Source organism: Pseudomonas sp. PB106, from assembly GCF_009764645.1.
GTDB lineage: Bacteria > Pseudomonadota > Gammaproteobacteria > Pseudomonadales > Pseudomonadaceae > Aquipseudomonas.
Window position 1 is genome coordinate 57,672 of sequence record NZ_RWIM01000017.1, and the last position, 55,201, is coordinate 112,872.

Genomic DNA, 55,201 nt, shown 5'->3' on the forward strand with positions numbered 1-55,201 from the left:
AAAAACTGCAGCCGAGCAGCAGGGTGGTGAGCAGGGTGCGTAGGGACATGTCCGTTATCTCCGCTTTCGAAAGGCTTGATATTGCCAGTTTGTCGGCCTTGGGTGGGCCAAGTTGAATCGTAGACAGCAAAACGCCCCGGCATCCGAAAATGGCGGGGCGTGATCGTTCCCACGCTCTGCGTGGGAATGCAGCCAGTGACGCTCTGCGTCACATGCCGCATGAGACGCGGAGCCTCCCGAGAGGCGTTCCCACGCAGAGCGTGGGAACGATCAGGGCAGAGCTCAACCCGAATGCCGAACCATGTCGACATGCGGAATCCCGGCTTCGAGGAATTCCTCGCTGACCAGGCTGAAACCCAGGCGCTCATAGAACGCCGTGGCTTGCACTTGCGCGCTGAGCATCTGCTCTTTCAAGCCGCGCGCTTCCGCTTCAGCGATGACCGCTTGCATCAGTGCATCGCCAACCTTCATCCCGCGCCAGTCTTTCAGCACCGAAACCCGACCGATGTGCCCATCAGGCAGCAAGCGCGCAGTGCCGATCGGAAAGTCGCCTTCAAACGCGAGGAAATGCACGGCGGTCGCGTCGTCCGCGTCCCACTCCAATTCAGGTGGCACCGATTGCTCGGCAATGAACACCGTTTCACGAATGCGCCGGATCTCGGCGATGTCCTTCTGCCAGTCTGCGACACGAACGCGAATTTTATTCATCAGCGAACCCCAGGCTGCCTTGCTTGACCAGTTCGCAGAGCAGGCCGCGACCGTCTTCGTCGTTCAGCCACTCACCGAGGTTCTCGGTATGCAGGGCATCAGCGGCGCAGATCAGCTTCAGCAGTTCGCGCAGCTTGCCCGGCAGGTAACGGCTCTGGCCGCTGGCGAACAACAGCAGATCGTCATCGACTTCCGACCAGGCCAGACGCGCGCTCGGGTTGCGGATCAAGATCGCGCCATCCTGCAGAGCGCTAAGGAAGTCTTCTTCTTCGACGTCTTCCGGGCCAACCACCAGCTCTGGATAGCGCGGCTCGGTCATGTACTGGCCGAACCAGGTCAGCAGCAGACGCTCGTCGCTCATGTGCTCGGCCAGCAGGCTTTTCAGGCGATCCAGCGCATCGTGTTGAATCTGATGCGGGTCAGCGGCTGGCTGCGCGTCGGCGTCGGTGTAGCGCTCTTCGTCAGTCAGGAACTGGCTGAGGAAGTCGGTGAAGTGAGTCAGCACTTCGGAAGCGCTTGGCGCACGGAAGCCTACCGAGTAGGTCATGCAGTTGTCGACGGCGACACCGCAGTGAGCCAGACGCGGCGGCAGGTAGAGCATGTCGCCCGGTTCCAGCGTCCACTCTTCGGTCTCGTGGAATTCAGCGAGGATGCGCAGATCCGCGTGTTGCAGCAGCGGGCTCTCGGAATCGCACATCTGGCCGATTTTCCAGTTGCGCTTGCCGTGGCCTTGCAGCAGGAACACGTCGTAGTTGTCGAAGTGCGGACCGACGCTGCCACCCGGGGCGGCGAAGCTGATCATCACGTCATCGACGCGCCAGCTCGGCAGGAAGCGGAAGTTTTCCAGCAGCTCGCTGACTTCCGGGACGAACTGGTCAACTGCTTGAACCAGGAGGGTCCACTCTTTTTCCGGCAATTTGCTGAACTCGTCTTCAGCGAACGGGCCGCGACGCAGTTCCCATGGGCGCTCGCCGTGCTCGATCACCAGGCGCGATTCGACTTCTTCTTCCAGGGCCAGGCCGGCCAGTTCGTCGGCGTCGATCGGGCTTTCGAAGTCAGGAATCGCCTGACGGATCAGCAGTGGCTTTTTCTGCCAGTAATCGCGCAGGAATTCGCGCGCCGTGATGCCGCCCAGAAGTTGAAGAGGAATGTCGGAATTCATATGTAACCTATTGAAAAAAAGCACTTTTCAGACGGGAATAAAAACGCCCGGCGCGGCCGGGCGTCTCAAACGGGTCAAACGGTCGATCAGATGCGTTTGGCTTGCGCTACAGCGTTGCCGATGTAGTTGGCCGGGGTCAGTTGCTTGAGCTCGGCTTTCGCTTCGGCTGGCATGTCCAGGCCATCGATGAAAGTCTGCAACGCTTCGGGACTGATGCCCTTACCACGGGTCAGTTCTTTCAGTTTTTCGTACGGGTTTTCGATGTTGTAGCGGCGCATCACGGTCTGGATCGGCTCAGCCAACACTTCCCAGCAAGCGTCGAGGTCAGCGGCAATCTTCTGCTCGTTGAGCTCCAGTTTGCTGATGCCTTTGAGGCTGGCTTCGTAGGCGATCACGCTGTGGGCGAAGCCGACACCGAGGTTGCGCAGTACGGTGGAGTCGGTCAGGTCGCGCTGCCAGCGGGAGATCGGCAGTTTGCTCGCCAGGTGCTGGAACAGTGCGTTGGCGATGCCCAGGTTGCCTTCGGAGTTTTCGAAGTCGATCGGGTTGACCTTGTGCGGCATGGTCGACGAACCGATTTCGCCAGCTATGGTGCGCTGCTTGAAGTAACCCAGGGAGATGTAGCCCCAGATGTCACGGTCGAAGTCGATCAGGATGGTGTTGAAGCGCGCGATCGCGTCGAACAGCTCGGCGATGTAGTCGTGCGGTTCGATCTGCGTGGTGTACGGGTTGAAGCCCAGGCCCAGCTCGTCTTCGATGAAGGCGCGGGCGTTGGCTTCCCAGTCGATCTGCGGGTAGGCCGACAGGTGCGCGTTATAGTTACCGACAGCGCCGTTGATCTTGCCCAGCAGCGGCACGGCAGCGACCTGAGCGATTTGACGCTCGAGACGGTAAACCACGTTCGCCAGCTCTTTACCCAGAGTGGTCGGGGAGGCTGGTTGACCGTGGGTGCGCGACAGCATCGGAACGTCAGCGAAACGGATGGCCAGTTCGCGGATGGCGTTGGCAGTCTGGCGCATCAGCGGCAGCATCACGTCGTCACGGCCTTCGCGCAGCATCAGGGCGTGGGACAGATTGTTGATGTCTTCGCTGGTGCAGGCAAAGTGGATGAACTCGCTGACCTTGGCCAGCTCCGGCAGCTTGGCCGCCTGCTCTTTGAGTAGGTATTCGATCGCTTTGACGTCGTGGTTGGTGGTGCGCTCGATCTCTTTGACGCGCTCGGCGTGCTCCAGCGAGAAGTTTTCAGCCAGTTCATTGAGAACGGCGTTGGCCTCGGCGGAGAAGGCTGGCACTTCAGGGATACCAGCGTGGGCGGCCAGGCGCTGGAGCCAGCGCACTTCAACCAGAACACGGGCACGGATCAGGCCGTACTCGCTGAAAATCGGGCGCAGGGCCTGGGTTTTGCCGGCGTAGCGGCCGTCAACAGGGGAAACCGCAGTGAGCGAAGAAAGCTGCATGGGGTGTTCTCGGACAGTCGGGCAACGAAATGGGGCGCGTATCATACATGAAAAAATCCGCCGGTCCGTTGCCAACTGACCGGCGTATTACGCGTTACAGACTACAAAGCTTTTATTGCGTGGCGTTTACTCGCTGCGCATCAACGGATACAGCTCTTTGAGCAGCTTGCGCCGGCTGATCACCAACTGCCAGCGATGGCCGCCGAGCTGTCGCCACAGGCGCGCCGAACGAATGCCGGCGAGCAGAAGGGCGCGAATCTTCGAGGCGTTGCTCGGTTGCTGCAGGTTGCGCATGTCGCCGTGCACCTGAATGCGTTGGCGCAGGGTACTCAGGGTGTCCTGATACAGCGCGCCGCAGGCGGCGACCACGTTTTCGTGGGCCGGGCCGAAGTGCTCGACCTGCGACTGGATCTGCGGCAGGCGCTTGCCGATGGTGTCGAGCATGTCGTCACGCTTGGCCAGTTGACGTTCCAGACCGAGCATCGACAGGGCATAACGCAGCGGTTCGCGTTGCAAAGTGCTCGGGTCGCGTTCGAGGGCGCCGATCAACGCTCGGTAACCTTCGCGCAGATTGAGGTCGTCACCGCCGTAAACGTCCAGCGTGTCCTTCGGGTCGCGCACCAGCAGACTGCCGAGCATGCAGGTCAGGCCGGCCTCGCTGGTCTGGCCGGTCTTGGCGATCCGGTCGACCAGCACGGCAGCGAGAAACACGCCGCCGAGCGCCGTCAGTTGCTCCTGAGTCGGGCTCATGCCTGGCCGCTCCACGGCTCGGCGACTTCGATCACGCCGCCGCCGAGGCAGATTTCACCGTCATAGAACACCACGGACTGGCCCGGCGTCACCGCGCGTTGCGGCTCGTCGAACACGGCGCGATAGCCGCTGGCGGTTTTTTCCAGGGTGCAGGCTTGGTCGCTCTGGCGATAACGCACTTTGGCGGTCAGGCGCAGCGGCTGGCTCAGATCGATCGGGTTGACCCAATAGATTTCCGAGGCGAGCAAGGCGCCGGAAAACAGCCACGGATGGTTGTTGCCCTGGCCGACGATCAGTTCGTTGGTGTCGAGATCCTTGCGCAGCACGTACCACGGCTCATCGCCAGCGTCTTTCAGGCCGCCAATACCGAGGCCCTGACGCTGGCCGATGGTGTGATACATCAAGCCGTGGTGACGGCCGATGACTTCGCCTTCGGTGGTTTTGATTTCGCCCGGTTGCGCTGGCAGATATTGCTTGAGGAAGTCGCTGAAACGACGCTCGCCGATGAAGCAGATCCCTGTGGAATCCTTTTTCTTGGCGGTCGCCAGCTCGTATTTCTCGGCAATCGCACGTACTTCCGGCTTTTCCAGTTCGCCGACCGGGAACAGGGTCTTGGCGATCTGTTCGCCGCCAACGGCGTGCAGGAAGTAGCTCTGATCCTTGTTCGGATCGAGGCCTTTGAGCAGTTCGGTGCGGCCATCGATGTCGCGGCGGCGCACGTAGTGGCCGGTGGCGATCAGGTCGGCGCCGAGCATCATGGCGTAGTCGAGGAACGCCTTGAACTTGATCTCGCGGTTACACAGGATGTCCGGGTTCGGCGTGCGACCGGCCTTGTATTCGGCCAGGAAGTGCTCGAACACGTTGTCCCAGTACTCGGCGGCGAAGTTGGCGGTGTGCAGCTTGATGCCGATTTTGTCGCAGACAGCCTGGGCATCCGCCAGGTCGTCCATGGCGGTGCAGTATTCCGTTCCGTCGTCTTCTTCCCAGTTCTTCATGAACAGGCCTTCCACCTCGTAACCCTGCTCGATCAGCAGGAGAGCGGAAACGGAAGAGTCCACGCCGCCGGACATGCCGACAATGACGCGCTTCTTGGATGTGTCAGAAGGGGCTGGATCACGCATAGGGATTCAATGAGTGTCTTGAAAAAGGACGCGATTCTATCAGGCTCACGGCCTCAAGGCTAAAGAGAAGGGCGGATCAGTTCGAGGCCGAAGTGATTGCCCGCCAGATAATCGTCAATGCAGCGGATGATCAGCTCGCTGCGCCAGTTGTCGCGTTGAGCCATTAATTCGTCACGGGTCAGCCACTTGGCGCCGACGATGCCGTCGTCCAATTGGTAATCCGGGTGATGTTTCACCGCTTTGGCGCTGAAGCACACACGCTGGTAGGTCACGCCGTTGCTCGGCGCGGTGTACAGGTAAATGCCGATGACACCGGTGGGTTCTACGTCCCAACCGGTTTCTTCGAGGGTTTCGCGGACTGCGGCTTCGATCAGGGTTTCGTCCGGGTCGAGGTGGCCGGCGGGCTGATTCAGCACGTTGCGCCCGGCCTTGTGTTCTTCAACCATCAGGAAGCGGCCGTTGTCCTCGACGATGGTGGCGACGGTGATGTGGGGGAGCCATTCCATACGGTGTCCTCGTTTTTGAATATTGGAACCCGATCCCTGTGGGAGCTGGCTTGCCAGCGATGGCGGCCTATCATTCAGCATTGTAGGTGACTGATCCACCGCTATCGCTGGCAAGCCAGCTCCCACAGGGTTTTGTGGTGATCATAAAACCCGGAAACACAAACCCCGGCACGAGGCCGGGGTTTGTGATGTTCCCTTTACAACCTTAAACCAGCGCAGCAATCGCCGCGTTGAGGGTTGCGCTTGGGCGCATGGCCTTGCTGATCAGCTCGGCATTGGCGTGGTAGTAACCGCCGATGTCGACTGGCTTGCCCTGAACGGCGTTGAGCTCGGCAACGATGGTTGCTTCGTTCTCGGTCAGTGTCTTGGCCAGCGTCGCGAACTGCGCTTGCAGTGCAGCGTCTTCGGTCTGGGCAGCCAGGGCCTGAGCCCAGTACATCGCCAGGTAGAAGTGGCTGCCGCGGTTGTCGATATTGCCGACTTTGCGCGATGGCGACTTGTTGTTGTCGAGGAACTGGCCAGTCGCCTGATCCAGGGTTTTCGACAGTACCAGCGCCTTCGGGTTGTTGTAGTTCACGCCCAGATGCTCAAGGGACGCCGCCAGTGCGAGGAACTCGCCCAGCGAATCCCAGCGCAGGAAGTTCTCTTCAACCAGTTGCTGCACGTGCTTCGGAGCCGAACCGCCGGCGCCGGTTTCGAACAGGCCACCGCCGTTCATCAGCGGCACGATCGACAGCATCTTGGCGCTGGTGCCCAGTTCCATGATCGGGAACAAGTCAGTCAGGTAGTCGCGCAGTACGTTGCCGGTCACCGAAATGGTGTCCTTGCCTTCGCGGGTGCGCTGCAGGGTGTACTTCATCGCGTCGACTGGCGCCATGATCTGGATGTCCAGACCGGCAGTGTCGTGATCCTTCAGGTAAGCCTGAACTTTCTCGATCACTACGCCATCGTGAGCGCGCATTGGGTCGAGCCAGAAGATCGCTGGCGTGCTGCTGGCGCGAGCACGGTTGACGGCCAGTTTGACCCAGTCCTGGATCGGCGCGTCTTTGGTCTGGCACATGCGGAAGATGTCGCCGGCTTCAACAGCCTGTTCCATCAGCAGGTTGCCCTTGCTGTCGGTGACGCGAACCACGCCGTCAGCCTTGATCTGGAAGGTCTTGTCGTGCGAGCCGTACTCTTCGGCTTTCTTCGCCATCAGACCAACGTTTGGCACGCTGCCCATGGTGGTCGGGTCGAAAGCGCCATTGGCTTTGCAGTCTTCGATCACGGCCTGGTAGATGGTTGCGTAGCAACGGTCCGGGATCACAGCCTTGGTGTCGTGCAGCTGGCCGTCGGTGCCCCACATTTTGCCGGAGTCACGGATCATCGCTGGCATCGAGGCGTCGACGATAACGTCGCTCGGTACGTGCAGGTTGGTGATGCCTTTGTCGGAGTTGACCATCGCCAGCGACGGACGAGCGGCGTAGACCGCCGCCATGTCGGCTTCGATCTGTGCTTGCTGCTCGGCCGGCAGGGCCTTGATGCGGGCGTACAGGTCGCCAATGCCGTTGTTCAGGTTGAAGCCGATCTCGGCCAGCACGTCAGCGTGCTTGGTCAGTGCGTCTTTATAGAACTCGGCAACGATCTGGCCGAACATGATCGGGTCGGAGACCTTCATCATGGTCGCTTTCAGGTGAACCGACAGCAGCACGCCTTGGGCCTTGGCGCTTTCGATTTCGGCAGCGATGAACGCACGCAGGGCGTTTTTGCTCATCACGGCGCAGTCGAGGATCTCGCCGGCCTGAACGGTGGTTTTTTCTTTCAGAACGGTAGCGGTACCGTCTTTGGCGATCAGCTCGATCTTCACGGCGTCAGCGGCGTCGATCAGGGCAGCTTTTTCGCTGCCGTAGAAATCGCCGGTGCTCATGTGAGCGACGTGGGACTTGGAGTCTTTGGCCCAAGCGCCCATTTTGTGCGGGTGCTTGCGCGCGTAGTTCTTCACCGACAGCGGTGCGCGACGGTCGGAGTTGCCTTCACGCAGAACCGGGTTCACGGCGCTGCCCTTGACCTTGTCGTAACGCGCCTTGGCGTCTTTGTCGGCGTCGCTGGTCACGGTTTCCGGGTAGTCCGGCAGGTTGTAACCCTGGGCTTGCAGCTCTTTGATCGCGGCTTGCAGCTGTGGAACCGAAGCGCTGATGTTCGGCAGCTTGATGATGTTGGCTTCAGGCGTAACGGCCAGGTCGCCCAGTTCGGCGAGGTGGTCGGCTACGGCTTTGTCGCCCAGTTGCTCGGGGAAGCTTGCCAGGATGCGTGCTGCAAGAGAGATATCGCGGGTTTCCACGGCGATATCGGCCGAGGCGGTGTAAGCCTCGATGATCGGCAGCAGGGAATAGGTGGCGAGGGCAGGAGCTTCGTCGGTGAAGGTATAGATGATCTTCGAGCGGGTGGGCATATTCGGATTAACTCTCTCTTCTTTGCTAAAGCGTGCGCAGAAACTCGAGGGGCGCCGGGTAAGCGCGTTCGTTCAAAGTCATCCATGAACCGAATGTCGAGATTCTTCGCGGTGATGTTGGGTGCATCAGTAGAGCGTCAAGCAGTCAGGCTGCGGTAACAACCCGACCAATCAGGCGGAAAGTCTCGTACTAGAGAGGCCAGCCGTCGTGACCCTGTGGTCAGCGGGCGGCATTATACATAGGTAGCTGGCAATCTGCCGATGGTTCATATGCAACGAATCTCGTCCATTGGTCTAAAGGTCGCAGGGCGGGATGGCGACTAAGGTCAATGGGAATGCTTGAGTTTGGCGCTTTTCCCTTTGCTTTCAGGGTTGTACGAAACGAGTTGTGCGATTGCCGGAGACAGAGGGTTTGCGTGTTGATTTAACTGGGTTACGCTCGAACCAAGCCAGATGTTCAATCCAAACAATGGAGTTCAGCATGGGTTACAAGAAGATTCAGGTTCCAGCCGTCGGCGACAAAATCTCCGTCAACGCAGACCATTCTCTCAATGTTCCTGATAACCCGATCATCCCCTTCATCGAAGGTGACGGCATTGGTGTCGACATCAGTCCGGTGATGATCAAGGTTGTCGATGCTGCAGTTCAAAAGGCATACGGCGGTAAACGCAAGATTTCCTGGATGGAAGTCTACGCCGGGGAAAAAGCCACTCAGGTTTACGATCAGGACACCTGGCTGCCTCAGGAAACCCTCGATGCAGTCAAGGATTATGTGGTTTCCATCAAGGGCCCGCTGACCACGCCGGTCGGTGGCGGCATCCGCTCGCTGAACGTGGCCCTGCGTCAGCAGCTCGACCTGTACGTCTGCCTGCGCCCGGTGCGTTGGTTCGAAGGCGTGCCGAGCCCGGTGAAAAAGCCCGGCGACGTCGACATGACCATCTTCCGCGAGAACTCCGAAGACATCTATGCCGGTATCGAGTGGAAGGCCGGTTCGCCGGAAGCCACCAAGGTCATCAAATTCCTTAAAGAAGAAATGGGCGTCACCAAGATCCGTTTCGACGAAAACTGCGGCATCGGCGTCAAACCGGTGTCGCTGGAAGGCACCAAGCGTCTGGCACGCAAGGCCCTGCAATATGTGGTCGATAACGACCGCGATTCGCTGACCATCGTGCACAAAGGCAACATCATGAAGTTCACCGAAGGTGCCTTCAAGGAATGGGCCTACGAAGTGGCCGCCGAAGAATTCGGCGCGACCTTGCTCGACGGCGGTCCGTGGATGCAGTTCAAAAACCCGAAAACCGGCAAGAACGTTGTGGTCAAAGACGCCATCGCCGACGCTATGCTCCAGCAGATCCTGCTGCGCCCGGCCGAATACGACGTGATCGCGACCCTCAACCTCAACGGTGACTACCTCTCCGACGCCCTGGCGGCGGAAGTGGGCGGTATCGGTATCGCGCCGGGCGCCAACCTGTCCGACACCGTGGCGATGTTCGAAGCCACCCACGGCACCGCGCCGAAATACGCCGGCAAGGATCAGGTCAACCCGGGTTCGCTGATTCTCTCGGCAGAAATGATGCTGCGCCACATGGGCTGGACTGAAGCGGCGGATCTGATCATCAAGGGTACCAACGGCGCCATCGGTGCCAAGACCGTGACCTATGACTTCGAACGACTGATGGACGGCGCCAAACTGGTTTCGTCTTCGGGCTTCGGCGATGCGCTGATCTCGCACATGTAAAAACGCGGGCACACAAAAACCGCCTGACTCGATGAATTGAGTCAGGCGGTTTTTTTATGGCTGAAGAGTCTGAGGCTTCAGCTGGTCACTTTTTCCTCGTGAGTCGCAACCGGGGTTGCTTCCTGGACGGCGTCAGCCGCGCAAATCTTCACGGCATGCAGGCCTTTGGGGCCTTGCACGATATCGAATTTCACCAGTTGCCCCGCTTTCAGGGTCTTGTAACCATCCATTTCGATGGCGGAGTAATGCGCGAAGAAATCGATGTCTTTGCCATCCTCGTCGCGGCCTTCGCGGGCGTCGGTATTGATAAAGCCGAATCCCTTGGCATTGTTGAACCATTTCACCTTGCCGACAGCCATGCTCAAATCCCTCTGCAACAGACTCCAACGCTGGAGTATCATCCAGAACATCCGCAATCGAATCCGATAAAAGAATTGACTCCGCGGATCTTTTTTACCCACTGTGGGCTCTATTGGTTGTAACACCGTTTTCCCGATAGTCAAGGTGACCGGGCAGTCGGAGTTGAAAACGTGGACAGCCGCCCCCACCACTGTATTTGCACAACTGACGAACCTTTCTTTCCCATGCATGCAATCAGCCAGATTCGACTAACATTCAATCAGGATCGCCCGCTTCTCCAAAAGGATCTTCCACAGGAGCACGACGACGATTCGGCAGGCGTTGCTGTTCAGGAAGCAAAGCCTGCGTTACAGGCGCCGCCGATGTACAAGGTGGTTTTGTTTAATGATGACTACACACCGATGGATTTCGTCGTCGAAGTGCTCGAGGTGTTTTTTAACCTGAATCGCGAGCTGGCGACCAAGGTCATGCTGGCCGTCCACACAGAAGGACGGGCAGTATGTGGAGTGTTTACCCGCGACATCGCCGAGACAAAGGCCATGCAGGTCAACCAGTACGCCAGGGAAAGCCAGCATCCGCTACTCTGTGAAATCGAGAAGGACGGTTAATCGCCGACCACTTGGGTATGAGGTGAAGCTATGTTAAACCGCGAGCTCGAAGTCACCCTCAATCTTGCCTTCAAGGAGGCTCGTTCGAAACGTCATGAGTTCATGACCGTCGAACACCTTCTGCTGGCCCTATTGGACAATGAGGCTGCCGCCACCGTTTTGCGTGCCTGCGGCGCAAACCTCGACAAACTCAAGCACGACCTGCAGGAGTTCATCGACTCCACCACGCCACTGATCCCCGTTCATGACGAAGATCGTGAAACCCAGCCAACTTTGGGCTTCCAGCGTGTACTGCAACGTGCTGTTTTCCACGTACAGAGCTCGGGCAAACGCGAAGTAACCGGCGCCAACGTGCTGGTTGCAATCTTCAGTGAGCAAGAGAGTCAGGCAGTGTTTCTGCTGAAACAGCAGAGCGTTGCGCGCATCGATGTCGTCAACTACATCGCTCACGGCATTTCCAAAGTGCCGGGGCATGGCGATCACTCTGAAGGTGAGCAAGATATGCAGGACGACGAGGGCGGTGAGTCTTCTTCTTCAGGCAATCCTCTGGATGCTTATGCCAGCAACCTCAACGAACTCGCGCGCCAGGGTCGCATTGATCCGCTGGTCGGCCGCGAATCGGAAGTCGAGCGTGTCGCGCAGATTCTCGCGCGTCGGCGTAAAAACAATCCGCTGCTGGTTGGCGAGGCTGGCGTGGGTAAAACCGCGATTGCCGAAGGCCTGGCGAAGCGCATTGTCGACAACCAGGTGCCGGATCTGCTGGCTAACAGCGTTGTCTACTCGCTCGACCTTGGCGCTCTGCTCGCGGGCACCAAGTATCGCGGTGATTTCGAGAAGCGCTTCAAGGCGCTGCTCAATGAACTGAAAAAACGTCCGCAGGCGATCCTCTTTATCGACGAGATCCACACCATTATCGGTGCGGGCGCTGCGTCGGGCGGGGTCATGGACGCTTCGAATCTGCTCAAGCCGCTGCTGTCGTCTGGCGACATTCGCTGCATCGGCTCGACCACGTTCCAGGAATTTCGCGGCATCTTCGAGAAGGATCGTGCCCTGGCACGTCGCTTCCAGAAGGTCGATGTCGTCGAACCGTCGGTGGAAGACACCATCGGTATCCTGCGCGGCCTGAAAGGGCGTTTCGAACAGCATCACAATATCGAATACAGCGATGAGTCGTTGCGCGCCGCTGCTGAACTGGCATCGCGCTACATCAATGACCGGCACATGCCGGACAAGGCCATCGACGTGATTGACGAGGCGGGCGCCTATCAGCGTCTGCAACCGGTCGAGATGCGCGTCAAGCGTATTGAAGTGCCGCAGGTCGAAGACATCGTGGCGAAAATCGCACGTATTCCTCCGAAGCACGTCACCAGCTCCGACAAGGAACTGCTGCGTAACCTGGAGCGAGACCTGAAGCTGACGGTGTTTGGTCAGGACGCGGCGATTGATTCGCTGTCGACCGCGATCAAGTTGTCGCGCGCCGGGCTCAAGTCGCCGGACAAGCCAGTCGGTTCGTTCCTGTTCGCAGGCCCGACCGGTGTCGGTAAAACTGAGGCTGCGCGGCAGTTGGCGAAGGCGTTGGGCATCGAACTGGTTCGCTTCGACATGTCCGAGTACATGGAGCGTCACACCGTATCGCGTTTGATCGGTGCGCCTCCAGGCTATGTCGGTTTTGATCAGGGCGGTCTTTTGACCGAGGCGATCACCAAGCAGCCGCACTGCGTATTGCTGCTCGATGAAATCGAGAAGGCGCATCCGGAAGTCTTCAACCTGCTGCTGCAGGTGATGGATCACGGTACGCTGACCGACAACAACGGGCGCAAGGCGGATTTCCGCAACGTGATCGTGATCATGACCACCAACGCCGGTGCCGAAACGGCAGCTCGCGCTTCGATCGGTTTCACCCATCAGGACCACTCGTCCGATGCGATGGAAGTGATCAAGAAGAGCTTCACGCCGGAATTCCGTAACCGTCTGGACACCATTATCCAGTTTGGTCGCCTCAGTCATGAGGTCATCAAGAGTGTGGTGGACAAGTTCCTTACCGAGCTTCAGGCGCAGCTGGAAGACAAGCGTGTATTGCTTGAGGTTACCGACGCGGCGCGCAGTTGGCTGGCGGCGGGTGGTTACGACTCGGCGATGGGTGCGCGGCCGATGGCGCGGCTGATTCAGGACAAGATCAAGCGTCCGTTGGCGGAGGAGATTCTGTTTGGCGAGCTGGCCGAGCATGGCGGTGTGGTTCACATCGACATCAAGGATGGTGAGTTGACGTTTGACTTCGAGACTACTGCTGAGATGGCCTGACGGCTTGTTGTTGATTGGAAAGGCGCCTTCGGGCGCCTTTTTGTTGTCTGGGGTTTTTGTGTGTATATCCGTTGCTGCGGGTGTTGCTGATTAGGGTTCCGCCCTTACGGCGGGTCACCTTTTCCAAACGCCGAAAAGGTAACCCAAAAGGCTTGTTCCTACGTGCGGCCCGCTCGCTGGGGCTCGGGGTCCCTTCGCTCCGGGATCGATCCGGGGGCAGCGCCTACGGTTTGCTTCGCTGCACCTCCTCTCGCTGTGTTTGGCTGCGCCAAACGGTCGCTGCGCTCCCACCCCCGGATCAATCCCTCCACTCAGCCTGCCGACGTCGCCCTACAGATCAAAAGCTGCAGCCGAGCTAACGCTCATCCTGGAGTGGTGCGGCTGCGCCGCGGGTTTCTTGTAGGAGCTGCCGAAGGCTGCGATCTTTTGATCTGCTTTGGCTTTGGCTTTGGCTTTGGCTTTGGCTATTGATCTTTTGCCCCATCGGCAGGCCGAGCGTAGGTGTTCATCAGGGGTGGGAGCGCAGCGACCGTGCGGCGAAGCCGCATACATCGAGAGGAGGTGCAGCGAAGCAAACCGTAGGCGATGCCCCCGGATGGACACCGTAGCGAGGGAACACTGAGCCTCAGCGAAGTGCCGTACGCCAGGGGCAAAGCCTTTTGCTTACTTTTCGCTGGGCCGGCATTCCGGCGTTTGGAAAAGTGAGTCGCTGTAAGAGCGAAACCGCCAGCAGCAGCACCCGCAGCAACGGATATACACACAAGACCAAAACCCAAAACGCAGACAAACAAAAACGCCCGGCATAAACCGGGCGTTCTGTATTGACTTGATTAGCGAGCGCGGTAAGTAATGCGCCCTTTGCTCAAGTCATAGGGCGTCAGCTCGACGCGCACTTTGTCACCGGTAAGAATACGAATGTAGTTCTTGCGCATCTTGCCGGAAATATGCGCGGTTACGACGTGCCCATTTTCCAACTCCACACGAAACATGGTGTTGGGCAGGGTGTCGACGACAGTGCCTTCCATTTCGAAGCTGTCTTCTTTCGACATGCAGTAAAGCCCTCGGTATCCAATGAATGGCCCGGTGCAACTGCGCCAGGCAAAAGCGGCGTGCATTGTGCCCGAAAAATGGGGTTTACGCCAAGGGGTTTACGGCTTGGGTTTAGTTGAGAATGACCCAGCGCTGATTAATCAGCAATTCGATGGGTCGATATTGGGTCTTGTAGTTCATCTTTTTACAGTTCTTGATCCAGTAACCCAGATAAACCGCCTCAAGCCCGAGGCGCTGGCTTTCGCCGATCTGCCAGAGGATGGCAAATCGGCCAAGACTGCGGCGTTCTTCGTCGGGTTCGTAAAAGGTGTAGACCGCTGACAAGCCGTTCGGCAGCAAGTCAGTCACCGCCACGGCGAGCAACCGTCCGTCGAGTCGGAATTCGTAAAATCGGGAGAAGGGCAGGTCGCGCACCAGAAACGTCGAGAATTGATCTCGGCTCGGCGGGTACATGTCGCCGTCGGCATGCCGTTGTTCGATGTAGCGTTGGTACAGATCGAAATATTCTTCGCTGAACTGTGGTTTGACCGGTCGCACCTGCAAATCGAAGTTGCGCTTGAAAATGCGCTTCTGCTGACGATTAGGGGTGAACTGCGCCACGGGAATGCGCGCAGGCACGCACGCATTGCAATTCTGGCAATGGGGCCGATACAGATGATCGCCACTGCGACGAAAGCCCATTTCCGACAGATCTGCGTAGACATGCACATCCATGGGCTGGCTAGGGTCGAGAAACAGGGTCGTGGCCTGCTCCTCGGGCAGATAACTGCAAGAGTGAGGCTGAGTGGCATAGAACTTCAGACGCGCCAACTCGGTCATGATCAACCCTCGGGATAAGCTGGTGAATTAAGTGTAAGCCACGCGCGCAAAAGTCGCTCAGCAAACCCAAGTGGCATGGCTGGGTTGATCCAGGTGTCGAGCCAGATAATCAGCGAATTCGTCGCGCGGGATCGCCCGGGCGCCGAGGCTGTGCAGATGATCGGTCGGCATCTGGCAGTCGATCAGCACGAACCCTGAGTCTTTCAAATGGCGCACCAGCGTGGCAAAGCCGTACTTCGAGGCATTGTCGGCACGACTGAACATCGATTCGCCGAAGAACAATTGGCCCATGGCCAGGCCGTAGAGGCCGCCGACCAGCTCGCCCTCATCCCAAACTTCCACCGAATGGGCGAAGCCGCGCCGATGCAGTTCAACGTAGGCGTCCTGCATGGCTTCGGTGATCCAGGTGCCGTCAGCGTAATCCCGGGGCGCAGCGCAGGCGCGTATCACCGCGTCGAAGTCCTGATCGAAGGTTACTTGATAGCGTTCTTTGCGCAGCAATTTACCCAGGCTGCGCGAGACATGCAGTTCGTCGGGAAACAGCACAGTGCGCGGATCCGGCGACCACCAGAGAATCGGCTGACCCTCGGAAAACCACGGAAAGCAGCCATGGCGGTAAGCCTGGATCAAGCGATCAGCGGACAAATCGCCACCCGCGGCGAGCAGTCCGTTGGGATCGCGCATGGCTTTTTCCAGTGGCGGAAAAGTCAGGGAGTTACGTTGTAACCAAGTCAGCATGGCATCCAGGCTTGCAGAAGGGGAGGGCGGTGCGGGCTGTTCGGCCCGCGATAAAGTGTGCCGTTAAATGACAGGAATGTCGTCCAGATACTTCTCGGCATCGAGTGCGGCCATGCAGCCCGCGCCCGCTGAGGTCACAGCCTGACGGTAAACATGGTCGGCGACATCGCCGGCGGCAAACACCCCAGGAATCTCGGTAGAGGTGGCGTCGCCGTCGCTGCCGCCCTTGATCAGCAAGTAGCCGTCGCGCATCGGCAACTGCCCTTGGAACAGGTCGGTGTTGGGTTTGTGGCCGATAGCGATGAACACCCCGGCCAATGGCAGCTCGCGGGTTTCGCCGGTATGGCTGTCGCGCAGACGCGCGCCGGTCACGCCGCTGGCATCGCCGAGCACTTCGTCGAGATTCTGGTTCCAGTGCAGGCGCACGTTGCCGTTGGCGGCTTTTTCGAACAGTTTGTCCTGGAGGATTTTCTCCGAGCGCAGTTTGTCGCGACGGTGGATGAGGTGCACCTCTTTGGCGATGTTCGATAAATACAGCGCTTCCTCGACCGCCGTGTTGCCGCCGCCGACCACCGCGACCACCTGATTGCGGTAGAAAAAGCCGTCACAGGTCGCGCAGGCAGAAACACCCTTGCCGGCGAAAGCCTCTTCTGAGGGCAGGCCCAGATATTGCGCCGACGCGCCGGTGGCAATAATCAACGCGTCGCAAGTGTAGGTGCCGCTGTCGCCAATCAGCTCAAAGGGGCGCTGCTGCAACTTGGCGGTGTGGATGTGGTCGTAAACGATCTCTGTGGCAAAGCGTTCGGCGTGTTTCTGCATGCGTTCCATCAGTACCGGGCCGGTGAGGCCTTCGACGTCACCGGGCCAGTTATCGACTTCGACGGTGGTGGTGAGCTGGCCACCGGCCTGCAGCCCGGTAATGACTACGGGTTTGAGGTTGGCGCGGGCGGCGTACACCGCGGCGCTGTAACCGGCTGGGCCGGAGCCGAGAATGATCAGGCGTGAATGCTTCGCTGCGTTCATCAAATACACCTCATAAGCCTTTGTCACAAAAGGTAATGCATGCTCAAATTGAATCGCGGGTTCCGTGTGCTTGACTATGCTCAATGCTGGGGTTTGAAGCATGGCATCGGACGCACAAACCCGTACAATGCCGGGCTGTTACAGAATGTTCGCGGTGCGCTGTGTTTATAAAAGCGCCAGCACAGTGTTAAAAGTAGTCTCAGTTGCGCCCGTCAACTTTTTTACCTGCCTGGATTGGGCAGTTTTTTGTCGTCATTCAATAGATGGACGCGCCTCGTGCGCAGGAAAAGAAGCGTTTTGAAGAAATCCACCGAAGCACCAAAAACAGTCGTTCCGCTCTGGCGCCAACAGTTGCACTACCGGCTCAAGGAAGGTGCATTGATCGCCATCGGCGCCTTGTGCCTGTTCCTGATGATGGCTTTGCTGACCTACGGCAAGGACGATCCGGGCTGGAGCCACAACAGCAAGATCGATGACGTACAGAATTTCGGCGGCCCGGCGGGCTCCTATAGCGCCGATATCCTGTTCATGGTGCTCGGTTACTTCGCCTACATTTTCCCGTTGTTGCTGGCGATCAAGGCCTACCAGATCTTCCGTCAGCGCCACGAGCCGTGGCAGTGGAGCGGCTGGCTGTTTTCCTGGCGCCTGATCGGTCTGGTGTTTCTCGTGCTGTCCGGCGCTGCGCTGGCGCATCTGCATTTTCACGCGGCGTCGGGTCTGCCGGCAGGTGCTGGCGGTGCGCTGGGCGAAAGCCTGGGCAATCTGGCGAAGAACGCGCTGAACATCCAGGGCAGCACGCTGCTGTTCATCGCCTTGTTCCTGTTTGGCCTGACGGTGTTCACCGACCTGTCCTGGTTCAAGGTCATGGACGTCACTGGCAAGATCACCCTCGATTTGTTCGAACTGTTCCAGGGCGCGCTCAACCGCTGGTGGTCGGCGCGTACCGAGCGCAAGCAACTGGTCGCGCAACTGCGTGAAGTCGATGATCGTGTCCACGATGTCGTCGCGCCAACCGTCACCGATAAACGTGAACAAGCCAAAGTCAAAGAACGCCTGATCGAGCGTGAGCAAGCCCTGAGCAAGCACATGTCCGATCGCGAAAAGCAGGTGCCGCCGGTCATTGCGCCAGCGCCAGTCAAAGCGCCCGAGCCAAGCAAGCGCGTACAGAAAGAGAAACAGGTGCCGTTGTTCGTCGACAGCGCCGTGGAAGGCACCTTGCCGCCGATCTCGATTCTCGACCCTGCAGAAAAGAAACAACTCAATTACTCGCCGGAATCCCTGGCAGCGGTCGGCCACTTGCTGGAGATCAAGCTCAAGGAATTCGGCGTGGAAGTCACGGTGGACTCGATCCATCCGGGCCCGGTGATTACCCGTTACGAAATTCAGCCGGCCGCCGGCGTCAAAGTCAGCCGCATCGCCAACCTCGCCAAAGACCTTGCGCGTTCGCTGGCCGTGACCAGTGTGCGGGTGGTTGAGGTGATTCCGGGCAAGACCACGGTCGGTATCGAGATTCCCAACGAAGACCGGCAGATCGTGCGCTTCTCCGAAGTGCTGTCGACGCCTGAATACGACAACTTCAAATCGCCGGTCACCCTGGCGCTCGGTCACGACATTGGCGGTAAGCCGGTCATCACCGACCTGGCTAAGATGCCGCACTTGCTGGTGGCCGGTACGACCGGTTCCGGTAAGTCGGTGGGTGTGAACGCGATGATTCTGTCGATCCTGTTCAAGTCCGGCCCGGAAGACGCCAAGCTGATCATGATCGACCCGAAGATGTTGGAACTGTCGATCTACGAAGGCATTCCGCATCTGCTTTGCCCGGTTGTGACGGACATGAAGGACGCCGCCAACGCCCTGCGCTGGAGCGTGGCGGAGATGGAACGACGCTACAAACTCATGGCGAAGATGGGCGTGCGAAACCTGTCCGGCTTCAACGCCAAGGTCAAGGAAGCCCAGGACGCCGGCGAGCCGTTGAGCGATCCGCTGTACAAGCGCGAAAGCATCCACGACGAAGCGCCCCTGTTGCAGAAGCTACCGACCATCGTGGTGGTGGTCGACGAATTCGCCGACATGATGATGATCGTCGGCAAGAAGGTTGAAGAACTCATCGCCCGTATCGCCCAGAAGGCGCGTGCGGCGGGTATCCACTTGATCCTCGCGACCCAGCGGCCATCGGTGGACGTGATCACCGGTCTGATCAAGGCCAACATCCCGACGCGTATGGCGTTCCAGGTGTCGAGCAAGATCGACTCGCGAACCATCATCGACCAGGGCGGCGCCGAGCAATTGCTTGGCCACGGTGACATGCTCTACATGCCACCGGGCACCAGCCTGCCAATCCGGGTTCACGGCGCGTTCGTTTCCGACGATGAAGTTCACCGCGTGGTGGAAGCGTGGAAGCTGCGTGGCGCACCGGAATACAACGACGACATTCTTAACGGCGTCGAAGAAGCCGGCAGCGGTTTCGAAGGCAGCAGCGGTGGCGGCGATGGCGATGATCCGGAAGCCGACGCGCTGTATGACGAAGCTGTGCAGTTCGTCCTGGAAAGCCGTCGTGCCTCGATTTCTGCGGTACAGCGCAAGCTGAAGATCGGTTACAACCGCGCCGCGCGGATGATCGAAGCCATGGAAATGGCCGGCGTCGTCACCTCAATGAACACTAACGGTTCGCGTGAAGTCCTGGCCCCGGGCCCGGTACGCGACTGATTGCAAAGCAAGAGGCGGGACAATGATGTTCCGCCGCTCTCCCACACGTATTCAAGAGGACTCCCATGCGTCTTATCCGCATGCTGTTGCCAGTACTGGCGTTGACCACCCTCACGGCTCACGCCGATGACAAGGATGTGGCGCGTTTGACCCAATTGCTGGAAACATCCAAGACCCTGAGCGCGAACTTCTCGCAGCTGACCCTCGACGGCAGCGGCACCCAGTTGCAGGAAACCACCGGCAACATGACCCTGCAGCGTCCGGGCCTGTTCTACTGGCACACCAACGCGCCGGCCGAGCAGACCATGGTCTCCGATGGCAAGAAAGTCACCCTGTGGGACCCGGATCTGGAACAGGCGACCATCAAGAAACTCGACGAACGTCTGACCCAGACCCCGGCGCTGCTGCTGTCCGGTGATGTGTCGAAGATCAGCCAGAGCTTCGATATCAGCGCGAAAGAGGCGGGCGGCGTGATCGACTTCACTCTCAAGCCGAAAACCAAGGACACCCTGTTCGACAACCTGCGTCTGTCGTTCCGCAACGGTCTGCTCAATGACATGCAACTGATCGACAGCGTCGGTCAACGCACCAACATCCTGTTTACCGGGGTCAAGGCTAACGAAGCGGTCCCGGCCTCCAAGTTCAAGTTCGACATCCCCAAGGGTGCCGACGTGATCCAGGAATAAACACAAAACCCCTGTAGGAGTGAGCCTGCTCGCGATAGCGGTGGGTCAGACAATGCAGTTGTGACTGACAAATCGAATCGCGAGCGGGCTCACTCCTACAGGGTCAATGATCGGCAAAATAGAGGTTTCAACGCTACGTGATGGATCTGTTTCGCAGTGCACCGATTGCCCAGCCACTGGCCGCGCGTTTGCGTGCGACCAATCTGGATGAGTACGTCGGTCAGGAGCACGTGCTCGCTCGCGGCAAGCCTCTGCGTGAGGCGCTGGAGCAGGGTGCCCTGCATTCGATGATCTTCTGGGGGCCGCCCGGCGTAGGTAAAACCACGCTGGCGCGGTTGCTCGCGGAAGTCTCGGACGCACACTTCGAAACGGTCTCGGCGGTGCTTGCCGGGGTCAAGGAGATCCGTCAGGCCGTTGAAATTGCCAAGCAGCAGGCCGGCCAGTACGGCAAACGCACGATTCTGTTCGTCGATGAAGTGCATCGTTTCAACAAGTCGCAGCAGGATGCTTTTCTGCCGTACGTTGAAGACGGCACGCTGATCTTCATCGGCGCCACCACCGAAAACCCTTCGTTCGAACTCAACAATGCCTTGTTGTCGCGGGCCCGCGTCTACGTGCTGAAAAGCCTCGACGAAGCGGCGCTGCGCAAACTGGTGCACCGCGCGCTCACCGAAGAGCGCGGCCTCGGCAAGCGCAATTTGACGTTGAACGACGAAGGCTTCCAGATGCTGCTGTCCGCCGCCGATGGTGATGGCCGACGTCTGCTCAATCTGCTGGAAAACGCCTCCGATCTGGCCGAAGACAACAGCGAAATCGGCACCGAGCTGTTGCAAAGCCTGCTCGGCGATACGCGTCGGCGTTTCGACAAGGGCGGCGAAGCGTTCTACGACCAGATCTCGGCGCTGCACAAATCGGTGCGCGGCTCCAACCCCGACGGCGCGCTGTACTGGTTTGCGCGGATGATCGACGGCGGTTGCGATCCGCTGTATCTGGCCCGGCGCGTGGTGCGTATGGCCAGCGAAGACATCGGCAACGCCGACCCGCGCGCCCTGAGCCTGTGCCTCGCCGCGTGGGAAGTGCAGGAGCGTCTCGGCAGCCCGGAAGGCGAGTTGGCGGTGGCCCAGGCCATCACCTATCTGGCTTGCGCGCCGAAAAGCAACGCGGTGTACATGGGTTTCAAAACCGCATTGCGCGCCGCCGCTGAAAACGGCTCGCTGGAAGTGCCGCTGCATCTGCGTAACGCGCCAACCAAACTGATGAAGCAATTGGGTTACGGCGACGAATACCGCTACGCCCACGATGAACCGGATGCGTATGCGGCCGGTGAAGATTATTTCCCGGACGAACTCGAGCCGATCCCGTTCTATCAACCGGTGCCGCGTGGCCTGGAATTGAAGATTGGCGAGAAGCTCAATCACCTCGCCCAACTCGACCGTTTAAGCCCTCGGCAGCGGAGAAAATAGTGGTTCCACTGATCATTGCGGTCTCCGTCGGCGGCATGGCCGGCACCTTGTTGCGCTTCGCCACCGGTAATTGGATCAGCGCCAATTGGCCGCGGCACTTCTATACCGCGACGCTGGCCGTTAATATCGTGGGCTGTCTGTTGATTGGCGTGTTGTACGGCCTGTTTTTGATACGCCCGGAAGTGCCGATCGAGGTGCGCGCCGGGTTGATGGTCGGCTTCCTTGGGGGGCTGACGACTTTTTCATCCTTTTCACTGGATACGGTGCGCCTGCTGGAAAGCGGGCAAGTGCCGCTGGCCCTGGGCTATGCGGCACTCAGCGTATTCGGCGGGCTGCTCGCGACGTGGGCTGGCCTGTCTTTGACCAAACTTTGATAACGAGAAACCGACATGCTCGATTCCAAACTGTTACGTAGCAACCTTCAGGACGTAGCGGACCGCCTGGCTTCCCGTGGCTTTGCCCTGGATACCGCGCGCATCGAAGCGCTGGAAGAACAGCGCAAGACCGTCCAGACCCGCACCGAAGCACTGCAGGCTGAGCGTAACGCGCGTTCCAAATCCATCGGTCAGGCCAAGCAGCGCGGCGAAGACATCGCGCCGTTGATGGCGGACGTCGAGCGCATGGCGGGCGAACTGAGCGCCGGTAAAGTCGAGCTGGATGCAATCCAGACCGAACTGGACTCGATCGTGCTCGGCATTCCCAACCTGCCGCATGAATCCGTTCCGGTCGGCAAAGACGAAGACGACAACGTCGAAGTGCGCCGCTGGGGCACGCCGACTGCTTTCGATTTTGAAGTGAAAGACCACGTTGCCCTGGGCGAGAAGTTCGGCTGGCTGGATTTCGAAACTGCCGCCAAGCTGTCCGGCGCACGCTTTGCTCTGCTGCGTGGCCCGATCGCCCGTCTGCACCGCGCCCTCGCGCAGTTCATGATCAACCTGCACGTCAACGAGCATGGCTACGAAGAGGCTTACACGCCTTATCTGGTTCAGGCGCCGGCGCTGCAAGGCACCGGTCAACTGCCGAAGTTCGAAGAAGACCTGTTCAAGATCGCTCGTGAAGGCGAAGCCGATCTGTACCTGATCCCGACCGCCGAAGTGTCGCTGACCAACATTGTTGCCGGCGAAATCGTCGATTCGAAACTGCTGCCGATCAAGTTCGTTGCGCACACTCCGTGCTTCCGCAGTGAAGCCGGTGCGTCGGGTCGTGACACCCGTGGCATGATCCGTCAGCACCAGTTCGACAAAGTTGAAATGGTCCAGATCGTTGAGCCGTCGACCTCGATGGAAGCGCTGGAAGGCCTGACCGCCAACGCCGAAAAAGTCCTGCAGTTGCTGGGTCTGCCTTACCGCACCCTGGCGCTGTGCACCGGCGACATGGGCTTCAGCGCGGTCAAGACTTACGACCTCGAAGTGTGGATCCCGAGCCAGGACAAGTACCGCGAGATTTCGTCGTGCTCGAACTGCGGCGACTTCCAGGCCCGCCGTATGCAGGCGCGTTTCCGTAACCCGGAAACCGGTAAGCCTGAGCTGGTCCACACCCTGAATGGTTCCGGTCTTGCCGTAGGTCGTACCTTGGTTGCCGTGCTGGAAAACTACCAGCAGGCCGACGGTTCGATCCGTGTGCCGGACGTGCTCAAGCCGTACATGGGTGGCCTTGAGGTCATCGGCTAAATGAAATATCTGCCGCTGTTTCACAACCTGCGCGGCAGTCGTGTGTTGGTCGTCGGTGGGGGGGAAATTGCCTTGCGCAAATCCCGCCTGCTGGCCGATGCCGGTGCGCTGCTGCGGGTGGTCGCACCTGAAATCGAAACGCAACTGCGTGAACTGGTCACCGCCTCGGGCGGTGAATGCCTGTTGCGCGGTTACGTCGAGGCGGATCTGGACGGTTGCGGGCTGATCATTGCCGCCACCGACGATGAGGCGCTGAACGCACAGGTTTCCACTGATGCTCATCGGCGTTGTGTACCGGTCAACGTGGTCGATGCGCCTGCCCTGTGCAGCGTGATCTTCCCGGCGATCGTCGACCGTTCGCCGTTGATCATCGCGGTGTCCAGCGGCGGCGACGCGCCGGTGCTGGCGCGGCTGATCCGGGCCAAGATCGAAACCTGGATTCCATCGACCTACGGCCAATTGGCCGGACTCGCCGCACGTTTTCGCAATCAGGTGAAAAGCCTGTTTCCGGATGTGCAGCAGCGTCGTGGCTTCTGGGAAGACGTGTTTCAAGGGCCAATTGCCGATCGGCAACTGGCCGGGCAGGGCGCCGAGGCCGAGCGCCTGCTGCAAGCCAAGATCGATGGCGAAGCCATGGTCACGACCGGTGAGGTGTATTTGGTTGGCGCGGGCCCGGGCGATCCGGATCTGCTGACCTTCAAGGCCTTGCGCCTGATGCAGCAAGCCGATGTGGTGCTGTACGACCGCTTGGTCGCACCGGCGATTCTTGAACTGTGCCGTCGCGACGCCGAGCGTGTGTATGTCGGCAAGCGGCGCGCCGATCACGCGGTGCCGCAGGATCAGATCAACCAGCAACTGGTCGATCTGGCCAAGGCTGGCAAGCGTGTGGTGCGGTTGAAGGGCGGTGATCCGTTCATCTTCGGCCGTGGTGGCGAAGAGATCGAAGAACTGGCCGCCCACGGTATTCCGTTCCAGGTGGTGCCGGGTATCACGGCGGCCAGCGGTTGTGCGGCGTATGCCGGGATTCCGCTGACCCATCGTGATTACGCGCAGTCAGTGCGCTTTGTCACCGGGCATTTGAAGGACGGTTCCACCGATCTGCCTTGGTCCGACCTTGTCGCGCCGGCGCAGACGCTGGTGTTTTACATGGGCCTGGTGGGGTTGCCGGTGATCTGTGAACAGCTGATTAAAAATGGTCGTTCAGCAGATACCCCGGCGGCGTTGATTCAGCAGGGTACGACGGTCAATCAGCGAGTCTTTACCGGCACGCTGGCCGATCTGCCGCGACTGGTGGCGGAGCATGAAGTGCATGCGCCGACCTTGGTCATCGTCGGGGAAGTGGTGCAACTTCGCGAGAAACTGGCGTGGTTCGAAGGGGCTCAGGCGCAGGTCTGAGTCAGATCAAAAGATCGCAGCCTTCGGCAGCTCCTACATGAGAATGCGTTCCCCTGTAGGAGCTGCCGAAGGCTGCGATCTTTTGCTTTTTGCCATTAACCCTTCAACCAAACCCCTTTCCCAGCCAACCGCGCCCGATCATGGGCCACGGTGAAATCCTGCTCCGGGCCCTTCGGCACAATCCCTGTCGGGTTAATCGTCTTGTGGCTGCCGTAGTAGTGATTCTTGATGTGCTGGAAATCCACCGTCTCGCCAATTCCGGGCATTTGATACATCTCCCGCAGCCAGTTCGACAGGTTCGGATAATCGGCAATGCGCCGCAGGTTGCACTTGAAGTGCCCGTGGTACACCGCGTCAAACCGAATCATCGTGGTGAACAGGCGCACGTCCGCTTCGGTCAGGTATTCGCCGCTCAGATAGCGGTTAGCGCCTAAAACGCTTTCCAGGTGATCGAGTTCGGCAAACACCTCATCAAACGCTTCTTCATAGGCCTGTTGCGAGGTGGCAAAACCTGCGCGGTACACGCCGTTGTTCACGGCGGGATAGATGCGATCGTTCAGCGCATCGATCTCCTTGCGCAGCGGCGCTGGGTAGAAATCCAGGTCGTTGCCGGTGAGCTCATCAAACGCTCTGTTGAACATGCGGATGATCTCCGCCGATTCATTGCTGACGATGCGCTTGAGTTTCTTGTCCCACAGCACCGGCACGGTGACACGACCGGTGTAGTCGGCGGTATCAGCGGTGTAGCGCTGGTGCATGAATTCGAAGTTGTCGAGCTTGTCGCCGGTGGAGCCGAGTGACTTGTCGAAGGTCCAGCCGTTTTCCAGCATCAGCCAACTGACCACAGAAACATCGATCAGACTTTCCAGACCTTTGAGTTTGCGCAGGATCAGCGTGCGGTGCGCCCACGGACAGGCGAGCGAAACGTAGAGGTGATAGCGCCCGGCTTCAGCGGCAAAACCGCCTTCACCGCTGGGACCGGGCTGGCCGTCAGCGGTGACCCAGTTGCGGCGTTGTGCCTGTTCGCGCTGAAACGCGCCGTCCTTGCTGCTTTCGTACCACTTGTCCTGCCAGTGGCCATCGACGAGTAAACCCATGATCAAGACTCCGTAAACCAATAATCGTTGGAGTCGAGTCTATTCCGATGAGTTCGAACAAAAAGCGCAAAGATCGGGCGCGAATGATCGGTTAAATCGATTTGTTCCGCGCAATCCAGTACTGCTCGGCGGTTGAGAAAGCTTGTTCACGGCTCTGACCGAAGCCACGCAAGGCCAGGGCCATGGTCGCAATCAACGCCATTTGCGGGTAGCTGTCGACGACATCGCCTCGCCACACGGCTTTCAGGTGTTCGACGTCCAGGGTCGCCGGTTTGACGTGGCGCTGCGCCGACAATTGCGGCCATTCCTCGTCCCAACTCTCGCCGCCGGTGGTGCCGTACAAGTGGCTGTCGGCATCCGGGTTGATCTCGATTTCGCCACCATCACCCTTGACCACAATCGCCGTGTCACCGAGCAAGCCGCTGGCATCGCGGTGAACCGCTTGATAGCCGGGGTGGAAAATACTTTGCAGGCCGCAGCGAGCGCCCAGTGGATTGAGAATTCGCGCCAGCGAATGAATGGGTGAGCGCAGGCCCAAGGTGTTGCGCAGGTCGATCATCTTCTGCAGCTGCGGCGCCCAGTCCACCAACGGCATGAACGCCAGGCCACCGTTGTCCAGCGCCGTGCCGACTTGCTGCCAGGTGCGGCACAACGGAATGTTCAGCTCGCCGAGCAACTGCTCGCTGTACAGACGCCCGGCGGTGTGAGCGCCGCCGCCGTGCATGAAGATACGCACGCCGTTCTGCGCCAGGCACTTGGCTGCCAGCAGATACCACGGCAGATGCCGCTTCTTGCCGGCATAGGTCGGCCAGTCCAGATCTACGTTCAACGCAGGCGCCTGCAAACGTGCGCGCAGGGCTTCGGTGAAACCGGCCATTTCCTCGGCGCTTTCTTCCTTGTGCCGCAGCAACATCAGAAAGGCGCCGAGCTGAGTGTCTTCGACCTTGTCGTCGAGCACCATGCCCATGGCTTCGCGCGCTTCTTCACGGGTCAGGTCGCGGGCGCCGCGTTTGCCTTTACCGAGGATTCGCACGAATTGGGCGAACGGGTGCTCGGCAGGTGTTTCGAGGGTCAGCGCTGGGAAGTCGGTCATAAGCAATTCGTCGGTTTGGGCAGGCCCGCCAGTTTCGCGGCGAGTTTGGCAGGGGTGCCTTTGAACAGGCGGTTCAGGTGCAGGCTGTTGCCTTTTTCCGGACCGAGTTTCAGCGCGGTGTACTTGATCAGCGGGCGCGTGGCCGGCGACAGCTGGAACTCTGCGTAGAAGCTGCGCAGCAGTTCGAGGACTTCCCAATGTTCGGGCGTCAACTCGATCTCTTCCGCAGCAGCGAGGGCGCTGGCGACATCGTGAGACCAATCGCTGAGGTCGACGAGGAAGCCGTCCTTGTCCAGTTCGATGGCGCGGGCGCCGACGGTCATGGAATTCATAGCCAGCTGTTGACCTTGTCGTGGTGGATCGACAGTTCGACGAAGGCCGGGTAATCGATGGCTTCGGCCCAGTCGGGGACTGCGATGGCGCGAGCCTGCGCATCTTCGGCGAGGACAAACAATTTGATCTGGCGGGTGTGCAATGCGGTGAACGGCGCGGTGCCCGGTTGCAGCGCATAAACAGCATCGCCGGACAGTAATAAGGCATCAGCGCTGCCGATCAGGCGCAGGCAACTGCTCAGGCGATCGTCGCCGAACGGGGAGTGAGACAACACATGCAAAGTCGACATCAGAGGGTGATCACCTGGTCGTAGCGGTCAATAAGGGCGGTGATGTGTTCGGCATCCAGCGGCGCGGCTTCGTCCAGCGAGAGCTCGCTCAAACCGCGAAGGCTGGCGCTTTCGGCGCAATAAAACAGCTGTTCAACGCCAAACATCGGTAGCGCTTGCAGGTTGGCGCTGAGGTCTTTCTGCTGCAAAGCCTTGGCGTTTTGCCCGGCGGCGAGTTGCAGCACACCGTCATCGAGAAACAGCAGGCCGATCGGCAGATCGAACGCGCCACCGGCCAGCACGATGTCCAGCGCTTCGCGGGCACCGGGGCCGGACCAAGGCGATTGGCGGCTGATAATCAACAGGGATTTGGCCATCTCACGAACCTCCGAAGCAGATCAGGCGATCGGCGTCTTGCACCGCATCATGCAACTGACCGAGGCCGGACAATTCCCACGGCGCGTTGACCGAAATCGCTTCACGCTGATAACGCTTGGCTTCTTCGCTGTTCAGCACTCCGCGACGCAGGGCGGCGGCGATGCACACCACGCCGTCCAGCTTTTGCTCGCTGATGAAGGTGCGCCATTGTTTGGGCAAGTCCAGTTCGTCCTGCGGGGTGACCACCGCATCGGAGGCGTTATAGACGCCGTCCTGATAGAAAAACAGCCGGACAATTTCATGCCCACCGGCCAGCGCAGCCTGTGCAAACAGCAGGGCGCGGCGCGAGGAGGGCGCGTGGGCGGCGGAAAACAGCGCAATGGCGAACTTCATGACGGACTCGATCAGCAAGACTGCGGCCATGATAAAGCATTGGATCTTGGCGTGCCGCAGCTCTTCCGAGCAAACACGACCTTGTGGAGCTGCGGCACGCTGCGATCTTTTGATCCTGGACAACCAGATCAAAAGATCGCAGCCTCGTTTCACTCGACGGCACCTACAGGTTGGGCAAACGACACTCAGCGCGGCATGTAGCCCAGTTGCCAGCGTCGCGGGATCTTCAGGGAGAGCAGCCCGATCATTGCAGCGAGCAAACCGCTGACAAACATCGCCTTGAGGCCCAAATGATGTTCCAGCACCGCCCCCAGGATCGCGCCGACAAACATTCCGCTCCACGGCACCAATTGCACCCGCCAGCCGCTGCGGCGTTCGCCGAGCATCCAGCGGCCCAATCCACGGCCGAATCGCGACAAGGCACCGGTGACATACGTCAGACCGACCGGTAAGCCATTCACTTCCTCCACTGACGCGTTCAGCATCCCCATGGCGATGATCGCCGCCAGCAGCGCCGGCAATTGCGAGTCATAGGGCCAGACAGCCGCTGCGCACAGCAGGGTGGCGATACACAGTAGAAGTGGCAGCGCCCGACGTCCGCCGACCCGCGCGACGACTACGCCCAAGGCATTACCGACAATAAATGTCGCGACGAGGATCAACAAACGCCCGGTCAGACCGAGGTCGCCGTCGCTGATTGCCACGGCGAGTCGGGTGGTGTTGCCGCTCATGAACGAGACGAAGTCGCCGCTGGCCATGAAACCGATGGCGTCGGTCATGCCGGCCAGGACCGAGAGGCTGGCCACCAGCGCCAGCCCCACGCGCCCGCGCCACTTGTGCGTGTGCAAGTGGCCGGGGCTGGCACGGTGGGTGGAGGCGGAGGGCAGCATCGGTGGCGTTATCCTTGTGCGACGGTTACGGGTCTATGCCATACAGATCGCAATATTCCAGCCAATCCATCCCGGCCATCTCCGCGACTTCACGGTGTACTTCAAGACGCTGCGCCTGGTAGTCCTCCGGTGTCTCGGCGGTCAGTTGCAGGGTCAACTCCCAGGCAAACAGACCGAGACTTTCCGCCTCGGCTTCGAACGCCTCATGCAGTCGCTCTTCGCGATATTGCGCCTGGGTTTCGCCCTTGGCCTGGGCCAGTAACGGGTTGAGGTTATCGAGGGTGTCACGCAGTTCGGGACGTGCTTCAAGAAACAGTTTCAGGGCGTGTTCATGTCGCTGGTCAGTGGGCGCCATAGCGTTTCCTTGTGAGGCTGATGACCGTAGGTTGCCGCAGCGGTCGACGTGTGTCGCGCTATAAATGCAGTAAAGCAGAACGATTCTGCTGGTTGCGGTGATACAGTCCGCTTTTTTCTGAATGAGCGAAGGCAATGCGAATTCTGATGGTTGCGCTGGCAGCGACGCTGCTGGCCGGTTGCGCGGGTTCGGTGATGGACGATGCGCGCACCAAAGCCCCTTATAAAGTGCTGACGTCGGACAAAGCCGAGAAAGTCGTGGCCCAGTGTGTGCAGTTCGGCTGGCAGGACGAAGCGGTATTTGGCGTGGATGCAGCGGCGTATCTGGAACCGCGCAAGTCTGGCGGTACAACGGTTTACACGCGTTCGGCGGAGTCGTTTGTCGATGTCATCACCGAGGCCTCGGGGACGACGCTGAATTACTACGCCCAGAAGAATGACTTTGTTGCCAAGCGCCGCTTGGCGGCGTTGGCGACCTGCCTCTGAGCCTGCGTTGAAGCTCCTGGCGCCTTCGCGACCAAGCCTCGCGAAGGCGCCGTGACTTCAACCGATCAGCCGCTTCTGGAAAAAATGCCGCTTATGCCCCAGCGGATAATCGGCGATTTCCCCGCACTGGCTGAACCCCATCTTCTTGTAGAACTCCGGCGCCTGGAAATCGAAAGTGTCGAGCCAGATGCCCACGCATTCCTTGTCCCGCGCTGTCGCTTCGGCCATTTGCATCAGCTTCGAGCCAATGCCCTGACCCCGTCCTTGCTCTGGCACCGCGAGCAGATCAATGAACATCCACCGATAAAACGTGTGGCCCCACAGGCCGCCGAGAATCGCGTCGTGCTCATCGCGCACCAACAGCGCGATCGTCTCCATGGCCGAGGGTCCAGCCTTGGCGACGTTATAAGCACGCAGTGGCGCCAGAATGGCGGTGCGTTGTTCTTCGGTGGGGTCTTGCGACAACTCGATACGCAGGTTCATGCCTGACTTCCTTGTGGTTGAGCCCGCAGCCTAACGTGCCCGACGCCAATCTTCCAAGCGCTTGCTTAACCCAAGTGGAACCGCCGTTCGCGCGCCGGGGTCTAGGCATTACAGCGTCATTTCGAACGCGGTTGATGAGGACATCCCATGAATATTTTTGAAGCTCTTCGCGAAAGCCACGACCGCCAGCGTTCCTATGCCAAAAGCCTGATTGAAACCAGCGGCGATACCCCGGAAAGAGTTGAAGCCTATAAAAAGCTCAAGGCCGAATTGCAGGCCCATGAAACGGCAGAAGAACGCCATTTTTATATTCCATTGATGGCCTTCGATAACGGCGTTGATCTGAGTCGCCACGCCATATCCGAACACCATGAAATGGACGAGATGATGGAAGAGCTGGACGAGACCGAGATGTCCAGTCCGGCCTGGCTGGCGACGGCGAAAAAGCTCTCGGACAAGGTGCATCACCACCTCAAGGAAGAAGAACAGAAATTTTTCCAGATGGCCGGCAAATTGCTCAACGAGAAACAGAAAGTCCAACTCGCCGCAGAGTACGAAAAGGAATTCAAAGCGCAGTTGCCTTGAGTACCTAACGGCAGTTTTTGCAGCTTCGCCGTGTAATCTTTTCGCTCATCATGAGGTGGGCGTTATCGCAATATGCTGTATATCCATCCAGTATTCGCTGCGTTTTCTGATTGTCCGCCGGATGACTGCGACAAATCCGCCGATGGACAAAAAAACTACCTCCGTTAGCTTGAAGGCCTCTCCTCGGGAAGGAGAGTTCTTAAATCAACGGAGTGAAAAATCATGAATCAGGCAATTGCACACACTGAACTGAAACACGGTCGCGTGACCTCTCCAGCCAGCCGCGGTGCCGTGGCCATCGACCTCGGTCTGCTCGGTGGCTGGCAGGTCAACGAGATGGAGGGTGGCAAGAACTTCCCGGCGTTGGCCGCCGGGCCGTTTCCTGCGCCGTTCGAGACCGACTCGGCGAGCGTGGCGCCACCTGCCGACGGCTACATCCTCAGTGGCGGCAAGTCCGACGCACGCGACTGTGTGAATTACACCGACGAAGAAATGAGCCAGAAACTGGGTCGTTCGTTCGCCTGGCCGCTGCTTAACGTCGAGCCGGGCCAAATCCTCAAGATCAACTGGGTTTACACCGCGCCGCACACCACCCGCGGCTACCGCTGGCTGATCACCAAGGATGGCTGGGACCCGAAACAACGCATCAGCCGTGCGCAACTGGAGGCGCAACCGTTCTTCGAGGATTTCTATCCGCAGGTGCCGTACTACAGCCATGCGAGTGAGTTGAAGGCCAAAGTCGAGCATGAAGTGAAACTGCCGACCAGCAAGAAGGGCCGTCACGTCATCGTGCTGATGTGGATCGTTGCCAACACCGGCAACGCGTTTTATCAGGCCTTCGACGTCGACTTCCAATAACGACGCACTTTGTTCAAATGGTGAAGCCCGGTAGCGCTGCCGGGCTTTTTTTGTTGAGATTATTCGGTCATAGCCACTTACCAGATAAATAAGGATCAGGCGTCATGCCCAACACAGCTGAACGGGTCAACATCGTCGACACTCAGGTGCTGTCCCAAGACTGGTATCTGCTGAAGAAGATCACCTTTGATTACCACCGCAACAACGGCGAGTGGCAGCGTCAGACGCGCGAGGTGTACGACCGTGGCAATGGCGCGGCTATTCTGCTTTTCAATCGCGCCAAGCGCAGCGTCGTGCTGACGCGCCAGTTCCGTTTGCCGGTGTTCGTCAACGGTCATGACGGCTTGCTGATCGAAGTGGCGGCTGGGTTGCTGGAAGGTGCCGCGCCGGAACAGCGGATTCGCGATGAGGCCGAAGAAGAAACCGGCTATCGCGTGCACGACGTGAAAAAGGTCTTCGAGGCTTACATGAGCCCCGGTTCGGTTACCGAAAAACTGCACTTTTTCATTGCCGAATACGATGCGGCGTCGAAGGTCAGCGACGGTGGCGGCCTGGAGGAAGAGACCGAGGAACTGGAAGTGTTGGAGTGGAGCTTCGATGAGGCATTGGCGGCGTTCCAGCGCGGCGAAATCTGCGACGCCAAGACCATCATGCTGTTGCAGTATGCGGCGATGAATAACCTGTTCGGTGCCTGATTCAGAACAGCTGACCGGTCTTGCCAACTTCTGCAGACTGGCCACCCTCAAGCGCCAGTAGACATTCTTTCGCTTCCAGACCTCCGGCAAACCCGGTCAGCTTCCCAGACGCGCCGATCACCCGGTGACACGGCGCGACGATGGAAATCGGATTGCGCCCATTCGCCGCGCCCACCGCACGAACGGCGCTGGGGTTGCCAATCTGCTCGGCGATCTGGCGGTAGGTTCGCGTTTCGCCGAAGGGAATGGTCAGCAGCGCCGCCCAGACTTTTTGCTGAAACTCGGTGCCGGCGAAATCCAGGTCCAGGTCGAAGCTGTTCCGCGTGCCGGCAAAATATTCTTCCAGCTGTCGAGCGGTTTTCACCAGGATCGGATTGTCCGCTGCTTCGCTCATGGGGCCGAGGCGTACCCGGTTCGGTTTGTCGTTTTCCCAGAGGATGGCGGCCAGTCGTAAGCCGTTCGCGACCAGCTTCAACTCGCCGACCGGCGAGGGCAGGGTGATGAACGTGTAGGACATGGGGACAGACTCCGGATCTGGGCAACAACGGCGCCCAGCATACTGCCTGATCGGGGAGGCGCAATACGCAAAGCCGACCATACTGCTTGGTGCTCTTGAAGTGTTCCCCCGCAGTTTCAGCCCTTGAAAAACAAAAAAGAGATCGACTCATGAAGTACGAACCTTTTGCCAAATCGCTGATAGCGACCTCACTGGCCTTCAGTTGCCTCATGGCCCATGCCGCTTCCGTGGCACCGGTGGCCGCAGAAAACGGCATGGTCGTGACCGCGCAACATCTGGCGACTCACGTCGGCGTCGACGTATTGAAAAGTGGTGGCAACGCCGTGGACGCGGCGGTTGCCGTGGGTTATGCGTTGGCGGTGGTCTATCCCGCAGCCGGTAACCTCGGTGGTGGCGGTTTCATGACCATTCAACTGGCGGACGGGCGCAAGACCTTCCTCGATTTCCGCGAAAAAGCCCCACTGGCCGCCACCGCGAACATGTACCTGGACAAGGAAGGCAACGTTATTCCCGACCTGAGCACTCGTGGCCACTTGGCCGTTGGCGTGCCGGGCACCGTGTCCGGGATGGAACTGGCGCTGAGCAAGTACGGCACCAAACCGCGCAAGGAGATGATTGCTCCGGCGATCAAACTGGCGGAAGACGGTTTCGCGCTGGAGCAGGGCGACGTTGAGCTGCTCGAATATGCCACCGACGTGTTCAAGAAGGACATGCGCGATTCCGGCTCGATCTTCCTGCACAGCGGTGAGCCGATGCAGGTCGGGCAAAAACTGGTGCAGAAAGACCTCGGTAAAACCCTGCGCACGATTTCCGAAAAAGGCGCCGACGGCTTCTATAAAGGCTGGGTTGCTGATGCCATCGTCACTTCCAGTCAGGCCAACAAGGGCATCATCACCCAGGCCGACCTCGACAAATACAAGACCCGCGAACTGGCCCCGGTGGAGTGCGATTACCGTGGCTACCACGTGGTGTCCGCGCCGCCGCCAAGTTCCGGCGGGGTGGTGATCTGCCAGATCATGAACATTCTCGAAGGCTATCCGATGAAGGATCTGGGCTTCCATTCGGCCCAGGGCATGCACTATCAGATCGAAGCCATGCGCCACGCTTATGTAGATCGCAACAGCTACCTCGGCGACCCGGACTTCGTCAAAAATCCGATCGAGCACCTGCTCGACAAGAACTACGCGACCAAGCTGCGCGACGCGATCCAGCCGCAGAAGGCTGGTGTGTCGGCGGAGTTGAAACCCGGCGTCGCGCCCCACGAAGGCAGCAACACCACCCATTACTCGATCGTCGACAAGTGGGGCAATGCGGTCTCGGTCACCTACACCCTCAACGACTGGTTCGGCGCCGGCGTCATGGCGAGCAAAACCGGGGTGATCCTCAACGATGAAATGGACGACTTCACTTCCAAGGTCGGCGTGCCGAACATGTACGGTCTGGTCCAGGGCGAAGCCAATGCCATCGCTCCGGGCAAGGCGCCGCTGTCGTCGATGAGTCCGACCATCGTCACCAAGGATGGCAAAGTGGTGATGGTCGTCGGCACGCCAGGTGGCAGCCGCATCATCACCGCGACCTTGCTGACCATGCTCAACGTCATCGACTACGGCATGGGCTTGCAGGAAGCCGTCGACGCGCCGCGTTTCCACCAGCAATGGATGCCGGAAGAAACCAACCTCGAAGACTTCGCCGCCAGCCCGGACACGAAGAAAATCCTTGAGAGCTGGGGTCACAAGTTCGCCGGGCCGCAGGATGCCAACCACATCGCCGCGATTCTGGTGGGGGCGCCTTCGCTGGGCGGTAAACCGGTCGGCAAAAACCGTTTCTACGGCGCCAACGATCCACGGCGCAATACCGGCTTGTCACTGGGTTACTGATACGCGTAAAAAGGGGGCGGGCTCAGGTCCGCCCCTGTTCCAAGGACTGATCAAGGAAGGCTCATCATGACCACCGCATTACTGATCATCGACGTCCAGCACGCCCTCTGCTCGGGCGAGTATCAGTGCCACGACATCCATAACATCGTCGACAGAATCAACGCCCTCAGCACCCGCGCGCGCAAGGCTGGCGTGCCCGTGGTGCTGATTCAACATGAAGAAGCCGACAGCCCGCTGGCTCGCGGCGCCGAAGGCTGGCAACTGGCCGAAGGTCTGGCAACCGCCGCCAGCGACTTGCGTGTAGGCAAGACCACGCGGGACTCGTTCTATCAGACCGACCTGCGCAAACTGCTGCCGAGCGAGGACTTCGAGCGTCTGGTCATCTGCGGCCTGCAGACCGACTATTGCGTCAACGCCACCGTGCGCCAGGCCCATCAACTGGGCTACGACGTGGTGCTCGCCGGCGACGCACATTCCACCGTCGACAACGGCAACATGAGCGCCGAAGACATCATTGCCGAACACAACAAAGACCTCGCGCACCTGACCGGCTCCGTAGCGCGAATCGACGTAAAACCCGCCGCCGACATCACCTTCTAACCACACACACACACATAAACCCTGTGGGAGCTAGCCCTGCTAGCGATGGCGCGGGGTCAGACGATGATGTTCGAATGACCCACCGCTTTCGCGAGCAAGCTCACTCCCACAGGGGGCCGTGTGAGTCAGGCCTCTTTGCTATTCAAGTCGCAAACAACACCCCACGAATCTCCCCAACCCGCCGTGGCGGCACCACCACGCCCTCCAGCACCATCCGCGTAATCGTCTCCGCCGCCCGTGCGTAATCCTCGTCCAGCGGCTCTTCGCGTTCCATGATCCGGCCCATTTGCCAGCCAATGTTGGTGTACGTGCGCGTGGCCGACCAAATGAACAGCATCAGATGCTCCGGGTCCACCGGTGCGAGCAAGCCGCGTTCGATCCAACTGCGCAGGCAGTCGACATTGCGGCGTGCTTCGGCGTGGAGGAGGTCGCGGCACTCGTCGGGTAACTGCCGCCCGCCCAGCAGCAACTCGCCGCTGAACACTTTGGCAATCGCCGGGTGTTCTCGGGCGATGCGAATCCGCGCGGCGACGTAGGCGCGAAGGCCGATCAACGGATCATCGCTCTCGCGCAACACCGCCGAGGCCTCCAGCAGCGGTTCGACAAACCCCAGCAGCACTTTGCCGTAAAGGTTTTCCTTGGTCTGGAAGTAGTAATACAGGTTGGCCTTGGGTACGCCGGCGCGGGCGGCGATGTCGCGGGTCTGGGTGGCGTCGAAGCCGTTGGCGGCGAACTCTTCGCTGGCGGCGGCGAGGATCAACTGCTCGTTGCGAACTCGAATGGCGCTCATGGCAACACGGTTTTGGTGGACGGCATGACAGGGTTCTGGCGATTTCGGTTTCGCAATATACAAAACTATATAGCGATCAAGCCAGCCTGATCGACGAGCAACGCTATGCTGCTTCAATCATTTCAATAAAAAGGGCAGGGCCATGGCTATTCAGGCAGTGCGGGCGAACGCGAGTCATCTGGACGCGGTGGCGCAACTGTTCGACGCCTACAGGGGTTTTTATCAGCAACCGCCAAACCTCGAGCAATCGCGCGCGTTCATTGCCGAGCGCATGGCGGGCAACGAGTCAGCGATTTTTCTCGCTCAGGATGAACAAGGGCAGGCGCTGGGATTTGTGCAGTTGTACCCGACATTTTCGTCCATCGACGCCCATCGTGCCTGGTTGCTCAGTGACCTGTTCACCGCCGCGACTGCGCGCGGTCGTGGGGTTGGCCGCTTGCTGATGAACACGGCGCGAGACTTTGCCCTGGAAACGGGCGCCAAAAGCATGATGCTGGAAACCGCCACCGACAACGTCACCGCGCAGGGTTTGTACGAGTCACTGGGTTATGTGCGCGACACGGGTTACTACACCTACCTGCTCGATTTGCGTCAGCGCTGAGCGGATTCTCGCAGCAGCTTTTCGATCTGCGCCAATTCCCAGGTACTGAGCAAACTCACCGGATCGGTGCCGTAGCGCTGCCACGTGTGTAGCGCGCCTTCCTGACCGTCGGCATTTTGCGCACATTCACAGTGGTGCAAGCGTCCGCCCTCAAAATCGAGCAAAAGGCGCCAGCCCTCGATATCGACGAGGACACGTCCGCTATTGTCGCAAGACTCGCGCAGTTCCAGCGTCAGGACGCCCAGCGCTGCCTCTCGCAAGCGTTGGCAGACCTCGCGGGCGGTCAGGAAAGAAGACATGGCAGGACTCGATCAAGGGCAGGATCGCGCCAGCATAAAACACCGACAACAGCGTGTCAGTCATCGCTGGCCCGGGCTCGGACAATTCCGTAACATTCGCAACCCTCAAATCTCGCGAACATCCGTGGCCACGCTCAGTGGCCGCTCTGTCAGGTAAGCCATGAAACCGATACGTCTGCGCGCCGATGTCCTGGCCGGACTCACCACCTCGTTTGCCCTGTTGCCCGAATGCATTGCGTTTGCGCTGGTGGCCCACCTCAATCCGCTGATGGGCCTGTACGGCGCCTTCATCATTTGCACGCTGACCGCACTGTTCGGCGGCCGACCGGGGATGGTCTCCGGTGCCGCGGGTTCGATGGCCGTGGTCATCGTCGCGCTGGTGGTGCAGCAGGGCGTGCAGTATCTGCTGGCGACGGTGCTGCTTGGTGGCCTGATCATGATGGCGTTCGGGCTGTTGCGTCTGGGCAAACTGGTGCGCATGGTCCCGCACCCGGTGATGCTCGGTTTCGTCAACGGTCTGGCGATCATCATTGCGCTGGCGCAACTGGAGCATTTCAAGAGCGGTGAGGACTGGCTCAGCGGCACGCCGCTGTACCTGATGACCGGTCTGGTCGCGCTGACCATGGCCATCGTCTACATCCTGCCGCGCCTGACCAAAGCGGTGCCGCCGGCACTGGTGGCGATCCTTGGCGTCGGCTTGCTGGTTTATCTGTTCGGCCTGCCGACCCGCACCCTCGGCGACATGGCGCACATTGCCGGTGGCCTGCCGACGTTCGCGCTGCCGGACATTCCATGGAACCTGGACACCCTGCGCATCATCGCTCCGTACGCGATTCTGATGGCGCTGGTCGGCCTGCTGGAAACCTTGCTGACCCTGAACCTCACCGACGAAATCACCGAAACCCGTGGCTACCCGGATCGCGAATGCGTGGCGCTCGGTGCGGCGAACGTGGTGTCCGGCGCATTCGGCGGCATGGGTGGTTGCGCGATGATCGGCCAGACCGTGATCAACCTCAGCTCCGGCGGACGCGGGCGCTTGTCCGGCGTGGTCGCGGGCGTGCTGATTCTGCTGTTCATCCTGTTTCTGTCGCCGCTGATCGAACGCATTCCGCTGGCGGCGCTGGTGGGCGTGATGTTCGTGGTCTCGCAACAGACCTTCGCCTGGGCGTCGCTGCGGGTGGCGAACAAGGTCCCGTTCAACGATGTGCTGGTGATCATCGCCGTGACCACGATCACCGTGTTCACCGATCTGGCCACGGCGGTGCTGTGCGGGATCATCATCGCCGCGCTCAATTTCGCCTGGCAGCAAGCCCGCGAGTTGTACGCCGATGAGCACCTGGAAAGCGACGGCAGCAAACTCTATCGCCTGCACGGCACGCTGTTCTTTGCCTCGACCACACCGTTTCTCAACCAGTTCGACCCGGCCAACGACCCGGAAAAAGTCACCCTGGACTGTCGTCACCTGAGCTTCGTCGATTACTCGGCCATCGCCGCGTTGAAAACCCTGCGCGAGCGCTACGCCAAGGCTGGCAAGCATGTGCAGGTGTTTCACTTATCGGAGCGCTGCAAGAAGTTGCTCAAACGTGCCGGGGTCGATCACGACTGAGTCGGACGTCGATCAGCCTCTGAGCCAGGTCTTGCCGAGAATGCGCGAGACCTGCTCGGCGGAGTAGGGTTTGGGCAGAAAGTCGTAACCTTCATAACCGCTGCGCGCCAGTTCTTCGCTGTAGCCCGAGGTCAGCACCACGGGCAGATCCGGGCGTCGCTGGCGCAGCTCGCGGGCCAGCGCGACGCCGCTGATGCCCGGCATCACCACGTCGGAAAACACCGCGTCGAACGCCATGGCATCGGCGCCGGCCAGTTGCAGCGCTTCTTCGGCGTTGGTGGCCCAAGTGGTTTCGTAACCCAGATCTTCGAGGATCTGCTGGGCGAAACGGCCGACATCCAGATTGTCTTCGACCACCAGCACGCGACGGCGCATATCCACCGACGGCGTTTCCTCGACTTCGATGTCTTCTGGCGCTGCGACCACACTGGCGCTGACTTGCGGCAGGTACAGGGTAAACACCGTGCCCTTGCCGACCACGCTGGAGACGTCGACGTTGCCACCCGATTGTTTGGCGAAACCGAACACCTGCGACAGCCCAAGGCCTGTGCCTTTGCCGACCGCCTTGGTGGTGAAGAACGGTTCGAAAATATGTTCGAGGGTTTTCGCGTCGATGCCGGTGCCGTTGTCGGCCAAGGTGATCGCCACGAATGACGCGTTTGACCCGGCGTGCGCACGGATGACCGGCAACGGCTTGCCGCCTTCTACGCGCAGTTTCAGCAGACCCTGACCGTCCATGGCATCGCGGGCGTTCAGCGCAATGTTGATCAGTGCGGTCTCGAACTGGCTCAGGTCAGCGCGGATGTAGCACGGCTGATCCGGGCGCTCGACGCTGATATGAATTTGCGCGCCGGTCACTGATTCGAGCATTTCGCCAATGTTCGCCAGCCGCTCGCCAGCATCGACGACTTCCGGGTTCAACGGCTGGCGACGGGCGAAGGCGAGCAGTTGGCTGGTCAGTTTCGCCGCGCGTTCGACGGTGTCGGACACTGCGCGCATGTAGCGTTGGCGGCGCTCGTCCGAGAGGCTCGGCAGCCGCAGGAAGTCCACCGAGGAACGAATGATCGTCAGCAGGTTGTTGAAGTCGTGGGCCACGCCGCCGGTGAGCTGGCCGATGGCTTCGAGTTTCTGCGACTGGCGCAACGCCGATTCGGCATGGGCCAGGCGCACGCTGCGTTCCTCGACCCGCTGCTCCAGCGTGGCATTGAGTTCCTCCAGCGCCAGCAAGCCCTGACGCACTTCAGCGTCGGCGCGCACGCGCTCAATGTGCGCCCAGCAGCGTTCGGTCACTTCACTCAACAGCGCCTGTTCGAACCGCGACCAGGCGCGCGGATGCTTGTCGTGAATGGCCATCAGCGCGGTCAGTCGGCCCTGCTTGATCAGCGGCATACAGATGGTTGCGGTGAGGCCGATGGCCTGGAATGTTGCCGATTCCTCAGGCGGCAGTTCGGCGCGGTTGTCGTGGATGATCAACGGCTGGCCGGCGTGCAGCAGAGTCACGGCTTTTTCGCCGAAGTCGCGCAGGCTGTAGTGGCCGACGATGCTTGGCGAGCCCTCTGCGGCAAAGTCGCCGCGAATGGTGAAGCCGTTTTCGTCGGCATCCATGTCGGCATAGGCGCAATTGGACAGATTAAGATGCTCGACCATCAGGCGCGTGCTCGCGGCGAGAATCGCCTGGGCGTCGCTGGCATTGGTCACCGCGTTGCCGATCGCCTCCAGCACAGCCAGGCGCTGGTTGAGAAAAACCGTTTGAGTGGTTTCGGTGACGGTGTCGAGCAGGCCGACGACGTGGCCTTGGGAGTCGCGAATCGGGCTGTAGCAAAACGTGAAATACGCCTGTTCCGGGCCGGCACCGCGTTCCACCACCAAGGGAAAGTTTTCGATGTAGGTGGCTTTGCCGGCGAACGCAGCGTCGGCAATCGGGCTGATCTCGCGCCAGGCTTCTTGCCAGACCGTGCTGAACGGCCGGCCCAGCGCCAGCGGCTTGCTGCCGAGGATCGGCCTGAACGCGTCGTTGAATATGGTGATCAGATCAGGGCCCCAGACGATCGCCTGAGGAAAATGCGAAGCGAGACTCAGCGAAACGGTGGTCTTGAGCACATCCGGCCAATGCTCGAGCGGGCCGAGGGGCGTGTTCGCCCAGTCGTGAGCGCGGATTTGTTCGGCCATCTCGCCGTTGTCTTGCAACCATTGTGTCATAGGGGGCGTGTCGTTCCTGACGTCAGCTTGTGTAGAAAGACCCTTGCGGATGACCATGATTTCAGCACGCCGCAGGCGTGTTTGCAGCGCAGAGGATTCGGGTCTTTGCGCATCATGGCACGTTGAGCGCGACAAAACGATTTGTGGCGAGGGCGCCGGCGCCCTCGCCACAGGTTTCGATCAGGCTTTTTTCAGGCGTCGATGGCGGGGAAATCAATCTCCGTCAGCGCGGTGTTGTTCAGGTAGTTGGTCAAGGTCTGAACCGCCACCAGGGCAATCACTTCGATGATTTTGACGTCGTCGATACCGGCGGCGCGGGCGGCGGCAATCTGCGCGTCGCTGAGGTGACCACGGCTTTCGGTGAGTTGACGGGCGAGGGCGGCATAAGCATTGAGTTCGCCCTGACGCGCCGCGACGATGTCCTCAGCCGACAGACCTGATTTGCCGCCAAACAAGGTATGCGCCGCCAGGCAGTAGTCGCAGCCGTTGACCTGCGAAGTCGCGAGGTACACCGCTTCTTTTTGCTGGGCACTCAGCGAAGTCTTGCCGAGGATGGCCGAGGCTTGCACATAGGTGTCGAGGGCAACCGGCGCGGTGGCCAAGGTCGCGAACAGGTTCGGCAGGAAGCCGATTTTTTTCTTCACGCCTTCCAGCACAGTGCCGGTGGCGTCGGTGGCGGTGTCGAGGCTGATGGTATTGATGCGGCTCATGGTGATTCTCCGGAAGTCCGCTGCGAAGTGCAGCGGCGATGGAGTGAATCGTAGGCAACGCCAGTAGCGCTTTGGCGGCAAATCGTCGAGGATATGCGACAGATCGTCCAGATCTGTCGACGGGAGTCAGCCATGGATCGTTTATCCACCTTGCTCAGCCATTTCGGCGTGAATGCCGGGACCTTTCACAGCGGCACGTTCTGCGGTGTCGCCGTGCACGAGGGCGAACCTGCCGGCCATGTGCATCTGCTACAGGCCGGCGAGTTGCGGATCAAACCGGGCAATGAGCGCGAGATTCATCTCACCGAACCGTCGCTGATTTTCTTTCCCCGACCGTTTGCCCATCGGATGTTTGCCGACGAAGCCATGCACAGCCAGGTGGTGTGCGCGACGCTGACTTTTGACGGCGGTTCGGGCAATGCCCTGGCCGCCGCGCTGCCGGATTATCTGGTGCTGAAACTGAGTGAAATCCCTGAACTGTCGAGCACCGTCGAATGGCTGTTCAGGGAAGCTTTCGAGGGGCATTGCGGGCGGATGGCGGTGATGGATCGGCTGTTCGAACTGCTGGTGATTTTACTGTTGCGGCATCTGATCAGCAGCCGTGAGCAACAACCGGGGATGATCGCCGGGCTGGCGGACGCACGTTTATCCCGGGCCTTGAACCTGATGCATGAGCAACCGCAAACGCCGTGGAGCGTGGCTGAACTGGCGGCAGTGGCGAACATGTCCCGCGCCAGTTTTGCCGAACAGTTTCGCCGCGTGGTCGGGCAGACGCCTGCCGATTATCTGCTGAGCTGGCGGGTCAGTCTGGCGCAGAAGCGTTTGCGCGAAGGCAAGCCGATTGCGCTGATCGCCGAGGAAGTCGGCTACGAAAGTCCGTCGGCGCTGGCCCGGGCATTTCGACGCAAGACTGGCCTCAGTCCACGGGAATGGAAGGCCGGTGTCTGAGAGTCATTTGGCGAATTTCTTCGCCCCGGCCACGCAGACGATCACACCCAAGGTCACCGCGAGCATGCCGAGGCTGACCTGTTCGTGCAGCAACGTTGCCGCCAGTGCCAGACCGAAAAACGGTTGCAGCAACTGCAACTGACCGACCGCAGCGATCCCGCCCTGCGCCAGACCGCGATACCAGAACACAAACCCGATCAGCATGCTGAACAACGAGACGTATGCCAGGCACAGCCACGCCGACCGGCTGACCTGGTCGAACGAGGCGGGCGCCAGGCACACACTCAGCAGCGCCATCAACGGCAACGCCAACACCAGCGCCCAGCAAATCACCTGCCAGCCGCCGAGGCTGCGCGACAGCTTCGCGCCTTCGGCATAGCCGAGGCCGCAGGCCACAATCGCTGCGAGCATCAGCAAATCGCCGGTCGGCGAGGCGGTCAGCCCCTGAGAGATCGCGTAGCCCACCACCAGCGCACTGCCCAGCACGGAAAACATCCAGAACACCGGCCGTGGACGCTCGCCGCCACGCAGCACGCCGAAAATCGCCGTGGCCAAGGGCAATAATCCGACAAACACAATCGAATGCGCCGACGTCACATGTTGCAGGGCCAACGCCGTCAGCAGCGGAAAGCCGAGCACCACACCGAGCGTCACGATGAGCAACGACAACCACTGATTGCGCGCCGGGCGCCGTTCGCGAAACAGCCACAGCAAGGCCACGGCCAGCACGCCGGCGATGGCCGCGCGCAGCACTGTGAGGAACACCGGGTCGAACTCCAGCACCGCCAAACGCGTGGCGGGCAGCGAGCCGCTGAAGATCACCACGCCGATAAAACCGTTGATCCAGCCACTGGTTTTTTCCAGGGCCGGGGTGGTCGGGTTTGAGGTTCGTTCCATGGCTGATCGCGCTCGGCAGTGGGGTTGCGTTGCAACCATCCTAGGGTCGAGAATCAGCACAATCAAAAAATTGTCATGGATACATCAAGCATGCCGCGTTCGCGCTACAAGACCATCGTGGATGCCTACGCGGCAGACATTCGTTGCGGGCGTCTGGCGCCGGGCACGCGCTTGCCGACTCACCGGCAACTGGCGGCGCAAGAGGGGCTGGCGCTGGTCACGGCGTCGCGGGTTTACGCCGAGCTCGAAGCGATGGGACTGGTCAGCGGCGAAACCGGGCGCGGCACCTTCGTGCGCGAAACCGTGGTGTCGCCGGGGCAGGGCATCGATCAGAAGGACATCGCGGTGGGCATGATCGACCTCAACTTCAACTACCCATCGCTGCCCGGTCAGGCGGAGTTATTGCGCACAGCGTTGCGGCAACTGGCGTTGTCCGGGGACCTGGAAGCGCTGCTGCGATATCAGCCCCACGCCGGTCGCGCCCACGAACGCGCTGCGGTGGCGCGACATCTGCTCGCGCGCGGCGTGCAGGTTGATGCCGCGCAAGTGCTGATCGTCAATGGTGCCCAGCAAGGATTGGCGGTGACGTTGATGGCGTTGCTCAAACCCGGTGATGTGATTGCTGCCGATGCGCTGACCTATTCCGGTTTCAAAGTGCTGGCTGAGGCGCTGCATCTGGAGGTCGTGGCGATCCCGGTCGGCGCGCACGGGCCGGATCTTCAGGCGCTGGAAAAGCTCTGCCGCAGCCGCTCGGTGCGCGCCGTGTATAGCATGCCGACCCTGCACAATCCGCTGGGTTGGGTCATGCCGTTGGCGGCGCGCGAACAGTTGGTGGCGATTGCCCGCCAGCATGATCTGACGATCATCGAAGACGCCGCCTACGCGTTTCTCGTAGAAAATCCACCGCCGCCGTTGGTGCAATTGGCGCCGGAGCGCACCGTGTACGTGTCCGGTCTCTCGAAGAACATCGCCACCGGTTTGCGCGTCGGCTTCATCGCCGCGCCTGAACCTGCAGTGCCGGCGCTGGAACGCATCATCCGCGCCACGACCTGGAACACCCCCGGCGTGATGACGGCTATTGCCTGTGGCTGGCTTGATGACGGCACGGTCAGCGTGCTGGAAGAACAGAAACGCAGTGATGCCGAGGCGCGGCAAGCATTGGCGGCCAAGGTGCTGAAGGGTTTGCCGTACATCGGCCATCCGGCTTCGTATTTTCTGTGGTTGCCGTTGCCGGAAGACGTGCGCGCCGATCAGATCGTGGTGGCGTTGATGCACGAGCAGATTTCCGTCACCACTGCCGAGCCGTTTTGCGTGTCGGCGCATGTACCCCATGCGATTCGTCTGGCGCTGGGTTCGGTGGACATGGCGGTTCTGGGCGAGGCCTTGACCAAGGTCAGGCAGATCATCGGCGCTTACCTGTAAAAACAAATGCTACCCTTGCGCCGCCCGATTTACGCCGATCCGGAACACTCGATGAAAACCACCGCACGCCTGTCCCTCGTCCTGTTAACCGCCGCGCTGTTCAGCCCGCTCAGCCACGCAGCGGGCGACCCGCAAGCCGGGGCGAAAATCTTCCCGCGCCTGTGCGGTGGCTGCCATCAGGTCGGCGAATCGGCGCGACCGGGTTTCGGCCCGCAACTCAATGCCATCATCGGCCGACCCGCCGGCACCTCGGCGAACTATGTGTATTCCGATGCGATGAAAAACTCAGGACTGACTTGGAACCGCGAAACACTGATCGCTTATCTGAAAGACCCGAAAGGCGTGGTGCCGGGCACGCGGATGATTTTCTGGGGGCTGAGCGACGAGGAGAAGGTCGATAATCTGCTGGCGTATCTGCAGAGTTTCGATGCCGAAGGTCATGCCCCGGCCGATATTCCTCAACCCTGAACGCTGTGGGCGCCGCGCATACTGGTCTTACGGCATCATTTGCGCTATTTCTAACCGGCCGGCACACCGCCGTTAGCTCGGAGCACACGATGAAATTGTTGATGTTGACCGCGCCGCTGTTACTCGCCAGCGGATTGGCTCAGGCCGCAATTCCGATGTTCAACGCCACTTGCCCGGGCAAGATCGAAGTCCACGCCGATGAGGGCGGGCCGATCTACATAAACGGCAAGGAAGGCAAGCTGAAGACATTCAACGAGAACTACTTTGAGGCCAAGGGCGCGGGCGTGACCATTTCCTTGAGCATCAATCCCGATGGCTCCGCCGGGGTCTCGTACACCGGCAAGAACAGAACCAACGGCATTTGCGAAGTGAAGAAGGCCTGATCACGCCACCTGATTTCGGCCTGCCGCTTTCGCTTGATACAACTGCTGGTCGGCGCGCTTGATCAGTGCGCTGTGGCTGTTGTCCGCCGGATCGGCCAGACCGACGCCGATGCTCACGGTCACATGCTCGACGACCGGGAAGTGCGCCTCGGCGATGGCCACGCGAATCTTTTCCGCGACCACCTCGGGGGTGTCGGGTTGGGCGATTTCCGGGAGCAGCACGGCGAACTCTTCGCCGCCGTAACGGGCGACGAAATCGGTGGTGCGCAGGCTGCTTTGAATCAGCTGCGCCAACTGCTTGAGTACGTCATCGCCGACGGCATGCCCGTGAGTGTCGTTGATCCGTTTGAAGTGGTCAGCGTCGATCAGCAGCAGCGCAAACGGGCGACCGGTGCGCCGTGACAGCAGCGTGTATTCGGTGAGTTTTTCGTCGAAGCGCCGACGGTTGTAAACGCCGGTCAAGCCATCGTGAACGGCCAGGCTCAGCAGTTCGGCATTGGCCTGGGTGAGGGCAGCGGTGCGTTGGGCGACGGTGGCTTCCAGCGAGGCGTTGGCCTCCTGCAGTTCGCGCTCCTTGCCGAGCAGCGATTGCGTCATGGCATCGATTGACTGGCCGAGCTGGGCAATTTCCTGCACCGGATGCTCGAGGGGAAAACGCGCACCGGGCTCGTTGCGCTGAACCTGTTTGGCCGAACGCGCGAGCTGTTCGATCGGACGGCTCAGGTACAGCGCCACGTAATACGCGACCAGACCGAACAGCACCGCCGCGACGACACCGAGAATCAGCAATTTATACAGCAGCAGGCGTGCCGGTTGCAGTGCGGTTTCCAAAGGTTGGCGCACGGCAATCGACCACGACAGCGCGGTACTCGATGGCGTCGGCACGTTGACCATGCTGGTCAGGTAGCCATCGCCCACCGACCAGCCTGGCGCAGGCGAGTTATTCGCCGCCAGTTGCTGGCCCATCAATGCTTCGGGGTACAACACCTTGCCGTCGTGATCGACGATCAGCGCTTCGATATCCGGTGCGGAATTCTTATGGGAAAACGCCGCCGATTCGACGATTCGCGTCACCCAGCTCCAGTGCGCATGAGCACCGAGTACGCCGATGACCTGGCCTTCGGCATTGCGGATCGGCGCGGCGAAATCGATGAATCGCAGCGGTTCGCCATTCGGCATGCCCGGCAGCAACTTGGCCAGCAGCACGGCTTCGTGGGGATCGCCGGTGTATTCGCCGCGCAACCCGGCCTGAAACCACGGGCGCTGTTGCACTGATTGCCCGACCAGCAAGTTGTTGACCGCTTGATGCACGTTACCTTCAGCATCGGTCACGCCCATCCACGCATACTCGTTGCGGGCCTGGGTGCGCAATTGCATCGATTTGAGAATCGTCGGGTTATCCAGATCGCCGCGTTCCAGGTGCGGGGCGCGGCTGAGCAGATAAACTTCCAGTTGCCGCTCGCGCAGTTGTTCACCCAATAACGAGGCGGCTGAACGGGCGGTGTTGAGCAAGGCGTTGCCACTGGCCTGTTTCATTTGTTCAGTGGCGATGTGGCCGACGTAGAAACCCACGCTCAACAGCGTCAACAGGGACAAACCGGTGAACCAAAGAGTGAGGTGGCTACGCAGACTGGCTTTGAGCATGGGCGATGATTGTCTGTCTTGATTGGCGTGGCGCCATGGTATGCGACATCGCCGACGGGCTGCCAGCGAAGCGGCAAAATGAAACTTGTCGAGATTGATACCAAGAGGCCTAGGTTTTCGCTAAGGTGTGCGCCGCCCGAGAGACGGATCCCGGGCGTTTTCCTATGGAGTTTTACCGTGAAGTACTTCAGCAAAGTAGTCGCCGCCGCCCTGTTCGGTGCGGTTCTGGCAGGTTGCACTGGCACCCCGATGAACACCCAGCATTACGACAGCAACCAGTACACTGTGATCGGCCACAGTGAAGCCACCGCCACCGGTCTGCTGCTGTTCGGCGTAATCCCGATCCAGCAGAACAACCGCTTCGTCCGCGCCCAGACCGCCGCGATCAAAGCCAAGGGCGGCGACGCCATGATAAACACCCAAGTCCAGGAAAACTGGTTCTGGGCCTGGGTTCTGACCGGCTACACCACCAAGATTTCCGGTGACGTGGTCAAGCTCAAGACCGCGCAATAAGCCTCGGTTGAACGCAAAAAAGCCCGGCTGATCAGGCCGGGCTTTTTTGTGGGCGTGCGGTACAGCTTTGGATCATGCGACGCGGCGTTCCAGCAGACGATCCGAGCCACCTTCGGCAACGCGGCGTTCGAGCAGACGATCCGAGCCACCTTCGGCGACGCGGCGTTCGAGCAGACGATCCGAGCCACCTTCAGCAACGCGGCGTTCGATCAGACGATCCGAGCCACCTTCGGCAACGCGGCGTTCGATAAGACGATCCGAGCCACCTTCGGCGACGCGGCGTTCGAGCAGACGATCCGAGCCACCTTCGGCGACGCGGCGTTCGAGCAGACGATCCGAGCCACCTTCAGCAACGCGGCGTTCGAGCAGACGATCCGAACCGCCCTCAGCCACACGGCTTTCAATCAGCTTGTCCGAACCGCCTTCGGCGATCATGGTGTGAGCCGGGGTGGCGGCAAAAGCGTTAATTGCAAAAACCGAGAAAGCGATGCTGAGGATGGTTTGGCGTTTCATGATCGTGTGCTCCAGAAGGTTGTTTGTTTGTCTGGAGCCGATCTTACGCCGCGGATTTTTTATGAGAACTTCATTGGCGTGATGGTGACTATCGACGCCAACGATGGAGCAGTTCTGTACTCTATTTACGTCCAAGGCCAAAGTCGGATGATGGGCGTCGGATACGGCCTAGACTCTTAGATCCAGCGGAAGCTGACTTAGCCCTTCGCTCGAAATGTGCAGCAGATATCGCTGTGAGTGGTACAAAACCTTATCATCGCCCTTGCCGACAATATTGGCGAAACAGAGGAACCGAAGCTCTGCATGTAACAGTTTTATGTCTAAGAGCTTCAGGTCGTTAGCACTGCGATGTTCGGATGTGGCAGCGTGGAGGGTGATCGTGCAGCAGTAATTCAAAAGCGCAAGAATTCCATAGTATTTGTCCGTTGGTATGTCGAATTTTTTAGTCTGTTGGCGACCGTGTTCATCAAACCAGGCGAAGGATTTAGTCTGCCTTATTTCGTCACTGCTAAGCGTGTAATCCAGCACGTTCAAGTATTCGCAAAGCTTTTTAGTAATGTCGACAAGGTGGATGTAATGGAGCGTTGGCTCGAATTTAGAAGGTGCCTCCCTGCGCTTTGCGAGCTCTTGGATTGACGGCATCAGATGCGCAAGATGACCGAGCGCAGAGTCGATATTCGAAGTGACGTTAGCGATTACAGTTTCATTCGCTTCATTGGCACCTTTCAGATGAGTCGAATCGCAGAAAACGATGGAGTGGAAGGCCTGATTGACCCTCAGTTTTATTTTTTTCTGAGGCGCCAGTTCTATTTCGCCGATGGAGTCGATGTACTCGACGATTCCTTTCCTTTGTCCATGAAAAGCATCGAGTCTGTTCTTTGACTCGGCGGCTTCAATCTGGGCGGCCGTTTGCTGTGTGCTGTGCAGCCTGCTGATAAAAACACCTACGGGAATCGTGAGCGACAGTAGCGCGAGCGGGAATTTGCTGATTTCGACAAATTTGTCGAAGCCTTCCGCTGTAAACGCAAGTTCGTAGCCGCTCCAGCAAATAACACCGGTTACCAGAAAGTAAGTCAGGATGAGGCATAGCCAGAACCTCAGTGGCCACTGCGACGCCAGCCCAAGACGCGGATTCAAGTAATAGGGGAAATTGTAAAACGTGGCGCCTTTGTCGCTTGAACTTGCGCTGAGAATCGGAAACGGTATCAACAGGAGCAGGGGGGCAGAAGGCAAGGTAGTAAGAAATTTGCAGCAGTACATCCTTTAACATCTGGTGGCCTTGGCAAAATGAAGGCATTCTGACATCGCTTGAGGGGGACTGCCATCGGCGGTTTCTCTCACGCTATTCTGAATTTGCCAAAGTCAGGAAGACTTAATGCTAACCCCAGACATCACTGAGAATAACCGCTCTTCCGAGAAGCCTCTCGCGCCAGAGAACATAGTCCAGATCATAGAGACTCATCGGAAAGTCGGCACCATTGCGTACTTCAACCGCACTCCCGAGCCAGATCCATTGAATTGGACGTTGATTCAACAAGACCTCGACTCGGGTAAACGAGAATTAGGTGCGGAATCAGGCAACGCTTCACAAATCAAGCACTATCTGATGCAGGAGCTAACGAAATCGGATCGCGATTTATCCGCACTCAATTATCTGATCCAGAAGTTTGATGCGTATGTTCACGAACACTGGAGTGACTTCGAAGATGAACTCTGTGATCAAGCGGCGAGATTAGTCTGCCAATACAACCCGGAAATTGAAGCATTCACTCGGCTGCTGGTGTCGTGGCCATTGCTGAAGTCAAACCAATTGCTCCTCGAACGACTCATCACAGACTTCCACGCTAATACTTCAGAGCGATCACAGCGTTTGTCCGCCTTAGGCATGCTTGTGGGTTCCACCGAGCACTTGCGTGGAATCCTTTTGACCACGTTGGATACCGCTAAGGACTCGCGGGGCAAAACCAATCAGCTCACGCGTTTTGCTGAACTGGCGCGTAAATGGTCACCCGACGCTCCTTGGGCCCAATTAGTTGCCTGGATCATCTGTGACGAACCTCGACCGTCTTCCGGACTTTTCTACGGTCATGCAACGAAACTGCAATACGTTTGGGAGCAGTTGGGCTATGTCGGCTTTCGGCCTTGGGGTCCAGCGGCGAACGTTTCGCTCAGCGAGTTTTCTCCTGAAACAGAATCCGCATGGCGTCGCCAACTGCAGTGCCTCATTGGAGATGATCTCGCTTTGAAGAAAGCGGTCACTGAATTGCTGCTCTGGTTTGGTGGCACGGATTACGACCATTCGATCATTTTCGCACTGGCGGAATTGTGGGGGGATCAACTCGGTGCAGCTTTGGCCGAACTTCACTGCCACCCGGCTTCATTGGTGCGATTACGTGCAGAGACACTTCAAGGTCTGATCAGTGAAGTGCCAAATGCTGGCCAGTTGCTTCTCCAAGCCCAGAGCCATCGCTTGGGCTTGGCGCCGCCGGTTGGGAGCGCTCTGGCCCGGACCTGGATTGGAGATGTTCAGATTGAGCAGCTCATTGAGAGAGAGCTCGAAGCGTGCGCACGTTCTTTCGGCAATTTAGTGCCAGCCACTGCAGGCAGCGGTGAGGAAAATCTGGCAGCCACCTTATTCGCCAATCTCGCGTCATCCTTCCTTAATATCAACACTGCTTTGCAGCGACTTGCTAGTCAACGTAAAGACAACGAATACCTGCAATTCACTTTGCAGTATCGAATGGTTGGTAAACCTGAAGAGGGGGCTCCCAGTCTGGGAGCCACGCGTTTTTCCACTGATGTCTGTTTGATTTTTCAGGCGCAGGAAGCCGGGAATGCGAGTTTCACCGAGAGAGGCACGTTGATACAGGCTAAACGTATGTTTGGTGGTGATCCTGTTGCGAAGCCCGAAACCTATTCGGTAAAACCTACGCAGTTGAGCGACATGGTCAAGCAAACACTGGAAAGCTACCTTCTGCTTATCGGGCCTTTTGAGTCGGCGCCCATGCCCGTGATTCCGGCCCAGCTATATCTCGATCTGATAAAGCGCGGAGCCACTACTTCACGTATCAAACCAGCTCTTGCTGATCAGATCGGGCGTGGGCTGGCCAGTTGGTTGCTTTATGAAGTGATTGGCCTGTGGGCCGGAGATCCAAGAACTACAGTTGTAAAAAAGGCCTTGGGCGGCCCGGGTCGTGGGCCGTTCATGTTGGCGGAGCTCAGCGCGGAAAAAGTACTGGTTCGACCTTGATTACTGAAAGCTGAGTCCAAAAGCGATCAGAGCGCCCGGTCAATCTACCGGGCGTCTTTTTGAGGCGTTGGTGCGACAAAGACGTGTATTGGGTTCAGCGACTTATCGCACGCACGCACAACTCCCCGGCAGCCCGCGTCAGCGCCAGTTCATGCAACGCATCCTTGGTCAGTCCGCTGCGTGCCTCGGCCAGCCATGTCGGGCAATTGGGGTCCTGGCGATAGGGCGTGAATTCGGCGTACTGCTGCAATAGACGGGTTTGCAGTTCGTCCAGCTGCGGGCGGATCTGCCTGGCGAGATCCGGGCGCGGCGTATCCGGTGCTGCACCGACGGCTTGCCACTGTGCGAGCAAACCGTATTGCACCAGTTTGTTCGCCTCCATTTGTGCGGCGAGCAGTTGCGCCACGTCTTCCGGGTCGAGCTTGCGCTCGCTGGCCAGCGTGCGCGCATTGGCGATCACCTGCGCTTCTCGAGGGCTGTCCTGAATCGGCTTGCCGCTGTCCCATTTGGTCAGTGCGACGAGATCGCCGATGTTGAGGCGTTCGTTGAGTGTTTCCAGCAAGGGTTTCAGCGCTTGCGGTTGGCTGGCTGTCGGGGCTGCCTGGGCGGTCGCGGCGCAGAGCACGAAGAGCGTGCCGGTCAGCACGTGGGGCAAGCGGGGCATGGACAAAGCCTCTTTGAAGGAAATGGACGTGGGCGGTTATTTAACACAGCCGGGCGCCGACAATAAACGTCGCTGTGAAATGTTAATTGCACCCCGCAGGCAACTCACCGAAGCTATCCTGTCTTAGCCCTCCCGCCGTCGAGATGGACCTCCAGTCAATGCAAACCCCCGCTGCCGTCAAACCCCTCTGGCAAACCTACCTGCTGTTCCTCGCGCCGATGGTGCTGTCGAATTTTTTGCAGTCGATGTCGGGCACGGTCAACAGCATCTACATCGGCCAGATGCTCGGTACGCAGGCGTTGGCGGCGGTGTCCGGGATGTTTCCTATCGTGTTCTTCTTTATCGCGCTGGTGATTGGCCTTGGCGCCGGTGCCGGTGTGCTGATCGGCCAGGCGTGGGGCGCGCGTGAGCCGCACATGGTCAAGGCGATTGCCGGGGCGACGCTGTTGCTCGGCGTGCTGATTGGTCTGGTCGCGGCGGTGCTCGGCAGCGTTTTTGCGCGCCAGGCGCTGACCGGTCTGGGGACACCTTCGGATGTGCTCGATGATGCGGTGGCGTATGCCCATGTGATGCTGTGGATCTTGCCGTCGCTGCTGGTGTTTGTGCTGTTCACGCAATTGCTGCGCGGGGTGAGCGATACCTTGTCGCCGCTGTTGGCGTTGATCGTGTCGACGTCGGTCGGTCTGGCACTGACGCCCGCGTTGATTCGCGGTTGGTTCGGCTTGCCGCAACTGGGCATTCAGAGCGCGGCGTACGCGGGGCTGGCCGGTAACCTGGCGGCGATGGCGTGGCTGGCGTGGCGACTGATTCGCAAGGGCCACCCGCTGGCGCCCGACCGCGAGTTCTTCGCCGCACTACGACTCAACGGGGCGATTCTCGGCAAGGTGCTGCGCATCGGCCTGCCGACCGGCGTGCAGATGATTGTGCTGTCGCTGTCGGAGCTGGTGATTCTGGCGCTGGTCAACCAGCACGGCTCGCAAGCGACGGCGGCGTATGGCGCGGTGACGCAGATCGTCAACTACGTGCAGTTCCCGGCGTTGTCGATTGCGATCACCGCGTCGATCCTCGGCGCGCAGGCGATTGGCGCCGGGCAACTGGAGCGCATGGCGCCAATTCTGCGCACCGGGTTGCTGATCAACGTGTGCCTGACCGGCGGCCTGATCGTGATGGGTTATCTGCTCTCGCACTGGCTGCTGGGGCTGTTCCTCACCGAAGAGCCAACCCGGGTGTTGGCTGAACATCTGCTGCACATCATGTTGTGGAGCCTGCTGGTGTTCGGCTTTCAGGCGATCATCGGCGGCATCATGCGCGCCAGCGGCACAGTGCTGGTGCCGGTGGTGATCGCGATTGTCTGCGTGGTCGGCGTGCAGTTGCCGGCGGCGTATTGGCTGGATGCGCAATATGGATTGCAGGGCGTGTGGATGGCGTTTCCGGTGGCGTACCTGAGCATGCTGGTGTTGCAGACGCTGTATTACAAACTGGTCTGGCGCCATCAGAAAATCGAGCGGCTGGTGTAGGCGCTGCCGCAGCGGGTGGATATTTTGCTGTTATCCGAGCAGAAAGCATCGTAGGTTACGCGCCATAACTATAAGGACGTTTGAGGGTGTAAATGGGGGCTTTTCGGCTGCTACTGGCGGTGCTGGTAGCTGTTTCACATATGGGCGTAACCTTTTACGGGCTCAATCCCGGCGTGGTAGCGGTGATTTCCTTTCTGATCATCAGCGGTTTCGTCATGACCTCGCTGATCGAGCGTAACTACTGCTCGACGAGCAAATTCCCCGCGTTCTATCTGGACAGGGCCTTGCGTCTGTATCCGCAGTTTTTGTTTTATTTCATCGCGTCGTGCATCGTGGTGCATGAGCTGATGCCCGGTTCCGCACCTGACCTCGAATTGACGGTGCCGCGCGTTGTCGCGAGCCTGACCATCGTGCCGCTGGATTTCTCCATGTTCGGGATTTCGAGCGTGTGGATTCTGCCGCCCGCGTGGTCGCTGGGGCTGGAGATGTGTTTTTACCTGGTAATTCCTTTCCTGCTTGTCTTCAAGTGGCGCGGCGCTGCGTTCGTCTTGTCTGTCGGCGTATTTCTGCTGGCGTGTTTCGCTTACATCAACACGGATTACTATGGCTATCGCTTGTTGCCGGGCGTGCTGTTCATGTTTTTGTGCGGCAGCTATTTGTACAAAGCCAACCGCAGAGGGCTGGCGGTGGTGGCTGCGACCGCGATCGGTGCGGGACTGCTGCTTGCGGCGATCATGGCGGGCGTGATTGAACGCCAGCCTTTCAACGCCGAGGTGACGCTGGGCACGGCGCTGGGTATCCCGGCGGTGTATTGGCTGAGCCGGCTCAAATATCACCGTCTCGACGAGTTTCTCGGGAATCTCAGCTATGGCGTGTTTCTCAATCACTTTGTGCTGATTTACGCGCTGCACGGTTTCTGGTCGGGGACGTACGATGCAGCAATCATTCTGGCTGTGTTGCTGGTCGCTTTTTTGTGCAGCGGTCTGACTTACTACTGCATCGAGCGGCCAGCGTTGAAATTGCGCCATCGGCTTCGGGCAGGTATGCGGCCGGGCGCCGCTGATGTTCGCTACGCTGAAGCCCTGGTCTGAGCGCAGGTACGCGACGTTGCAACTGGCGTAACCGGCGGATGTTTGCTTAAGTCAATCGAGGCCCTCGACGTCAAGCGCCGCCCGGAG

At 59.5% G+C, this 55,201-nt stretch carries 57 protein-coding genes (1 of these 57 running past the window's edge); 25 read left to right on the forward strand and 32 right to left on the reverse strand.

The window, feature by feature from the left end:
* The 8 genes from EJA71_RS03075 to EJA71_RS03110 all read right to left on the reverse strand — a co-directional run.
* Nucleotides 1-49, reverse strand: partial view of a secretin N-terminal domain-containing protein gene (locus EJA71_RS03075; RefSeq protein ID WP_158954179.1) — the start only. 713 nt of this gene lie to the left of the window's left edge; the window shows 49 of its 762 coding nt (coding positions 1-49); it begins with the start codon at nt 47-49; its stop codon lies off the left edge, out of view.
* A 233-nt stretch (nt 50-282) separates the two neighbouring features.
* A complete protein-coding gene (locus tag EJA71_RS03080; RefSeq protein WP_158954182.1) occupies nt 283-708 on the reverse strand; it encodes a GNAT family N-acetyltransferase in 426 nt (141 codons plus the stop codon).
* Entirely contained in the window at nt 701-1,870 is a 1,170-nt protein-coding gene (locus tag EJA71_RS03085) for a cupin domain-containing protein (RefSeq protein ID WP_158954185.1), read from the reverse strand. Before EJA71_RS03085 ends, EJA71_RS03080 begins: the two co-directional genes overlap by 8 nt.
* A gap of 86 nt (nt 1,871-1,956) precedes the next feature.
* Nucleotides 1,957-3,327: an adenylosuccinate lyase gene (gene purB / locus EJA71_RS03090; protein ID WP_003223822.1), complete on the reverse strand. Its 1,371-nt coding sequence runs from the start codon at nt 3,325-3,327 to the stop codon at nt 1,957-1,959.
* Nucleotides 3,328-3,453: 126 nt separating this feature from the next.
* Nucleotides 3,454-4,077, reverse strand: coding sequence for a high frequency lysogenization protein HflD (hflD, locus tag EJA71_RS03095; protein WP_007920199.1), 624 nt, complete (start codon nt 4,075-4,077; stop codon nt 3,454-3,456).
* Nucleotides 4,074-5,198: a tRNA 2-thiouridine(34) synthase MnmA gene (mnmA, locus tag EJA71_RS03100; protein WP_127928939.1), complete on the reverse strand. Its 1,125-nt coding sequence runs from the start codon at nt 5,196-5,198 to the stop codon at nt 4,074-4,076. The genes hflD and mnmA overlap by 4 nt, the downstream gene beginning before the upstream one ends.
* 59 nt (nt 5,199-5,257) lie before the next feature.
* Complete coding sequence (locus EJA71_RS03105) at nt 5,258-5,704, reverse strand: NUDIX hydrolase (protein ID WP_158954187.1); 447 nt, start codon at nt 5,702-5,704, stop codon at nt 5,258-5,260.
* Between the two features lie 205 nt (nt 5,705-5,909).
* Nucleotides 5,910-8,135: an NADP-dependent isocitrate dehydrogenase gene (locus EJA71_RS03110; protein WP_077573618.1), complete on the reverse strand. Its 2,226-nt coding sequence runs from the start codon at nt 8,133-8,135 to the stop codon at nt 5,910-5,912.
* 481 nt (nt 8,136-8,616) lie between these two features.
* Between EJA71_RS03110 and icd the strand changes: the two genes are divergently transcribed.
* The gene (gene icd, locus EJA71_RS03115; protein WP_116030137.1) at nt 8,617-9,873 is read left to right on the forward strand and encodes an NADP-dependent isocitrate dehydrogenase; all 1,257 of its coding nucleotides are present in this window, start codon (nt 8,617-8,619) and stop codon (nt 9,871-9,873) included.
* Between the two features lie 77 nt (nt 9,874-9,950).
* Here icd and EJA71_RS03120 read toward each other — a convergent pair whose 3' ends face one another.
* Entirely contained in the window at nt 9,951-10,232 is a 282-nt protein-coding gene (locus EJA71_RS03120; protein WP_158954190.1) for a cold shock domain-containing protein, read from the reverse strand.
* Between the two features lie 225 nt (nt 10,233-10,457).
* On the opposite strand from EJA71_RS03120, the gene clpS reads away from it, so the two are divergent.
* Together clpS and clpA are read left to right on the forward strand one after the other, a co-directional pair.
* Nucleotides 10,458-10,841, forward strand: coding sequence for an ATP-dependent Clp protease adapter ClpS (gene clpS, locus EJA71_RS03125; RefSeq protein ID WP_011334948.1), 384 nt, complete (start codon nt 10,458-10,460; stop codon nt 10,839-10,841).
* 30 nt (nt 10,842-10,871) lie between these two features.
* Nucleotides 10,872-13,142: an ATP-dependent Clp protease ATP-binding subunit ClpA gene (gene clpA / locus EJA71_RS03130; protein WP_007964841.1), complete on the forward strand. Its 2,271-nt coding sequence runs from the start codon at nt 10,872-10,874 to the stop codon at nt 13,140-13,142.
* A gap of 830 nt (nt 13,143-13,972) precedes the next feature.
* Here the strand turns inward: clpA and infA are convergent.
* From infA to trxB, 4 genes are all read right to left on the reverse strand, one after another.
* Nucleotides 13,973-14,191 (reverse strand): translation initiation factor IF-1, encoded by a 219-nt coding sequence (gene infA, locus EJA71_RS03135; RefSeq protein WP_002553999.1) that lies wholly within the window; start codon nt 14,189-14,191, stop codon nt 13,973-13,975.
* A 112-nt stretch (nt 14,192-14,303) separates the two neighbouring features.
* Nucleotides 14,304-15,011: an arginyltransferase gene (locus EJA71_RS03140; RefSeq protein ID WP_158954192.1), complete on the reverse strand. Its 708-nt coding sequence runs from the start codon at nt 15,009-15,011 to the stop codon at nt 14,304-14,306.
* A gap of 57 nt (nt 15,012-15,068) precedes the next feature.
* Nucleotides 15,069-15,749: a leucyl/phenylalanyl-tRNA--protein transferase gene (aat, locus tag EJA71_RS03145; protein ID WP_158954194.1), complete on the reverse strand. Its 681-nt coding sequence runs from the start codon at nt 15,747-15,749 to the stop codon at nt 15,069-15,071.
* A 63-nt stretch (nt 15,750-15,812) separates the two neighbouring features.
* On the reverse strand, nt 15,813-16,772 hold the full coding sequence (trxB, locus tag EJA71_RS03150; RefSeq protein WP_158954196.1) for a thioredoxin-disulfide reductase: 960 nt from the start codon (nt 16,770-16,772) through the stop codon (nt 15,813-15,815).
* Nucleotides 16,773-17,048: 276 nt separating this feature from the next.
* Between trxB and EJA71_RS03155 the strand changes: the two genes are divergently transcribed.
* The 6 genes from EJA71_RS03155 to cysG all read left to right on the forward strand — a co-directional run bounded on the left by EJA71_RS03155 (nt 17,049) and on the right by cysG (nt 24,692).
* Nucleotides 17,049-19,478, forward strand: a complete 2,430-nt coding sequence (locus tag EJA71_RS03155; RefSeq protein WP_178113646.1) for a DNA translocase FtsK — start codon at nt 17,049-17,051, stop codon at nt 19,476-19,478.
* Nucleotides 19,479-19,543: 65 nt separating this feature from the next.
* Complete coding sequence (gene lolA, locus EJA71_RS03160; RefSeq protein WP_090284343.1) at nt 19,544-20,164, forward strand: outer membrane lipoprotein chaperone LolA; 621 nt, start codon at nt 19,544-19,546, stop codon at nt 20,162-20,164.
* A gap of 140 nt (nt 20,165-20,304) precedes the next feature.
* Nucleotides 20,305-21,627, forward strand: a complete 1,323-nt coding sequence (locus EJA71_RS03165; protein ID WP_158954200.1) for a replication-associated recombination protein A — start codon at nt 20,305-20,307, stop codon at nt 21,625-21,627.
* The gene (gene crcB / locus EJA71_RS03170; protein ID WP_093100589.1) at nt 21,627-22,001 is read left to right on the forward strand and encodes a fluoride efflux transporter CrcB; all 375 of its coding nucleotides are present in this window, start codon (nt 21,627-21,629) and stop codon (nt 21,999-22,001) included. Before EJA71_RS03165 ends, crcB begins: the two co-directional genes overlap by 1 nt.
* A gap of 15 nt (nt 22,002-22,016) precedes the next feature.
* Complete coding sequence (serS, locus tag EJA71_RS03175) at nt 22,017-23,297, forward strand: serine--tRNA ligase (RefSeq protein ID WP_053121586.1); 1,281 nt, start codon at nt 22,017-22,019, stop codon at nt 23,295-23,297.
* The gene (cysG, locus tag EJA71_RS03180) at nt 23,298-24,692 is read left to right on the forward strand and encodes a siroheme synthase CysG (RefSeq protein WP_158954202.1); all 1,395 of its coding nucleotides are present in this window, start codon (nt 23,298-23,300) and stop codon (nt 24,690-24,692) included.
* Between the two features lie 95 nt (nt 24,693-24,787).
* Here the strand turns inward: cysG and EJA71_RS03185 are convergent, their stop codons facing one another.
* From EJA71_RS03185 to EJA71_RS03220, 8 genes are all read right to left on the reverse strand, one after another.
* Nucleotides 24,788-25,789: a glutathione S-transferase family protein gene (locus EJA71_RS03185; RefSeq protein ID WP_158954204.1), complete on the reverse strand. Its 1,002-nt coding sequence runs from the start codon at nt 25,787-25,789 to the stop codon at nt 24,788-24,790.
* Nucleotides 25,790-25,880: 91 nt separating this feature from the next.
* Nucleotides 25,881-26,882: a glycosyl transferase family protein gene (locus EJA71_RS03190; RefSeq protein WP_158954206.1), complete on the reverse strand. Its 1,002-nt coding sequence runs from the start codon at nt 26,880-26,882 to the stop codon at nt 25,881-25,883.
* Nucleotides 26,879-27,214, reverse strand: a complete 336-nt coding sequence (locus EJA71_RS03195) for a TusE/DsrC/DsvC family sulfur relay protein (protein WP_158954208.1) — start codon at nt 27,212-27,214, stop codon at nt 26,879-26,881. Before EJA71_RS03195 ends, EJA71_RS03190 begins: the two co-directional genes overlap by 4 nt.
* A complete protein-coding gene (gene tusB, locus EJA71_RS03200) occupies nt 27,211-27,504 on the reverse strand; it encodes a sulfurtransferase complex subunit TusB (RefSeq protein ID WP_158954210.1) in 294 nt (97 codons plus the stop codon). Before tusB ends, EJA71_RS03195 begins: the two co-directional genes overlap by 4 nt.
* Entirely contained in the window at nt 27,504-27,860 is a 357-nt protein-coding gene (gene tusC, locus EJA71_RS03205) for a sulfurtransferase complex subunit TusC (protein ID WP_158954212.1), read from the reverse strand. The genes tusB and tusC overlap by 1 nt, the downstream gene beginning before the upstream one ends.
* A gap of 1 nt (nt 27,861) precedes the next feature.
* Nucleotides 27,862-28,254, reverse strand: coding sequence for a sulfurtransferase complex subunit TusD (gene tusD / locus EJA71_RS03210; protein WP_158954214.1), 393 nt, complete (start codon nt 28,252-28,254; stop codon nt 27,862-27,864).
* A 185-nt stretch (nt 28,255-28,439) separates the two neighbouring features.
* Nucleotides 28,440-29,144 carry a YoaK family protein gene (locus EJA71_RS03215; RefSeq protein WP_158954216.1) on the reverse strand — a complete coding sequence of 235 codons (705 nt, stop codon included), beginning with the start codon at nt 29,142-29,144 and terminating at the stop codon, nt 28,440-28,442.
* A gap of 25 nt (nt 29,145-29,169) precedes the next feature.
* Entirely contained in the window at nt 29,170-29,499 is a 330-nt protein-coding gene (locus EJA71_RS03220) for a DUF6388 family protein (RefSeq protein ID WP_158954218.1), read from the reverse strand.
* A gap of 134 nt (nt 29,500-29,633) precedes the next feature.
* On the opposite strand from EJA71_RS03220, the gene EJA71_RS03225 reads away from it, so the two are divergent.
* Complete coding sequence (locus tag EJA71_RS03225) at nt 29,634-29,984, forward strand: hypothetical protein (protein ID WP_158954220.1); 351 nt, start codon at nt 29,634-29,636, stop codon at nt 29,982-29,984.
* A 57-nt stretch (nt 29,985-30,041) separates the two neighbouring features.
* Here EJA71_RS03225 and EJA71_RS03230 read toward each other — a convergent pair whose 3' ends face one another.
* Nucleotides 30,042-30,467, reverse strand: coding sequence for an N-acetyltransferase (locus EJA71_RS03230; RefSeq protein ID WP_158954222.1), 426 nt, complete (start codon nt 30,465-30,467; stop codon nt 30,042-30,044).
* Nucleotides 30,468-30,614: 147 nt separating this feature from the next.
* On the opposite strand from EJA71_RS03230, the gene EJA71_RS03235 reads away from it, so the two are divergent.
* The 3 genes from EJA71_RS03235 to EJA71_RS03245 all read left to right on the forward strand — a co-directional run bounded on the left by EJA71_RS03235 (nt 30,615) and on the right by EJA71_RS03245 (nt 32,605).
* Nucleotides 30,615-31,052 (forward strand): hemerythrin domain-containing protein, encoded by a 438-nt coding sequence (locus tag EJA71_RS03235; protein WP_158954224.1) that lies wholly within the window; start codon nt 30,615-30,617, stop codon nt 31,050-31,052.
* A 222-nt stretch (nt 31,053-31,274) separates the two neighbouring features.
* The gene (locus EJA71_RS03240; protein WP_158954226.1) at nt 31,275-31,910 is read left to right on the forward strand and encodes a lytic polysaccharide monooxygenase auxiliary activity family 9 protein; all 636 of its coding nucleotides are present in this window, start codon (nt 31,275-31,277) and stop codon (nt 31,908-31,910) included.
* Nucleotides 31,911-32,014: 104 nt separating this feature from the next.
* Nucleotides 32,015-32,605 (forward strand): NUDIX domain-containing protein, encoded by a 591-nt coding sequence (locus EJA71_RS03245; RefSeq protein ID WP_158954228.1) that lies wholly within the window; start codon nt 32,015-32,017, stop codon nt 32,603-32,605.
* Nucleotide 32,606: 1 nt separating this feature from the next.
* Here the strand turns inward: EJA71_RS03245 and EJA71_RS03250 are convergent, their stop codons facing one another.
* Nucleotides 32,607-33,122, reverse strand: coding sequence for a methylated-DNA--[protein]-cysteine S-methyltransferase (locus EJA71_RS03250; protein WP_158954230.1), 516 nt, complete (start codon nt 33,120-33,122; stop codon nt 32,607-32,609).
* A gap of 149 nt (nt 33,123-33,271) precedes the next feature.
* On the opposite strand from EJA71_RS03250, the gene ggt reads away from it, so the two are divergent.
* Both ggt and EJA71_RS03260 read left to right on the forward strand, forming a co-directional pair.
* Nucleotides 33,272-34,999, forward strand: a complete 1,728-nt coding sequence (ggt, locus tag EJA71_RS03255; RefSeq protein WP_158954232.1) for a gamma-glutamyltransferase — start codon at nt 33,272-33,274, stop codon at nt 34,997-34,999.
* A 66-nt stretch (nt 35,000-35,065) separates the two neighbouring features.
* Nucleotides 35,066-35,599 (forward strand): cysteine hydrolase family protein, encoded by a 534-nt coding sequence (locus EJA71_RS03260; RefSeq protein ID WP_158954234.1) that lies wholly within the window; start codon nt 35,066-35,068, stop codon nt 35,597-35,599.
* Nucleotides 35,600-35,741: 142 nt separating this feature from the next.
* On the opposite strand, the gene EJA71_RS03265 is transcribed toward EJA71_RS03260, so the two are convergent.
* Entirely contained in the window at nt 35,742-36,389 is a 648-nt protein-coding gene (locus EJA71_RS03265; RefSeq protein ID WP_158954236.1) for a TetR/AcrR family transcriptional regulator, read from the reverse strand.
* 142 nt (nt 36,390-36,531) lie between these two features.
* On the opposite strand from EJA71_RS03265, the gene EJA71_RS03270 reads away from it, so the two are divergent.
* Nucleotides 36,532-36,990, forward strand: a complete 459-nt coding sequence (locus EJA71_RS03270) for a GNAT family N-acetyltransferase (RefSeq protein ID WP_158954238.1) — start codon at nt 36,532-36,534, stop codon at nt 36,988-36,990.
* Here EJA71_RS03270 and EJA71_RS03275 read toward each other — a convergent pair.
* On the reverse strand, nt 36,981-37,289 hold the full coding sequence (locus EJA71_RS03275) for a hypothetical protein (RefSeq protein ID WP_158954240.1): 309 nt from the start codon (nt 37,287-37,289) through the stop codon (nt 36,981-36,983). The two genes, EJA71_RS03270 and EJA71_RS03275, sit on opposite strands and share 10 nt — an antisense overlap.
* 160 nt (nt 37,290-37,449) lie before the next feature.
* On the opposite strand from EJA71_RS03275, the gene EJA71_RS03280 reads away from it, so the two are divergent.
* Nucleotides 37,450-38,895 carry a SulP family inorganic anion transporter gene (locus tag EJA71_RS03280; protein WP_158954242.1) on the forward strand — a complete coding sequence of 482 codons (1,446 nt, stop codon included), beginning with the start codon at nt 37,450-37,452 and terminating at the stop codon, nt 38,893-38,895.
* Between the two features lie 12 nt (nt 38,896-38,907).
* On the opposite strand, the gene EJA71_RS03285 is transcribed toward EJA71_RS03280, so the two are convergent.
* Nucleotides 38,908-41,094 (reverse strand): GAF domain-containing protein, encoded by a 2,187-nt coding sequence (locus tag EJA71_RS03285; RefSeq protein WP_158954244.1) that lies wholly within the window; start codon nt 41,092-41,094, stop codon nt 38,908-38,910.
* 191 nt (nt 41,095-41,285) lie between these two features.
* Entirely contained in the window at nt 41,286-41,804 is a 519-nt protein-coding gene (locus tag EJA71_RS03290) for a carboxymuconolactone decarboxylase family protein (protein WP_158954246.1), read from the reverse strand.
* Nucleotides 41,805-41,936: 132 nt separating this feature from the next.
* Between EJA71_RS03290 and EJA71_RS03295 the strand changes: the two genes are divergently transcribed.
* Nucleotides 41,937-42,752 (forward strand): AraC family transcriptional regulator, encoded by an 816-nt coding sequence (locus EJA71_RS03295; RefSeq protein ID WP_158954248.1) that lies wholly within the window; start codon nt 41,937-41,939, stop codon nt 42,750-42,752.
* A 3-nt stretch (nt 42,753-42,755) separates the two neighbouring features.
* Here EJA71_RS03295 and EJA71_RS03300 read toward each other — a convergent pair whose 3' ends face one another.
* Entirely contained in the window at nt 42,756-43,649 is an 894-nt protein-coding gene (locus tag EJA71_RS03300; RefSeq protein WP_158954250.1) for a DMT family transporter, read from the reverse strand.
* 90 nt (nt 43,650-43,739) lie between these two features.
* Between EJA71_RS03300 and EJA71_RS03305 the strand changes: the two genes are divergently transcribed.
* From EJA71_RS03305 to EJA71_RS03315, 3 genes are all read left to right on the forward strand, one after another.
* Nucleotides 43,740-45,071, forward strand: a complete 1,332-nt coding sequence (locus tag EJA71_RS03305; protein ID WP_158954252.1) for a PLP-dependent aminotransferase family protein — start codon at nt 43,740-43,742, stop codon at nt 45,069-45,071.
* Between the two features lie 51 nt (nt 45,072-45,122).
* Nucleotides 45,123-45,539 carry a c-type cytochrome gene (locus EJA71_RS03310; RefSeq protein ID WP_158954254.1) on the forward strand — a complete coding sequence of 139 codons (417 nt, stop codon included), beginning with the start codon at nt 45,123-45,125 and terminating at the stop codon, nt 45,537-45,539.
* 89 nt (nt 45,540-45,628) lie between these two features.
* On the forward strand, nt 45,629-45,922 hold the full coding sequence (locus tag EJA71_RS03315) for a hypothetical protein (RefSeq protein WP_158954256.1): 294 nt from the start codon (nt 45,629-45,631) through the stop codon (nt 45,920-45,922).
* On the opposite strand, the gene EJA71_RS03320 is transcribed toward EJA71_RS03315, so the two are convergent.
* The gene (locus tag EJA71_RS03320) at nt 45,923-47,566 is read right to left on the reverse strand and encodes a sensor domain-containing diguanylate cyclase (protein WP_158954258.1); all 1,644 of its coding nucleotides are present in this window, start codon (nt 47,564-47,566) and stop codon (nt 45,923-45,925) included.
* Between the two features lie 177 nt (nt 47,567-47,743).
* Between EJA71_RS03320 and EJA71_RS03325 the strand changes: the two genes are divergently transcribed.
* Nucleotides 47,744-48,079 (forward strand): hypothetical protein, encoded by a 336-nt coding sequence (locus EJA71_RS03325; RefSeq protein ID WP_158954260.1) that lies wholly within the window; start codon nt 47,744-47,746, stop codon nt 48,077-48,079.
* 72 nt (nt 48,080-48,151) lie between these two features.
* Here EJA71_RS03325 and EJA71_RS03330 read toward each other — a convergent pair whose 3' ends face one another.
* Both EJA71_RS03330 and EJA71_RS03335 read right to left on the reverse strand, forming a co-directional pair.
* Nucleotides 48,152-48,592 carry a phage infection protein gene (locus EJA71_RS03330; RefSeq protein WP_158954262.1) on the reverse strand — a complete coding sequence of 147 codons (441 nt, stop codon included), beginning with the start codon at nt 48,590-48,592 and terminating at the stop codon, nt 48,152-48,154.
* 168 nt (nt 48,593-48,760) lie between these two features.
* Nucleotides 48,761-49,852, reverse strand: coding sequence for a hypothetical protein (locus EJA71_RS03335; protein ID WP_158954264.1), 1,092 nt, complete (start codon nt 49,850-49,852; stop codon nt 48,761-48,763).
* A gap of 115 nt (nt 49,853-49,967) precedes the next feature.
* Here EJA71_RS03335 and EJA71_RS03340 point away from each other — a divergent pair, with 115 nt between their 5' ends.
* Entirely contained in the window at nt 49,968-51,842 is a 1,875-nt protein-coding gene (locus EJA71_RS03340; RefSeq protein ID WP_158954266.1) for a hypothetical protein, read from the forward strand.
* Nucleotides 51,843-51,936: 94 nt separating this feature from the next.
* Here EJA71_RS03340 and EJA71_RS03345 read toward each other — a convergent pair whose 3' ends face one another.
* Nucleotides 51,937-52,506 (reverse strand): chorismate mutase, encoded by a 570-nt coding sequence (locus EJA71_RS03345; RefSeq protein ID WP_158954268.1) that lies wholly within the window; start codon nt 52,504-52,506, stop codon nt 51,937-51,939.
* Between the two features lie 158 nt (nt 52,507-52,664).
* Between EJA71_RS03345 and EJA71_RS03350 the strand changes: the two genes are divergently transcribed.
* Complete coding sequence (locus EJA71_RS03350; protein WP_158954270.1) at nt 52,665-54,023, forward strand: MATE family efflux transporter; 1,359 nt, start codon at nt 52,665-52,667, stop codon at nt 54,021-54,023.
* Nucleotides 54,024-54,115: 92 nt separating this feature from the next.
* Nucleotides 54,116-55,114 carry an acyltransferase gene (locus tag EJA71_RS03355; RefSeq protein WP_158954272.1) on the forward strand — a complete coding sequence of 333 codons (999 nt, stop codon included), beginning with the start codon at nt 54,116-54,118 and terminating at the stop codon, nt 55,112-55,114.
* Nucleotides 55,115-55,201 lie beyond the last annotated feature (87 nt).

Excerpts from the sequence above, each read along its gene's own strand:
- EJA71_RS03295 (WP_158954248.1), top strand. The coding sequence starts at position 41,937 with ATGGATCGTTTATCCACCTTGCTCAGCCATTTCGGCGTGAATGCCGGG.
- EJA71_RS03245 (WP_158954228.1), top strand. The coding sequence starts at position 32,015 with ATGCCCAACACAGCTGAACGGGTCAACATCGTCGACACTCAGGTGCTG.
- ggt (WP_158954232.1), top strand. The coding sequence starts at position 33,272 with ATGAAGTACGAACCTTTTGCCAAATCGCTGATAGCGACCTCACTGGCC.
- aat (WP_158954194.1), bottom strand. The coding sequence starts at position 15,749 with ATGCTGACTTGGTTACAACGTAACTCCCTGACTTTTCCGCCACTGGAA.
- EJA71_RS03320 (WP_158954258.1), bottom strand. The coding sequence starts at position 47,566 with ATGCTCAAAGCCAGTCTGCGTAGCCACCTCACTCTTTGGTTCACCGGT.
- EJA71_RS03235 (WP_158954224.1), top strand. The coding sequence starts at position 30,615 with ATGAATATTTTTGAAGCTCTTCGCGAAAGCCACGACCGCCAGCGTTCC.
- purB (WP_003223822.1), bottom strand. The coding sequence starts at position 3,327 with ATGCAGCTTTCTTCGCTCACTGCGGTTTCCCCTGTTGACGGCCGCTAC.
- EJA71_RS03290 (WP_158954246.1), bottom strand. The coding sequence starts at position 41,804 with ATGAGCCGCATCAATACCATCAGCCTCGACACCGCCACCGACGCCACC.
- EJA71_RS03195 (WP_158954208.1), bottom strand. The coding sequence starts at position 27,214 with ATGAATTCCATGACCGTCGGCGCCCGCGCCATCGAACTGGACAAGGAC.
- clpS (WP_011334948.1), top strand. The coding sequence starts at position 10,458 with ATGCATGCAATCAGCCAGATTCGACTAACATTCAATCAGGATCGCCCG.
- hflD (WP_007920199.1), bottom strand. The coding sequence starts at position 4,077 with ATGAGCCCGACTCAGGAGCAACTGACGGCGCTCGGCGGCGTGTTTCTC.
- EJA71_RS03280 (WP_158954242.1), top strand. The coding sequence starts at position 37,450 with ATGAAACCGATACGTCTGCGCGCCGATGTCCTGGCCGGACTCACCACC.
- trxB (WP_158954196.1), bottom strand. The coding sequence starts at position 16,772 with ATGAACGCAGCGAAGCATTCACGCCTGATCATTCTCGGCTCCGGCCCA.
- tusD (WP_158954214.1), bottom strand. The coding sequence starts at position 28,254 with ATGAAGTTCGCCATTGCGCTGTTTTCCGCCGCCCACGCGCCCTCCTCG.
- EJA71_RS03285 (WP_158954244.1), bottom strand. The coding sequence starts at position 41,094 with ATGACACAATGGTTGCAAGACAACGGCGAGATGGCCGAACAAATCCGC.
- EJA71_RS03110 (WP_077573618.1), bottom strand. The coding sequence starts at position 8,135 with ATGCCCACCCGCTCGAAGATCATCTATACCTTCACCGACGAAGCTCCT.
- EJA71_RS03230 (WP_158954222.1), bottom strand. The coding sequence starts at position 30,467 with ATGAACCTGCGTATCGAGTTGTCGCAAGACCCCACCGAAGAACAACGC.
- lolA (WP_090284343.1), top strand. The coding sequence starts at position 19,544 with ATGCGTCTTATCCGCATGCTGTTGCCAGTACTGGCGTTGACCACCCTC.
- EJA71_RS03185 (WP_158954204.1), bottom strand. The coding sequence starts at position 25,789 with ATGGGTTTACTCGTCGATGGCCACTGGCAGGACAAGTGGTACGAAAGC.
- clpA (WP_007964841.1), top strand. The coding sequence starts at position 10,872 with ATGTTAAACCGCGAGCTCGAAGTCACCCTCAATCTTGCCTTCAAGGAG.
- EJA71_RS03080 (WP_158954182.1), bottom strand. The coding sequence starts at position 708 with ATGAATAAAATTCGCGTTCGTGTCGCAGACTGGCAGAAGGACATCGCC.
- EJA71_RS03105 (WP_158954187.1), bottom strand. The coding sequence starts at position 5,704 with ATGGAATGGCTCCCCCACATCACCGTCGCCACCATCGTCGAGGACAAC.
- EJA71_RS03300 (WP_158954250.1), bottom strand. The coding sequence starts at position 43,649 with ATGGAACGAACCTCAAACCCGACCACCCCGGCCCTGGAAAAAACCAGT.
- EJA71_RS03260 (WP_158954234.1), top strand. The coding sequence starts at position 35,066 with ATGACCACCGCATTACTGATCATCGACGTCCAGCACGCCCTCTGCTCG.
- EJA71_RS03220 (WP_158954218.1), bottom strand. The coding sequence starts at position 29,499 with ATGGCGCCCACTGACCAGCGACATGAACACGCCCTGAAACTGTTTCTT.
- EJA71_RS03085 (WP_158954185.1), bottom strand. The coding sequence starts at position 1,870 with ATGAATTCCGACATTCCTCTTCAACTTCTGGGCGGCATCACGGCGCGC.
- EJA71_RS03265 (WP_158954236.1), bottom strand. The coding sequence starts at position 36,389 with ATGAGCGCCATTCGAGTTCGCAACGAGCAGTTGATCCTCGCCGCCGCC.
- EJA71_RS03350 (WP_158954270.1), top strand. The coding sequence starts at position 52,665 with ATGCAAACCCCCGCTGCCGTCAAACCCCTCTGGCAAACCTACCTGCTG.
- EJA71_RS03335 (WP_158954264.1), bottom strand. The coding sequence starts at position 49,852 with ATGTACTGCTGCAAATTTCTTACTACCTTGCCTTCTGCCCCCCTGCTC.
- EJA71_RS03120 (WP_158954190.1), bottom strand. The coding sequence starts at position 10,232 with ATGGCTGTCGGCAAGGTGAAATGGTTCAACAATGCCAAGGGATTCGGC.
- EJA71_RS03190 (WP_158954206.1), bottom strand. The coding sequence starts at position 26,882 with ATGACCGACTTCCCAGCGCTGACCCTCGAAACACCTGCCGAGCACCCG.
- EJA71_RS03310 (WP_158954254.1), top strand. The coding sequence starts at position 45,123 with ATGAAAACCACCGCACGCCTGTCCCTCGTCCTGTTAACCGCCGCGCTG.
- EJA71_RS03355 (WP_158954272.1), top strand. The coding sequence starts at position 54,116 with ATGGGGGCTTTTCGGCTGCTACTGGCGGTGCTGGTAGCTGTTTCACAT.
- infA (WP_002553999.1), bottom strand. The coding sequence starts at position 14,191 with ATGTCGAAAGAAGACAGCTTCGAAATGGAAGGCACTGTCGTCGACACC.
- EJA71_RS03330 (WP_158954262.1), bottom strand. The coding sequence starts at position 48,592 with ATGAAACGCCAAACCATCCTCAGCATCGCTTTCTCGGTTTTTGCAATT.
- EJA71_RS03140 (WP_158954192.1), bottom strand. The coding sequence starts at position 15,011 with ATGACCGAGTTGGCGCGTCTGAAGTTCTATGCCACTCAGCCTCACTCT.
- EJA71_RS03275 (WP_158954240.1), bottom strand. The coding sequence starts at position 37,289 with ATGTCTTCTTTCCTGACCGCCCGCGAGGTCTGCCAACGCTTGCGAGAG.
- cysG (WP_158954202.1), top strand. The coding sequence starts at position 23,298 with ATGAAATATCTGCCGCTGTTTCACAACCTGCGCGGCAGTCGTGTGTTG.
- EJA71_RS03165 (WP_158954200.1), top strand. The coding sequence starts at position 20,305 with ATGGATCTGTTTCGCAGTGCACCGATTGCCCAGCCACTGGCCGCGCGT.
- EJA71_RS03240 (WP_158954226.1), top strand. The coding sequence starts at position 31,275 with ATGAATCAGGCAATTGCACACACTGAACTGAAACACGGTCGCGTGACC.
- EJA71_RS03270 (WP_158954238.1), top strand. The coding sequence starts at position 36,532 with ATGGCTATTCAGGCAGTGCGGGCGAACGCGAGTCATCTGGACGCGGTG.
- serS (WP_053121586.1), top strand. The coding sequence starts at position 22,017 with ATGCTCGATTCCAAACTGTTACGTAGCAACCTTCAGGACGTAGCGGAC.
- EJA71_RS03225 (WP_158954220.1), top strand. The coding sequence starts at position 29,634 with ATGCGAATTCTGATGGTTGCGCTGGCAGCGACGCTGCTGGCCGGTTGC.
- tusB (WP_158954210.1), bottom strand. The coding sequence starts at position 27,504 with ATGTCGACTTTGCATGTGTTGTCTCACTCCCCGTTCGGCGACGATCGC.
- mnmA (WP_127928939.1), bottom strand. The coding sequence starts at position 5,198 with ATGCGTGATCCAGCCCCTTCTGACACATCCAAGAAGCGCGTCATTGTC.
- tusC (WP_158954212.1), bottom strand. The coding sequence starts at position 27,860 with ATGGCCAAATCCCTGTTGATTATCAGCCGCCAATCGCCTTGGTCCGGC.
- EJA71_RS03305 (WP_158954252.1), top strand. The coding sequence starts at position 43,740 with ATGCCGCGTTCGCGCTACAAGACCATCGTGGATGCCTACGCGGCAGAC.
- EJA71_RS03250 (WP_158954230.1), bottom strand. The coding sequence starts at position 33,122 with ATGTCCTACACGTTCATCACCCTGCCCTCGCCGGTCGGCGAGTTGAAG.
- EJA71_RS03345 (WP_158954268.1), bottom strand. The coding sequence starts at position 52,506 with ATGCCCCGCTTGCCCCACGTGCTGACCGGCACGCTCTTCGTGCTCTGC.
- EJA71_RS03315 (WP_158954256.1), top strand. The coding sequence starts at position 45,629 with ATGAAATTGTTGATGTTGACCGCGCCGCTGTTACTCGCCAGCGGATTG.
- icd (WP_116030137.1), top strand. The coding sequence starts at position 8,617 with ATGGGTTACAAGAAGATTCAGGTTCCAGCCGTCGGCGACAAAATCTCC.
- EJA71_RS03340 (WP_158954266.1), top strand. The coding sequence starts at position 49,968 with ATGCTAACCCCAGACATCACTGAGAATAACCGCTCTTCCGAGAAGCCT.
- EJA71_RS03215 (WP_158954216.1), bottom strand. The coding sequence starts at position 29,144 with ATGCTGCCCTCCGCCTCCACCCACCGTGCCAGCCCCGGCCACTTGCAC.